At 53.0% G+C, this 57,671-nt stretch carries 40 protein-coding genes (2 of these 40 cut by a window edge); 22 read left to right on the forward strand and 18 right to left on the reverse strand.

All coding sequences use genetic code 11. From position 1 onward, the window contains the following. Positions 1-1,425, forward strand: partial view of an aconitate hydratase AcnA gene (gene acnA, locus BOC67_RS18685; RefSeq protein ID WP_291912336.1) — the 3' portion only. 1,302 nt of this gene lie to the left of the window's left edge; 1,425 of the gene's 2,727 nt are visible here — the last part of the coding sequence; its start codon lies off the left edge, out of view; it ends in the stop codon at positions 1,423-1,425. Positions 1,426-1,508: 83 nt separating this feature from the next. On the opposite strand, the gene BOC67_RS18690 is transcribed toward acnA, so the two are convergent. Beyond that, positions 1,509-3,746 (reverse strand): cation:proton antiporter, encoded by a 2,238-nt coding sequence (locus BOC67_RS18690; protein WP_291912337.1) that lies wholly within the window; start codon positions 3,744-3,746, stop codon positions 1,509-1,511. A gap of 285 nt (positions 3,747-4,031) precedes the next feature. Between BOC67_RS18690 and BOC67_RS18695 the strand changes: the two genes are divergently transcribed. Continuing rightward, entirely contained in the window at positions 4,032-4,928 is an 897-nt protein-coding gene (locus BOC67_RS18695; RefSeq protein WP_291912340.1) for a YihY/virulence factor BrkB family protein, read from the forward strand. 17 nt (positions 4,929-4,945) lie between these two features. On the opposite strand, the gene BOC67_RS18700 is transcribed toward BOC67_RS18695, so the two are convergent. From BOC67_RS18700 to BOC67_RS18710, 3 genes are all read right to left on the reverse strand, one after another. After that, complete coding sequence (locus BOC67_RS18700) at positions 4,946-7,051, reverse strand: type IA DNA topoisomerase (RefSeq protein ID WP_291912344.1); 2,106 nt, start codon at positions 7,049-7,051, stop codon at positions 4,946-4,948. A 39-nt stretch (positions 7,052-7,090) separates the two neighbouring features. Continuing rightward, complete coding sequence (locus BOC67_RS18705) at positions 7,091-8,464, reverse strand: polysaccharide lyase 6 family protein (RefSeq protein ID WP_291912346.1); 1,374 nt, start codon at positions 8,462-8,464, stop codon at positions 7,091-7,093. An 87-nt stretch (positions 8,465-8,551) separates the two neighbouring features. Further along, positions 8,552-8,962 carry a response regulator gene (locus BOC67_RS18710; protein ID WP_291912348.1) on the reverse strand — a complete coding sequence of 137 codons (411 nt, stop codon included), beginning with the start codon at positions 8,960-8,962 and terminating at the stop codon, positions 8,552-8,554. Positions 8,963-9,140: 178 nt separating this feature from the next. Between BOC67_RS18710 and BOC67_RS18715 the strand changes: the two genes are divergently transcribed. The 4 genes from BOC67_RS18715 to BOC67_RS18730 all read left to right on the forward strand — a co-directional run bounded on the left by BOC67_RS18715 (position 9,141) and on the right by BOC67_RS18730 (position 12,548). Then, positions 9,141-9,524 (forward strand): hypothetical protein, encoded by a 384-nt coding sequence (locus tag BOC67_RS18715; RefSeq protein ID WP_291912350.1) that lies wholly within the window; start codon positions 9,141-9,143, stop codon positions 9,522-9,524. Between the two features lie 156 nt (positions 9,525-9,680). Next, positions 9,681-10,490, forward strand: a complete 810-nt coding sequence (locus tag BOC67_RS18720) for an MbnP family protein (protein ID WP_291912353.1) — start codon at positions 9,681-9,683, stop codon at positions 10,488-10,490. 5 nt (positions 10,491-10,495) lie between these two features. Further along, complete coding sequence (locus BOC67_RS18725) at positions 10,496-11,623, forward strand: cytochrome c peroxidase (protein WP_291912355.1); 1,128 nt, start codon at positions 10,496-10,498, stop codon at positions 11,621-11,623. A 1-nt stretch (position 11,624) separates the two neighbouring features. Continuing rightward, positions 11,625-12,548 carry a transporter gene (locus tag BOC67_RS18730; protein ID WP_291912357.1) on the forward strand — a complete coding sequence of 308 codons (924 nt, stop codon included), beginning with the start codon at positions 11,625-11,627 and terminating at the stop codon, positions 12,546-12,548. A gap of 63 nt (positions 12,549-12,611) precedes the next feature. Here BOC67_RS18730 and BOC67_RS18735 read toward each other — a convergent pair whose 3' ends face one another. Genes BOC67_RS18735 through BOC67_RS18745 form a run of 3 tightly spaced genes read right to left on the reverse strand, consistent with a single transcriptional unit; the run spans position 12,612 to position 16,533 of the window. Continuing rightward, positions 12,612-14,276, reverse strand: a complete 1,665-nt coding sequence (locus tag BOC67_RS18735; RefSeq protein ID WP_291912359.1) for an FAD-dependent oxidoreductase — start codon at positions 14,274-14,276, stop codon at positions 12,612-12,614. Between the two features lie 21 nt (positions 14,277-14,297). Continuing rightward, complete coding sequence (locus BOC67_RS18740) at positions 14,298-15,698, reverse strand: ATP-binding protein (RefSeq protein ID WP_291912361.1); 1,401 nt, start codon at positions 15,696-15,698, stop codon at positions 14,298-14,300. A 10-nt stretch (positions 15,699-15,708) separates the two neighbouring features. Further along, positions 15,709-16,533 (reverse strand): universal stress protein, encoded by an 825-nt coding sequence (locus BOC67_RS18745; protein ID WP_291912363.1) that lies wholly within the window; start codon positions 16,531-16,533, stop codon positions 15,709-15,711. A 172-nt stretch (positions 16,534-16,705) separates the two neighbouring features. Here BOC67_RS18745 and BOC67_RS18750 point away from each other — a divergent pair, with 172 nt between their 5' ends. Beyond that, on the forward strand, positions 16,706-17,683 hold the full coding sequence (locus tag BOC67_RS18750; protein WP_291912365.1) for an NAD(P)H-quinone oxidoreductase: 978 nt from the start codon (positions 16,706-16,708) through the stop codon (positions 17,681-17,683). Between the two features lie 60 nt (positions 17,684-17,743). Here BOC67_RS18750 and BOC67_RS18755 read toward each other — a convergent pair whose 3' ends face one another. Further along, entirely contained in the window at positions 17,744-18,454 is a 711-nt protein-coding gene (locus tag BOC67_RS18755) for a Crp/Fnr family transcriptional regulator (protein ID WP_291912366.1), read from the reverse strand. A 76-nt stretch (positions 18,455-18,530) separates the two neighbouring features. On the opposite strand from BOC67_RS18755, the gene BOC67_RS18760 reads away from it, so the two are divergent. Together BOC67_RS18760 and BOC67_RS18765 are read left to right on the forward strand one after the other, a co-directional pair. Next, complete coding sequence (locus tag BOC67_RS18760) at positions 18,531-19,151, forward strand: class I SAM-dependent methyltransferase (protein ID WP_291912369.1); 621 nt, start codon at positions 18,531-18,533, stop codon at positions 19,149-19,151. A 23-nt stretch (positions 19,152-19,174) separates the two neighbouring features. Then, a complete protein-coding gene (locus tag BOC67_RS18765) occupies positions 19,175-19,423 on the forward strand; it encodes a hypothetical protein (protein ID WP_291912371.1) in 249 nt (82 codons plus the stop codon). A 137-nt stretch (positions 19,424-19,560) separates the two neighbouring features. On the opposite strand, the gene BOC67_RS18770 is transcribed toward BOC67_RS18765, so the two are convergent. Next, positions 19,561-20,346, reverse strand: coding sequence for an AraC family transcriptional regulator (locus tag BOC67_RS18770; protein ID WP_291912372.1), 786 nt, complete (start codon positions 20,344-20,346; stop codon positions 19,561-19,563). Positions 20,347-20,470: 124 nt separating this feature from the next. On the opposite strand from BOC67_RS18770, the gene BOC67_RS18775 reads away from it, so the two are divergent. The 8 genes from BOC67_RS18775 to BOC67_RS18810 all read left to right on the forward strand — a co-directional run bounded on the left by BOC67_RS18775 (position 20,471) and on the right by BOC67_RS18810 (position 31,406). Then, positions 20,471-21,802 carry a TolC family protein gene (locus BOC67_RS18775; RefSeq protein ID WP_291912373.1) on the forward strand — a complete coding sequence of 444 codons (1,332 nt, stop codon included), beginning with the start codon at positions 20,471-20,473 and terminating at the stop codon, positions 21,800-21,802. A gap of 6 nt (positions 21,803-21,808) precedes the next feature. Further along, the gene (locus BOC67_RS18780) at positions 21,809-22,873 is read left to right on the forward strand and encodes an HlyD family secretion protein (RefSeq protein ID WP_291912374.1); all 1,065 of its coding nucleotides are present in this window, start codon (positions 21,809-21,811) and stop codon (positions 22,871-22,873) included. Continuing rightward, complete coding sequence (locus BOC67_RS18785) at positions 22,866-24,461, forward strand: beta-carotene 15,15'-monooxygenase (protein WP_291912375.1); 1,596 nt, start codon at positions 22,866-22,868, stop codon at positions 24,459-24,461. Before BOC67_RS18780 ends, BOC67_RS18785 begins: the two co-directional genes overlap by 8 nt. 282 nt (positions 24,462-24,743) lie before the next feature. Next, positions 24,744-26,006 (forward strand): acetyl-CoA C-acetyltransferase, encoded by a 1,263-nt coding sequence (locus BOC67_RS18790; protein WP_291912376.1) that lies wholly within the window; start codon positions 24,744-24,746, stop codon positions 26,004-26,006. 64 nt (positions 26,007-26,070) lie between these two features. Next, positions 26,071-28,560 carry a glycosyl hydrolase family 28-related protein gene (locus tag BOC67_RS18795; protein ID WP_291912377.1) on the forward strand — a complete coding sequence of 830 codons (2,490 nt, stop codon included), beginning with the start codon at positions 26,071-26,073 and terminating at the stop codon, positions 28,558-28,560. Positions 28,561-28,623: 63 nt separating this feature from the next. Continuing rightward, positions 28,624-29,415 carry a HipA family kinase gene (locus BOC67_RS18800; RefSeq protein WP_291912379.1) on the forward strand — a complete coding sequence of 264 codons (792 nt, stop codon included), beginning with the start codon at positions 28,624-28,626 and terminating at the stop codon, positions 29,413-29,415. Continuing rightward, the gene (locus tag BOC67_RS18805) at positions 29,393-29,782 is read left to right on the forward strand and encodes a DUF3037 domain-containing protein (RefSeq protein WP_291912381.1); all 390 of its coding nucleotides are present in this window, start codon (positions 29,393-29,395) and stop codon (positions 29,780-29,782) included. Before BOC67_RS18800 ends, BOC67_RS18805 begins: the two co-directional genes overlap by 23 nt. Before the next feature lie 31 nt (positions 29,783-29,813). Next, the gene (locus BOC67_RS18810; RefSeq protein ID WP_291912383.1) at positions 29,814-31,406 is read left to right on the forward strand and encodes a beta-N-acetylhexosaminidase; all 1,593 of its coding nucleotides are present in this window, start codon (positions 29,814-29,816) and stop codon (positions 31,404-31,406) included. Between the two features lie 65 nt (positions 31,407-31,471). Here BOC67_RS18810 and BOC67_RS18815 read toward each other — a convergent pair whose 3' ends face one another. The 7 genes from BOC67_RS18815 to BOC67_RS18845 form a co-directional block, all read right to left on the reverse strand. Further along, positions 31,472-32,902, reverse strand: a complete 1,431-nt coding sequence (locus BOC67_RS18815) for an alpha-L-fucosidase (protein ID WP_291912385.1) — start codon at positions 32,900-32,902, stop codon at positions 31,472-31,474. A gap of 15 nt (positions 32,903-32,917) precedes the next feature. Continuing rightward, the gene (locus BOC67_RS18820; RefSeq protein WP_291912387.1) at positions 32,918-34,693 is read right to left on the reverse strand and encodes a RagB/SusD family nutrient uptake outer membrane protein; all 1,776 of its coding nucleotides are present in this window, start codon (positions 34,691-34,693) and stop codon (positions 32,918-32,920) included. 28 nt (positions 34,694-34,721) lie between these two features. After that, positions 34,722-37,838, reverse strand: a complete 3,117-nt coding sequence (locus tag BOC67_RS18825) for a TonB-dependent receptor (protein WP_291912389.1) — start codon at positions 37,836-37,838, stop codon at positions 34,722-34,724. Between the two features lie 18 nt (positions 37,839-37,856). Next, positions 37,857-39,491: a RagB/SusD family nutrient uptake outer membrane protein gene (locus BOC67_RS18830; protein WP_291912391.1), complete on the reverse strand. Its 1,635-nt coding sequence runs from the start codon at positions 39,489-39,491 to the stop codon at positions 37,857-37,859. Positions 39,492-39,509: 18 nt separating this feature from the next. Next, positions 39,510-42,320, reverse strand: a complete 2,811-nt coding sequence (locus tag BOC67_RS18835; protein ID WP_291912393.1) for a SusC/RagA family TonB-linked outer membrane protein — start codon at positions 42,318-42,320, stop codon at positions 39,510-39,512. Between the two features lie 30 nt (positions 42,321-42,350). After that, the gene (locus BOC67_RS18840) at positions 42,351-43,022 is read right to left on the reverse strand and encodes a CHRD domain-containing protein (RefSeq protein WP_291912396.1); all 672 of its coding nucleotides are present in this window, start codon (positions 43,020-43,022) and stop codon (positions 42,351-42,353) included. A 438-nt stretch (positions 43,023-43,460) separates the two neighbouring features. Next, positions 43,461-47,525 carry a hybrid sensor histidine kinase/response regulator transcription factor gene (locus BOC67_RS18845; RefSeq protein ID WP_291912398.1) on the reverse strand — a complete coding sequence of 1,355 codons (4,065 nt, stop codon included), beginning with the start codon at positions 47,523-47,525 and terminating at the stop codon, positions 43,461-43,463. Between the two features lie 341 nt (positions 47,526-47,866). On the opposite strand from BOC67_RS18845, the gene BOC67_RS18850 reads away from it, so the two are divergent. The 5 genes from BOC67_RS18850 (at position 47,867) to BOC67_RS18870 (ending at position 55,253) form a co-directional block, all read left to right on the forward strand. Then, positions 47,867-48,262, forward strand: coding sequence for a hypothetical protein (locus BOC67_RS18850; protein WP_291912400.1), 396 nt, complete (start codon positions 47,867-47,869; stop codon positions 48,260-48,262). Positions 48,263-48,327: 65 nt separating this feature from the next. Continuing rightward, positions 48,328-49,902 carry a tetratricopeptide repeat protein gene (locus BOC67_RS18855; RefSeq protein WP_291912401.1) on the forward strand — a complete coding sequence of 525 codons (1,575 nt, stop codon included), beginning with the start codon at positions 48,328-48,330 and terminating at the stop codon, positions 49,900-49,902. A gap of 235 nt (positions 49,903-50,137) precedes the next feature. Beyond that, positions 50,138-52,900, forward strand: coding sequence for a TonB-dependent receptor (locus BOC67_RS18860; protein ID WP_291912403.1), 2,763 nt, complete (start codon positions 50,138-50,140; stop codon positions 52,898-52,900). A 21-nt stretch (positions 52,901-52,921) separates the two neighbouring features. Further along, complete coding sequence (locus BOC67_RS18865) at positions 52,922-54,184, forward strand: right-handed parallel beta-helix repeat-containing protein (protein WP_291912405.1); 1,263 nt, start codon at positions 52,922-52,924, stop codon at positions 54,182-54,184. A gap of 25 nt (positions 54,185-54,209) precedes the next feature. Beyond that, complete coding sequence (locus BOC67_RS18870) at positions 54,210-55,253, forward strand: phytase (protein ID WP_291912407.1); 1,044 nt, start codon at positions 54,210-54,212, stop codon at positions 55,251-55,253. Between the two features lie 191 nt (positions 55,254-55,444). Here BOC67_RS18870 and BOC67_RS18875 read toward each other — a convergent pair whose 3' ends face one another. Both BOC67_RS18875 and BOC67_RS18880 read right to left on the reverse strand, forming a co-directional pair. Then, positions 55,445-56,131, reverse strand: a complete 687-nt coding sequence (locus BOC67_RS18875) for a hypothetical protein (RefSeq protein ID WP_291912409.1) — start codon at positions 56,129-56,131, stop codon at positions 55,445-55,447. A gap of 172 nt (positions 56,132-56,303) precedes the next feature. Continuing rightward, positions 56,304-57,671 carry the 3' portion of an arylsulfatase gene (locus BOC67_RS18880; protein ID WP_291912411.1) on the reverse strand. 264 nt of this gene lie beyond the right edge of the window, so the window shows 1,368 of its 1,632 coding nt (coding positions 265-1,632); its start codon lies beyond the right edge, outside the window; the stop codon is at positions 56,304-56,306.

A 57,671-nucleotide genomic window follows, 5' to 3' on the forward strand; every position in this document is an offset into this window, starting at 1 on the left:
GTACTGAGCGACGGCGCTGTGGTGATTGCCGCCATCACCAGCTGCACCAATACTTCCAATCCCAGCGTTATGATCGGCGCGGGGCTGGTGGCCGCCAAAGCGGTGGCCCGCGGCCTGGCCGTGAAGCCCTGGGTGAAAACCAGTCTGGCGCCGGGTTCCAGGGTAGTAACGGAGTACCTTAAACGCAGCGGCCTGCTGACGGACCTGGAAGCGCTACGCTTCCATATCGTAGGTTATGGCTGTACGTCCTGCATTGGGAACAGCGGCCCGTTACCGCCGCACATCGCCGAAGCGGTGGATAAGGGCAACCTCGTAGTGGCATCCGCGCTATCCGGCAACCGTAACTTTGAAGCGAGGGTACACCCGCAGGTGAAAATGAACTTCCTTGCCTCGCCGATGCTGGTGGTAGCTTACGCGCTGGCAGGGCGTATTGATACGGACCTGCTGACCGAGCCGCTCAGCTACGACCCCAACGGCGAGCCCGTGTACCTCCGCGATATATGGCCTACCCAGGAAGAGATCAATGAAGCTATTGAAAGGGCTGTGTTCCAGTCGGATTACGCGGAAACCTACCGCGTGATATTTGACGGGGATGATCAGTGGCAGGGACTTTTGGCCCCGATGGGGGATAACTACCACTGGAGCCGCAACAGCACCTACATCCGCGAAGCGCCCTTCTTCGAAAACTTGCCTGACGCGCCCACGCCGCCACGGAATATTGAAGGGGCGCGGGTGTTGCTAAAACTAGGCGATTCTGTGACGACGGATCATATCTCTCCCGCAGGGTCCTTTAAAGCAGATACCCCCGCCGGAAAGTACCTGATAGACCACGGGATTGACCCGCGTTTATTCAACTCCTATGGTTCCCGCCGCGGCAACCATGAAGTGATGATACGGGGCACCTTTGCGAATGTGCGTATTAAAAATGAGCTCTCGCCGAAGGAAGGCGGCTTTACGACGGTGATCCCCTCCGGCATGGTGATGTCCGTGTACGACGCGAGCGTGCAGTATGCGCAGCAGAAAGTACCGCTGATCATACTCGCCGGTAAGGAGTATGGCAGCGGCTCCTCGCGGGACTGGGCTGCCAAGGGTACCAACCTGTTGGGCGTAAAAGCCGTACTGGCAGAGAGCTTCGAGCGCATTCACCGCAGCAACCTGGTAGGCATGGGCGTGTTGCCGCTGGAATATATCAACGGCCAGACGGCAGCGCTGCTGGGGCTTACCGGCACGGAGCTGTACAATATTACCGGCATCGCGGAGGACCTGCAACCCGGCAAGCTCCTAACGGTAACGGCTATACCGGCGGAAGGGGAGAGTATTGTATTTAATGTAAAGTGCCGGTTGGATTCGGCGATTGAAATAGCTTATTATACCAATGGCGGCATCCTGCAATATGTGCTGCGGGATTTTCTGCAAAAAGCGTAGGCAGGCTGTAAATGAGCATGGGCGGGCCAACTGGCCCGCCCATGCTTGTATTCCCGGAAAGCAGGATGCGTTTTAAGGGGGTATCATCCCCGGAAGTCCTGTATCCGCTTGCGGTTACCCACGAGCCAGACAACATCTTCCCATTCAAACACGGTATCGGAAGATGGGTTTAACATCTTCTCGCCGCCTCTCGCGATACCTACCACCAGGGCTTGCGTCCGCTCGCGAATGCCGGAGTTACGGAGCGTTTTACCGGTGAGGCCATTGTTTTCATCCACCACAATACTAACCAGGCCAATATTTTCACTGCCGCCGTTTTCGTCCGCTTTCACGTGGCTGATACTGCTGCTGGCGATCTTGTTGAATTCTTCCAGCTGGCTGTCGTTCCCGATAACGGTGATCTTATCGTAAGGGAACAGCTTTTCGTAGCGGGAAGGCGTGTAGATAGTGACATCGCCGCGGCGGATAGCCCCGATGTTGATGCCGTATTTTTCCCGGAGTTGCAGTTGTTCCAACGGGATATCGATGAGGGTACTCCACGGATCGATGTCGATTTCACTCACCTGTGCATCCCAGGGGAGCGTTACCAATTGCTTGGCTTTTGCCTCTTCCGCCGCGGTTTCACGGGCGTTGAGGTTGGTGAGGAAACGTTTTTCGATACGGTTATAGAATTTCTGCAGCTGGCTTCTTACCAGGATCAGCACGACGAGCATACCGAGGATAGTGCCTATGAGGGCCGGCAGCAGGGAGAAGAACTGGTTGATGAAGAAACCGACGATGAGTACCGCTGCGATGCTGCGCATGAGCTCTGCTACTACGAGCGGGCCGCGGTTGTACTTGGAATCGAGCCAGAGCGCCTTGTAGGCATTGCTTTGGATCTTTTGCACGACCATCGCCCAGATGAACGGCGCCATGGCAATCATGCCGAGCAATACGGTGGCGATGCGGGCCCAGAACGGGTTGGTGAACTGTTTCATGAAGAACGGCCCGATGTAGTACTTGCACAGCAGCGTGATGGCCAGCATCAGGATACCGTTGAGCACTATCACGCGAACGTATGAACGCAGTACGCGCTTCCAGTCGCTTTCCCCTTGCAGAGTCTGGGAGCTGGCGGAGTACCGGTTGAGGGATTCCATCCATTTTGCCGGCAGTACTTTTTCCAGCCAGTTATAGAATGGCATGGCAAACTTGATCATGTACGGCGTGGTGAAAGTGGTGATGGCGGAGGTTCCCACGGCTACGGGGAAGAGGAAGTCGCTCGTAACGCCGAGGGTCATACCCAGCGTAGCAATAATAAACGCGAACTCGCCTACCTGCGCCATACTCATACCTACCTGCAGGGCCTGTTTGAGCGGCTGGCCGGAGAGGAGGGCGCCCAGGGTGGTGCTTACGCATTTACCCACGATGGTGAGCAGGGTAATCCAGAGTACGGGCCATCGGTATTCGATGATCATTTCCGGGTTGATGAGCATACCTACGGATACGAAGAAGATAGCGCCGAACAGGTCTTTAACGGGTTGTATCAGGTGTTCTACTTTTTCAGAAGAGGTGGTTTCCGCAATGATGGAGCCCATGATGAAGGCGCCGAGTTCAGCGGAGAAACCTACTTTGGTGGCGAGGATCACCATGCCGAAGCAGAGGGCTATACTAATTACCAACAGCGTTTCGCCGTTGATATATTTTTCCATTCTCTTTAAGAAAGTTGGCAGCAGGAAGATGCCGGCAATGAACCAAAGTGCGAGGAAGAACATCAGCTTGCCGATGGTAAGCATCATTTCAACGCCTTCAAACTGTTTGCTGACGGCCATTGTAGAGAGCAACACCATCATCAGGATCACTACTATATCTTCAATAACGAGTACGCCGAAAACTATTTTGGTAAAGGATTTCTTTTTGATACCCAGCTCCTCGAAGGCGCGTATGATAATGGTGGTGGAGGAGCTGGCGAGCAAGCCGCCGAGGAAAATACTATCCATGAAGGACCATCCCATCCATTGCCCTACAAAGTAACCGGCAACGGTGATGCAGGCAATTTCCGTGAAGGCCGTAATGGCGGCGGTGCCTCCTACCCGCATTAATTTTTTAAAGGAAAATTCAAGGCCCAGGGAAAACAGCAGGAATATCACCCCGATTTCAGACCAGGTTTTGATACCTGTGGTATCCCCGATGGAAGGGAATAAGCTGAAGTTAGGACTTACGATAAAACCTGCAATTATATAACCCAGCACCATGGGTTGCTTCAGCCGCCGGAACAGGAGGGTGATTATTCCAGCGGCGCCCAAAATCAAGGCCAGGTCAATAATTAGTTGTGGTACATGCATACAGAAAAGGTTGTTTAATTACGCGTGAATATTCTTTGTGCCAGCACGGGAAACGTGCTATTCTATTGATCAAAGCCCGGAATCGAGATTCTTTGTCTGCTCGCTAATATATTAATTTTTTTCGAGGAAACCGCGATCAGGTGCGGATTCCCTCATTGGTTGCGGTGCAAATGAAGATGCCGGTGGCGATTATTTTTATCGCTGTCCTTATTGTATTGCATTCCTGTGTTGGGTATTTTTTGGTATGGTATTTTTTACAACAGCCTGCGTGTCGTAATTTCGTGTATGCGTTGGAAGAGACTGTTCACAGCCTTTAAGGAAGCTTTTAAAAACCTTATGATCAATGATCCGCTGCGATTGGCGGGCGCGACTGCTTTTTTTGCCACGTTTGCGCTGCCGGCCATCCTCGTGATCCTGATACAGTTGCTGCGGCTGATCTTCCGGGTGCCCCGTTCAGGGAGGCGTTTATTTGAGCAGCTGGAAGGCATCATCGGCGTGGAAACTGCCCGGATGGTAGCGGAAACGTTGCAGGCTATACGGGGCATTGCGCAAAATCAGCTGATCACCATCCTGGGATTTGTATTCCTGCTTTTTGTTGCCACTACGTTATTCAAGGTGATCAGTAGCAGCCTCAATCAATTGTGGAGCGTGCGGGTGGTAGATAAGGAGAACTTCTGGGATATACTGCTGGCGCGGCTCAAAGGCTTGCTTGTCATCTGTTTCATCGGCGTGATTTTTTTGGTGGACCTTGTGGCCAGTGCAGCGCAACAACTGATCGGCCGCTTCATTGATTATTATGTACCTGCCTTTGCGGGTTACTTCAACAGTACTTTAAATTATGCCATCTCGGTGGTTACCGTTACCATCTGGTTTGCGCTGGTATTTTATTTTCTCCCCGCCGGCCGCCCCCAGCGGAAGGTATTGTTTACCGGCGCGTTTGTGACCAGTATCCTGTTTAACATCGGGAAGCTGATCCTGCGTGTGGCGTTAAACTACAGCAGTATCAATAACATTTACGGCGCATCTGCCAGCACGGTGTTGCTGCTGCTTTTTGTATTTTATACGGCGATGATATTTTATTTTGGCGCTGCTTTTACCCGTGCATGGGCGGAGGTGAACGGGCAAACCATCATTCCACGCCGGCATGCGGCCAGTTATAAACTGACCGTGGTGCAGGATTAAAATGCGGCGGCAGGATGTTATTCCACTTCCACCGCAAATGCTTTCGTGAGTACCAGCTTGCCTTCTTTCTCGCTGCCGTCCGGCATTTTAAGACCTTTTATCTTTCCTGTTTTGGATTTGGTGATCAGATCGCCCAGCTGTTTGTCGGATAATTTTTTTCCGAACACTTCAAACGGCACCTTGAATCCGCATACCTGGAAGTTGCTGCAGCCATAGGCGGTATTGCCTTTTTTCAGCGGATGGGATTTGCATTTAGGGCATTGCAGCTCCTGTATTTCGGGAGCAGGCTTCCTGGGCGCCCTTGGTTTCTTCGGCTTCTCTTCCGCGGCAGGCGGGGCTTCCGGCGCAATGGTGATTACTTTGTAGCTGCCGGTTTTCACTTCTTTGGTCAGGTCGATGACCATCTGGATCAGTTCCTGTTTGAAGGTTTCCATGGCGTATTCGCCTTTTTCGATCTGCCGCAGCTTCAGCTCCCACTGGCCGGTGAGTTCCGGGCTCTTGAGGATTTCGGTTTGTATGGTATCGATGAGGTCTATGCCGGTTTGCGTGGCGTAGATGTTCTTTTTCTTTTTGTCGATATACTTGCGTTTGAACAGGGTTTCGATGATGTTCGCCCGGGTGGAGGGGCGGCCGATCCCGTTGTCCTTCAGCATTTCGCGCATTTCCTCGTTTTCCACTTGTTTGCCGGCCGTTTCCATGGCGCGCAGCAGCGTCGCCTCCGTGTAGGGCTTGGGCGGCGTGGTTTTGCCTTTGTGGATGCGGGGTTTATGCGGTCCGGATTCGCCCACGGTAAACTCCGGGATAATTTTTTCGCCTTCTTCTTCCTCGTCCTTTTGGTCGTTGGCGTACACTTCCTTCCAGCCGGGTTCGAGGATCTGTTTACCCGTGGCCTTGAATTCTACCTGCCCTACTTTTCCCAGCACCGTGGTGTTGGAGATTTTACACTCGGGGTAAAAGGCGGCGATGAAGCGCCTGGCCACGAGGTCGTATATACGTTTTTCTTCAAGCGGCAACCCTTGCGGATATACGCCGGTAGGGATGATAGCATGGTGGTCCGTCACCTTCTTATCGTCGAAGACGGTTTTGAGCTTGGGGATAGGCTTGGCCAGCAGCGGCGCGGTGAGCGCGGCGTAAGGCGTCATATCCTGTAAGATGCCGGGGATTTTTGGATGCAGGTCTTCGGAGAGGTAGGTGGTATCTACGCGGGGGTAGGTCACCAGCTTTTTCTCGTAGAGGTTCTGGATATATTTCAGCGTATCGTCCGCAGAGAAGGCGAATTTTTTATTGGCGTCCACCTGCAGGGCTGTGAGGTCGTACAAGCGGGGATTGCCTTCCTTGCCTTCCTTCTTTTCGAAGCTCGTAACTTCAAACGGGTGTTCCTTGAGGTAGGCGAGGCCTTTGTTGGCCTTCTCGATGTTTTTGAGTCGCTCTATGGTAGCGGTAAATTCCGTTTCGCGGTAGATGGTTTTCAGTTCCCAATATTCCTCTGAAACGAAGGCGTTGATTTCCTTCTGCCTTGCCACGATCATGGCGAGGGTAGGCGTTTGCACGCGGCCTATGGAGAGGACTACTTTTCCTACGGCGAATTTTTTCGTGAAGAGGCGGGTGGCGTTCATACCGAGGAGCCAGTCGCCAATGGCGCGGGCGCTGCCCGCTGCGTACAGGTTGTTGTATTGTTCGCTGTCTTTCAGCTGCTGAAAGCCGTTACGTATAGCCTCCTCGGTTAGTGAAGATATCCACAACCTCTTGACGGGGGCGGTACATTTGGCTTTCAGCAGTACCCAGCGTTGGATCAGTTCCCCTTCCTGGCCGGCATCCCCGCAGTTGATGACCTCTTCGCATTGTTGCACCAGCTGTTCAATTACCTTGAACTGTTTTTCCACCCCGCTGTTTTCTATCAGCTTAATGCCGAAGCTGGGCGGGATCATGGGGAGGTCTTCCAGCCGCCAGTATTTCCACTGTTCAAAATAATCATGTGGTTCCTTCAGGGTACAGAAATGCCCGAATGTCCAGGTGACCTGGTACCCGTTTCCTTCGTAATATCCATCCTTTCGTTGAGTGGCCCCTATTACGGTAGCGATGTCGCGCGCTACGCTGGGCTTTTCAGCAATACAAACCTTCATACCTGCATTAAAGGTCCGAAGATAAGAAATGCTGCTAAATTACTTAGCCAGGCAACCTGTTTCCGCGGCGGTGAGGGCGTGCGCAGCGATGCGTGCAGGGGAGAGCTGATCGGCGCCGGCATCCAGCGGGGCTGTGCGCGGCTGGCCATCCATATCCCACACGATACCGGGTACGGGCGCTTTGCTGGCAGCGGCGGCAGGACTTCCATTGGCGAGCCGCCAGATGCCCTGTTTATCCTGTTGCAACCGGGGGTTGACTTCCCGGAAGGCGCCTGCGGGCATATCGCCGGGGCCTGCCGTTTGATAGAGGTAGTTGCCGGTCCATACCGCGCCGGGGTAGGGGCCTTTGATTTGCGCGGCTGCATGGCCGCCTTGTATGATGTTATAGGCTACGGTAACGAAGGTGGCGCCGAGGCCGTTTTTCCGATCCGGGAGTTCGATATTGCCTTTGTTGTTCACGAGGGTGTTGAAGCCGATGTACACGGAGTCTGGCCGGTCGTGGCAGGTGAGCAGGCTTCCCGTGGCTACTTCCCCGTCCCCGTTGCCGATGGTGATGGCCACCTGGCAGTTTTCAAAATAGTTGCTGAAGATGAGGTGATGGTCCCCGAAGATGCGCAGGCCCGGCGTGTTGAAAAAGTAGTTGCCATACACCTGGCAGTAGTTGCCGTGGCGGAGGGTGAACTGTGCTTTGGAATCGCGTACGGTGTTGTAGCGCAGTATCACCCCGGAGGATTTAACGGAGATCAGTTCGTTTTCGCCGGCGCAGTTTTCAAACAGGTTATGTTCCACGATGCTGTTGCTGGCAGACATGCTGAAGCCGCTGAGGCCGAACTGCAGCGCTTCCGCGCCGTTGCCGGTTTGCGGTTTGAAGTCGTTGAAGTAGTTATGGTGAATCCAGAGGCGTTCGGCAATCTGGCTGCCCTGGCCGCGTACGGCGATGAAGCGGCCCATGCTGTTCTTATGCTGAAAGGTATTGTAATCCACCTGGTGATCGCTGCCGGCGAGCAGCAGGTATTCCCCATCGCCGGCGGTTTCAAACAGGTTGCGGGTAAACCTGCAGAAACGGGTGCCGGGGGCGGTTTTGGTATGGTTGGAGCGGTGGGTGAATTTGAAGCCGGAGATATCCACGTAGGCGGCAGGGCTCACCAGCATGAAGCCGCCGTTGCCGCCGATGGTCGCGCCCAGCGGCGATGCTGCGCGGATGGCGATATGTTTGTCGGCTGTGCCGGCGCAGGCGATGGTAATATCACCTTCGGTGGTATAAGTACCGTTGGCAAGGATGATTTCATCGCCGGGCGCAGCTTTTTGGATGGCCTGTTGCAGGGCGTCGATGGTGTTGACGGTAATTTTTGCTGCCATGGCAGGGATGGAGAGCATCATCGCGGAGATGACGCATAAAGCCTGTATTTTCATTTCGCGGATCTAAGTTATTCCGCTAAAGTAAGCTTTATTGCAAACGATTGCAAAGTGGATGGCAGAAAAATGATATGCGGTAATAGCTTAATTTCTCAACATGTGTTTGAATTTGTTTTCCAGCACATTGCGGATGCTTTCGCACAAATCAGTGAAGGAACTGGGTTTAGTCATAAAGAACTGTGCGCCGAGTTCCATGGATTCATTGAAATCTTCCCGCATGGCGGAGGTGGACAGCATGATGATTTGAGTGAGTTTGAGGTGCGCGATTTTTTTGAGGGCACTGAGGCATTCCTTACCATTCATCAGCGGCATGTTAATATCCAGGAAGATGAAGTCGGGGATAGAGACGCTTTTATCCTGTAATTTGGAGATGGCTTCTACGCCACTCTCAAACACAAGCGCGTCGGTGCCGGGAGCGACCTCCTGTAATGCGTCGCAAAACAGTTGCCTGTCGTCCGCATCATCATCTATCATCATAATAGTACGCTTATGCATGGTTTATGTTTTGTTTTAGCGCCGGGTTTTCCAGGTACCAGGTTATTTTAGGATTAGAGATTCTCTGCTTTAGATATGGTGGCTTAATAAAGATAGTAAATTGATATGGAAATAACTATTTTAATTCAACTTATTGTTATATGCCCTACCTTTGCGCGCAACTCACTGTAGCTCCATCATGCATAAGAGAATCATAGCGCTGATTTTGCTGCTGGCCTGGTTTGGCCAGCTGTCCGGCCGTTATATCATGCTGCTGGAGTTCTATATCACGCAGGATTATATTGCAGCCAACCTGTGTGAGAATCGCGACAAACCAGCACTGCATTGTAACGGTAAATGTCATCTGCGCAAGCAGTTGAATGCAGAGGAAAAACGTAACCAGGATAACCCTGAACGTCGCGCGGAGCAGAAGGCCGAAGTGCTGTATGCGCCTGCTGTTGCAGTGATGTTGCCCCGCCCTGTGTCTGCCGATCTGACACAAACTTTCAACATCATTGCTACCATCGGTTATCCTGTTGATCAACCGGATACCATCTTCCACCCGCCGGCATTTGCCGCATAATCTCCGCTTATTTTTTCGTTGAATTTTTATTACAACTATTGTTGTGACATCATTTGTATGTCCATACAATAGCTTGTTGTACCATTTATTTTCCTTTGGCTGCCGGGCCTGTTCCGGCGGCAGGACTTCTATTGCTTATACTCAAAAAATGATTGTATGAATCGTATATATATCGTATTGCTGACCGTAGTGTTTATATTCTCCGCCTGCTCCAGGAAAGAGACGGTTGAGCCGGCCGGCAACGGGCAGCTGGCCACGCTTTCCGTACAGTTTGACAACATCGTTGGCGCTAAGAATTTGCAGTTGAATACCGGCGTGTATGTGAATGCAACCGGTGAAACGTTCCGCATTTCCCTGTTACAATATTATATCAGTAACATCAGCGTGCAGGATGCTAACGGTAAAGCCTATACGGTGCCGCAGGACAGCAGTTATTTCCTCGTCAGCGAAGAAAATGCGGCTTCGCAGTTTGTGAAAGTCCGCGTACCGGAAGGGGATTACCAGCGGCTGACGTTTACGCTCGGCGTAGACAGTCTGCGTAATACCATGGATATCAGTAAGCGCACCGGCGTGCTCGATCCTTCCACGGGCATGGACAACGGGATGTACTGGAGCTGGAACAGCGGGTATATTTTCTTTAAGATGGAAGGTGCTTCGGATGCTGCGCCTGCGGACCCTTCCGGCCAGCATAAATTCCGGTATCATATCGGTGGTTTCGGCGGTTACAGCGCCCCAACTATCAATAATATTAAAACCATCACTATCGATCTGCGCCCTGCAGGCGTGGCTAAGGTGCGCAGCGGCCGGGAAGCCAATGTACACCTGTTGGTGGATGTTATGCAGGTTTTTAACGGGCGTACGAAGGTGAGCATCGCGCAAAATCCTACGGTGATGTTCAGCAATTTCAGCACCGGGATTGCGGATAATTATGCGGAGATGTTTACGCATGATCATACTGAAAATTGATGGGTATGGAACGTAGATTATTTAGCACCGAGGGGCGGTTCGTAATGCAAGATAGGTTATGGATGAAGATGCGTGGGATGCTGTTACGCTCCTACGGCAAGCTAACCGCTATGCACCACAGGTTATGGATTACCCTCCTCGCCACATCACTGATCAGCTTCTCCTGCTCCCGCACAGAAAAAGATGCGCCCTTCCAGGGCTTCACCACCCCGGCCAACTTTCCCGCGCCGGTGTACGACCTCGCCCGCAACCCTGTTACCAGTGCGGGCTTTGAACTGGGGCGCCAACTTTTCTACGAGCCGCGGTTGTCCAGGAACAATACCATCTCCTGCGGGGATTGCCACCTGCAAACCTCCGCGTTTACCCATCATGGCCATGACGTCAGCCATGGTATTGACGACCGCCTGGGGAGCCGCAATGCGCCTCCCATCATGAACCTGGCCTGGCACCCTTCGTATATGCTGGACGGTGGTATTTTCGACCTGGACCTCCAGCCCATCGCGCCCATCACCAACCCCGTAGAAATGGATGAAACCATGGAAAACGTGCTGCAAAAACTACGGGGCATGCCCGCCTATACGCGGCTGTTTGAAAAAGCATTCGGCACGCCGGAAATCACCACTGCCCGCTTTAACAAAGCCATGGCGCAATTCATGGTGATGGTAGTCAGCAACCATTCTAAGTACGACGAGGTAATGCGGCATAACGGCGCGGGCTTTTCCCCTGAGGAGGCGGCCGGCTATGAAGTGTTTAAGCAGCAGTGCAACAGCTGCCACCGGGAGCCGCTCTTCTCTGACTTCTCCTTCCGCAACAACGGCATCGGGGCCGGGCCCAATGATGACAAGGGGAGATATGAGATTACGCTCAACCCAGCCGACGCATACAAGTTCAAGGTTCCCTCATTAAGAAACCTTGGCTTTACCGCGCCTTACATGCATGATGGCAGGTTCCGGACCCTCGAAGGGGTGCTCGGGCATTATGAAAAGGAGATCCAGCCCATGGCTACGCTGGATCCTTTGCTGAAGGAGGGTGTACATCTCTCCCCAACCGACAAAAAAAACCTGCTGGCATTCCTGCAAACGCTGAATGATACCAGCTTTATTACTGACCGGCGCTTTGCCGAACAACCTTGATATGATGAAAAGAATTCTCCTGATACTTACCTGCCTGCTAACAGTGACGACTATACGTGCATGCGACATCTGCGGCTGCGGCGTAGGCAGCTACTACCTCGGCATCCTGCCGGATTTCAGCAAACGCTTTGCAGGCCTGCGTTACCAGCATAAAACCATGCAGTCGCACCTTGGCGCCGGCGGCGCTACCTCCTACCTCACCACTGCGGAAACCTACCAGACAGCAGAACTCTGGGGCGGCTGGAACATCGGCCAACGCTTCCGCGTGCTGGCTTTTGTACCGTTCAATTTCAACGGCAAAACCAACGAGGGCGTTACCACGCATCAATCCGGGCTGGGGGATATCGCAGCCATAGGCTTTTACAATGTATTCAGCAACCGGCAGACGGTGCTGAACAGCAAGCTGCTGGTACAGTCCCTTTGGGTGGGCGCCGGCGTCAAAGCGCCTACCGGCAGGTATTACCAGGCGGCGAAGATAGCCGGTGGCGAGTCGCCTAACAATTTTCAGTTAGGCACCGGCAGTACCGATTTTACGCTCAACGCGATGTATGATATCCGGCTGATGGACGCGGGCATCAACGCCAACCTGAGTTACAAGATTAATACCGCCAACCGTTACGATTACCGCTATGGGAATAAGTACACCGCCAACCTGCTGGCGTACTACAAATTTCGTATAGCCCCGCAGGTGACTGTTTCGCCGGATGCGGGCGTGCTGTATGAAACTGCCGGAAAGGATATGGATGCAGGCCTGCAGGTGGATGTGTCCGGCGGTTATGCGTTGATGGGAACAGTAGGCGCAGAGGTCATGCTGGGCAGGGTGAACATCGGCGGGAACTTTCAGCCGGTGATTAAACAGCAGCTGGCGGATATGCATGTGAAAGCGGGCAGCCGGATGATGGTGCATGCCACGGTGTTGTTCTAGGAAATAAAACAGCCGGCATATTATTGCCGGCTGTTTTTATCTTGTAGATGGATATTAAATCCCTTACTTCACCTCTGCCAGGTACTTATGCACAAAGCTGATCGCCATCGACCCCTCTCCAACGGCAGCGGCTACACGATTCATCGCCTTCGCCCGCACATCCCCTGCTGCAAAAATCCCCGGGCAGCTGGTTTCCAGCAAATAGGGATCCCGGTCTTTCTTCCAGATGCTCCTGAAATCGTTGTAGTTCTTTAATTCATTGCCGGTTTCGATAAACCCTTTTTCATCCCGGATGATATTCAGGGAAATCCAGTCGGTGATGGGTTTTGCGCCAATGAAGATAAACAGCGCTACCGCGTCCGCGGTAATGGTTTCGCCGCTGTCAATGTTATTGATCACAATGCGTTCCAGCCTGTCGCCGCCCATGGCTTCGATCACTTCTGATTTACCCCGTACTTCAATGTTAGGCGTGTCGTTAATCTGGTCGATCAGGTAGGCGGACATAGTGCTGCTCAAATCCGGTTTCCGTATCAGGATAATCACCTTTCTCGCAAACTTGGACAGGTACATGGCTGCCTGCCCCGCGGAGTTGCCGCCGCCTACGATGTACACATCACCGCCCATGCAGGCCGTAGCCTCCGTCATAGCGGCGCCGTAATATACGCCGGCCCCTGTGAAGTCGGATAGCCCTTTGGTATCCAGCGTGCGGTAATCCACGCCCGTGGTGATGATGATACTGCGGGTATTTACAGAGCTGCCATCCTCCAGGTTGATCTTATTGTAGCCATCAATCTGTTCGATGCTGGACACCGCCTGCGGGGTGATAAACTCCGTTCCCAGGCGGGTTGCCTGCGTGATGGCCCTGCGCGTGAGTTCCGCACCGCTGAGGCCTGTGGGGAAGCCCAGGTAGTTTTCGATCCGGCTGCTGGTGCCGGCCTGGCCTCCAGGGGCGCGCCTTTCGATCAGCAACGTTTTCAATCCTTCGGATGCGCCGTACACGCCGGCAGCCAGGCCTGCGGGCCCTGCGCCGATGATCACCACATCGTACACGTCGTGTTTTACCTGCGGATTAAGCCCTACTTTCTTTGCCAGCTCCTGGATACCAGGGTTGGAGAGCCATTGGCCATCTTCAAAAAATACCAGCGGCAAATCCTTTGTGGTCAGCTGGTTCAGTTGCAGCAGCTGTTGCGCTTCCTCGGAAATTTGTATGTCCAGCCATTGATAAGGAATGAGGTTGCCCGCCAGGAAGTCCTTGATGGTATGGGATTTTTGCGAATACTGGTAACCCGCCACCTTAATGCCTTTGAAGCTGGGGCGATAGCTGTGTTGCCAGTCGTCCAGCATTTCGTCCAGCACGGGATAGAGTTTTTCTTCCGGTGGGTCCCAGGGTTTTACGAGGTAATAATCCAGTTGGGCTTTGTTGATCGCGCGGATGGCGGCATCCGTATCGGAATAGGCGGTGAGCAGTACCCGTTTTGCATCCGGGTAAAATTTACGGGCGTATTCGAGGTAGCTCACGCCGTCCATTTCGGGCATGCGCTGATCGGAAATAAACATGGCGATGGTTTCGCCTTTGTTTTTCAGTTCAGTCAAACTTTCCCTGGCTTCCTTTACGGAAGCAGTGCTGATAATACGGTATTGTTCGCGATACTTACTTTTCAGGTCGCGCACGATGGCCCGCAGCACCTGCGGATCGTCGTCAATACAAAGAATAATCGGGAGGCTCATGTCAGGTCTTGGAATAATTTATTAGTCGTGCAACGGCAGCAGTACCGTAAAGGTTGTGTTGCCGGGCTCGCTCGTTACTTTATAATGGCCACGGTGGTGGCGGATAATTTGTGCTACAATATCAAGTCCCATTCCGGTTCCTTTTCCAATATCCTTGGTGGTAAAGAAAGGGTCAAAAATTTTGTCTTTTATTTCCGGGGAGATGCCAGGGCCATCGTCGGTAATTTTCACGGCCAGGCATTTCCCGTCCATGGCGGTAGCCACGGTGAGATGCCCTTTCCCGTTTGGCTCCATGGCATCAATCGCATTGTCAATGATATTGGTCCAAACCTGGTTCAGTTCACCTGCAAACGCATTGACCTGCGGCAGCGTGGTATCAAAGTTACGGCTAACTTCGATATTGGACTTGCGCAGTTTATAGTCCAGCATGTTGAGGGTGCTTTGCAGGCCGGTATGTACGTCTACCGGGGATTTATCCTGCCCCTGGTCCATATGGGTGAACGACTTCACGGAGTCCACCAGCTTGCTGATGCGCGCCGCCGCTTCTTCAATATCTGTTACCATTTTTTCCGTCACGAGGTTGGTATTGATCCAGTTCAATACCGGTGAAACGGCGTTGTCCGCAATATGTTTCCGGAATTGTTCGATATGTACCTCAGAAAACCCGAAATCTACCATGTTTTCGGCGATGTCCATGGCGTTATCCACTTTGTATTTATCCAGCACGTCCAGGAGTTCATCCGTTTTATCGCCCCGTTCGAGCATGCCCATGGGCGGCGGCGGGCCTTGTTGCAGTACGGCGAACATGATGTTGTTGATGGCGTCCACCTGGGTTTCGGAGAGCTGCAGGTTCATCAGGGCTTTGAATACATCCGGTACCAGTTGCAGGTGTTGTTTGAGGCTCCTGGCGCCCCGCAGGATGGCGGATGCCGGGTTGTTCAGTTCATGCGTAAGGCCGGCGGAGAGTTTGCCCAGGGCCATCATTTTTTCGCTTTGCTGTTGCAGGCCGGTGAATTCGCGCACGCGGCTCGTCATTACATGCACCAGCGCCTGGGTGAGTTCAAAATGATGGTGGATGAGGTCATCGATTTTTGCTTTTGGAAACGTGAGTACCTGTATAGGTTCCACTACGTCGCAGGTAGCGGCTACTTTCGTCATGCGGGAAAAGGGAAGGTAGCCCGTGATGGATTTAGGTTCCAGCGTCATCAGTTCTACCATATCGTTGTATTGCTGCAGGTAGAGTTTTGCCCGGCCTGCAATCACGATGTGGGTGCCCGGCACGGCATCGCCGGCTTTGAACCAGGTATTGCCAACGGGGTAGAGGTGATGTTCGCTGTTATCAATGAACCATTGGAGCTGACCGGCCGGTACGTCTTTCAGGGCATCTATGGTTTGGAGCCAGTCGGCGGTTACTTGTATCATTTGCAATAGTTTACTTAGGCAGCACCATTAAAGGGATCCTGCTGTTCCAGGCCAATCGTTGCGTTATACTTTTCTGGAAGAAGGATAATATGCTGTTATTTTTACGGTGAATGGTAATGATCATATCAGCTTCGTTGGACTGGGCATATTCGCTGATGCTTTTTGCCACATCCCGGTTGGAGCTGTAGGTATATGTCACGTTGTAGTTATCCAGCAATTCATGCATCTGTTTTATTTCATCCCGCAGTTCCGTCTGGTATCTTTCATTTTTTGCGATGTTGATGACCAGTAGCTGGGCCTGGAAGAGGTCCAGCACGCGGGTGAGCTGTGATTTTTCTGCATGTGCAAAAATTTCCAGGTCTAATGCGAGCACTATTTTTTTAGGTATGGTAATAGGCGCATCCGCCGGGATGAGCAGCAACGGGAGGTTGATGCTGTTCATGGTGCGGATGGCGGTGCTGCCCACCAGCACTTTTTCCAGGTTGGATTTACCTTTCATGCCCATCACCACGCAGCGGATATCTTCCTCAGTGGAAAGTTGTTCCAGCACTTCGTTAACAGGGAGGTTGGACGTGATGCCCCGTACGGTGGTGGCTTCGCCGGTGATAACCGTCATATCCGTCTGCCACTGCGCAATGAGCTTTTCACTTTCTTCCCTGATATCCGGTACGCTAAACGCCACAGCGGGTTGGTTGGCCAGTGCGGTAGGGTTGAGGAAGTAACTGTTTAACAAGATGAGTTGCCGGGTTTTATAGTATTTTGCCAGGAAGCTGGCATATTCTGCCGCATGGAACGCTGCATCTGAAAAGTCGGTTAATGCCAGAATAGTTTGCATAAGATCAAGTTATTTTACTTTAATGAAAGAACAATCAAATAGCGTTATGGTTGTTAAGATATAACGGGTGTGATAGCTTGATCAAAAGAAATACCACAATTTTTGTGGTTATTTATGTTGAGAGCAGTTTGTCTGGGATGCTGAATTACATTCAACTTACAAAAAATATGTTATGCAGGCAATTATTATTGTACAGCCAGGAGCGCCTTCGGTGATGCATTTGATGGAAAGGGATACGCCCGCTCCGGGTCCGGGAGAGGTACTGATCAAAGTGCATGCGGCGGGCGTGAACCGGCCGGATGTGGCGCAGCGTAAGGGTAATTATGCGGCGCCTCCGGGCGCTCCGATCGATATTCCGGGACTGGAAGTGGCCGGTGAAATTGCCGCGGTGGGCGCCGGTGTACACCACTGGAAAACAGGCGATAAGGTATGCGCGCTGCTGGCTGGCGGCGGGTATGCGGAATATGCCGTGGCGCCGGCAGGGCAGTGCCTGCCAGTACCAGAAGGCTGGGATTTCATACAGGCGTGTACGTTACCGGAAACGGTGTTTACCGTATGGCACAATGTATTTCAACGGGGGCGTTTGCAACCGGGCGAGCATTTCCTCGTCCATGGCGGCAGCAGCGGCATCGGCATCACTGCCATACAGCTGGCCCGGGCGTTTGGCGCCAGGGTATTTGCTACCGCCGGTACGGACGCCAAATGCGCGGCGTGTATGCAGCTCGGGGCGCATATCTGCGTCAACTACCGGACGGAAGATTTTGAAGCCCGCCTGAAGCCGGAAGGCGTGGATGTGATATTGGATATGATCGGAGGGGATTATATCCACAAGAATGTGCATTTACTCAACACAGAGGGGCGGCTGGTGTTCATCAACGTAATGCGGGGCGCCAGGGATACGCTGGACGCGCTGGCCGTCATGCAAAAGCGGCTGACCATCACGGGCAGCACCCTGCGCAACCGCGACCTGGCCTTTAAAGCCGCGCTGGCAAAGGAAATCCGGGAAAAGGTATGGCCGCTGATAGCAGAAGGGAAGTTTAAACCGGTGGTGAGTAAGGTGTTTCCGCTGGCGGATGCTCCTGCTGCGCATACTTTGATGGAGAGCAGCGAGCATATCGGGAAAATTGTACTACAGGTGGTGAAAGATTGATATGTGTTCCCTGTTCATTCTCAGGAAACATAAAGTGCTGCCGGGATCGTATATTCATTCTCAGGAAACATAATTCGACACCTCGACTAACTTTTTAATATCCAGTACCTGGATCTTCCTGCCGGCGCTATGTATCAGCTGCTGTTCCTTAAATTCCCTGAGAAAGCGCACCACATTCTCCTTGGCGGTGCCTACAATATTGGCCAGGTCCGTCCGGGAAATGTTGATGGTAACCGGCTCCCCGGGCGCAGTATCGTCTTTATATTTTTCCCGTAATACGATCAGCGCTATGGCGAGCCGTTCCTTTACGGAGCGCTGGGCAAATACAGAGATGGTATTGCTAAGCACGGCAAACTCGTGGCTGAGGGCCTTTAACAGCCGCTGGGTCAGGATGGGGGATTGCTGCAAGGCCGCCAGGAAATCGGCCTTGGGTACAAACTTCAGCACGCAGTCCTCCAGCGCGGCGGCGGAATCCGGGTAACGGTCATCTCCCAAAATGGCATGATATCCGATAATTTCCCCCGTATTGGCCACATAAATAATTTGTTCCTTGCCGTCCTTATCCGCCTTATATTTCTTTATTTTCCCATGTTTAATAAAGTATATACCGGAAGGTACTCCGCCTTCGCGGAATATGATTTCACCCTGCTCAAACACTTGCTCCTGCTGGTTTGCACAGAGGAGTTCATACTCTTCTTCGGGTAAGTTCAGGAAGATGGACTGGGACCTGAAATTCCATTTGTCTATTGGGAAAATGCCAGTTAAGCTCATACGCACGATTATACCAAAACCTGAAAAATTGATTTTTATCAACGCAACAGGTTGAATGCAAAGTTAACTTTGCAGGATGGAATTATCAACAGGCTTTGGCTTGAGCGAGCGATTGGTGAAGCCTAACTGTTTTTTAAATGACGGTGCATTTGACTGGCTGTATCCTGAGCGTATTCAACGATTATCAAGGCGGCACTGGACGCCGGTAGGGGTAGCGAAGGCCTCGGCGCGCTTCCTCGCAAACGAGCCAGGAAAGCGGATTTTAGATATCGGTAGCGGCATAGGAAAATTCTGCCTGGTAGGCGGCCACTATAACCCGGACGCATTGTTTTTTGGCGTGGAACAGCGGGAAGAATTGTATAACCTGGCCATCGACGCCCGTAATATGACCGGAAAATTTAATGTAGATTTTATACACGGAAACTTTACGCATCTGGACATGGATGATTATGATAATTTCTACTTTTACAACGCTTTTTTCGAAAATCTCGATCACCAGGACAGAATAGATCATAAAATAGAATATTCACAGAGCTTATACGTCTACTATTGTAAGTATCTGTTTAAAGTGCTGGACGCCAAACCTTCGGGTACGCGACTGGTCACTTTCCACAGCATGGGGGATGAAGTGCCGCCTGCCTATCACCTGGTGGACTGCTCCATCGATACCCTGCTGAAGATGTACATTAAAAAATAATTTGATAAGCGATAAACAAAAGCATGATGAAAGCAGAAGGAAATATCCCGATGATAATGAGTCAACTTAAGAAAGGTGAAAGCTACGCCGAAGTAGAACAAATCATTCAGAATGCTGTCAGTGATCTGTCTGAATCAAACAAAGCTGCATCATTGGAGCAACTGCAAGCCGCACTGGACGAGGTTTCTCCACTGGACTGCACCACCGCTGAATGGAACGCCTGCCGCTATGCGCGCATGTACCTCAGCTCCCAGATGGCCGAAGCTGTCTGAATTTAATCGGATTATTTTTATTGAAAACTATGTGGAGAGGGCTTGTGGGCCCTCTCTTTGTTTTATATCGCAGATCAGCAAAGCTATGCAACCCGCCGCCCCCGCGCCATCCTGGCTACCCCAACATTCACCAGCGCCTAACTTTTCCTGAAATCCGTCGGCCTCGAATGCGTGAACTCCTGGAAAGCATCCGAAAAACTACTCACCGAAGTGTACCCCACCTCATACGCAATCTCGCTAACCGGCTTCGCCGTTTTAAGAATCATCTCAATCGCCTTCACCATACGCAGCGTTTTCAAATACTGCAAAAAAGAAATCTGCAGGGAGCTTTGAAACAAACGCGACATCGACCTTTCACTGATATTAAACCGCTTGCTCACCCCCGCCAGGGTAAGCCGCTCCCCGATATTTTTTTCCATGTAACGGATAATCCCCAGCATCTGGTCATCGTTCGTCGTAGGAAGGATAATAGGCAAGGCCTTGTTGTTCAGCTCCGGTAACAACTTCTTCATCGCTACCAGGAACTCAAAATTATCGTCATGACTCGTCACATGCCGCCCATCCCAGCGCTCTGAATAATTGATCATCTGTATCAGCAGCTCGCTGGCCGGGTATATGCCCAGCTGACTGTAAAAAGGATTGCTGTCGTCATCATGGGAATAAAAATACAGCGACCGTAACACCGTGGCCGAATGCCCGATGCGCAGGATATGCGGCATCCCCTGCGGCACCCAGAAGTAATGCCGCGCCGGCACCACGTACGTGCGGTTGCCTATCGTTATATAGGCAATGCCCCCTTCCACGTAACTCAGCTGCCCCTTATTATGCGTATGCAGCGGTATCAGCTTTTCAGACTTCTCATGCATGACAAACACGGCATTGCGCTGCTTGTTGATTTCCGGTAATGATGCAATTAATCCCATAACCCTGCAAAGGTAAAATTTTAATTTGGCCGGAATGATGAAAAGATTGACGTTTTATCTGAAACGGCATATCGTAACGCGTGATAATTTTGCACCCGGATATTGATCACAGGTATCTATTATTATGAATCACAGACAAGGAATTATTGCCACAGGACTATTACTGGCAATTCATTCATCACACATTTACGCGCAGGCAACCACCGTAAATGATACCCTGAAAATTACGCTGCCACAAGCCTGGCAGAAAGCCGAAGCCTACAGCAGGGCCATTGCCATCCGGAAAAAAAGTACGGCCATTTCAGCCACTGAAATCGAGGATCTGAAAAGAGAACGTCTGCCCGAACTGGAAGTGATGGGCAGCGCAGAAAAGGCCACCAACATCCCCATCTACGGCGATGGCGTTTTCACGAAACCTACCAGCCAGCACGAAGTAATCCACACTTTATATAAGGTAGGCGCGGATATGTACTTCAACATCTACAACGGTAACAAGCTAAATCTGAAAATTCAGGCGGAAAAAGTCCTGCACCAGATGGCCGCCATCCGCGAGGAAGAAACCATTTCCGCCATCCGCTACGAAACCGCTGCGCACTATCTGGAACTGCAGCAGGCGCTGGTCTTCCGGGACCTGATCCAGCGTGATATTGCCGACCAGCAAAAGCAGCTGCAGGAAATCAAAACGTTCTATAAAAACGGCACCGTACTTAAAAGCGACGTGCTCCGCGTGGAACTGGACCTCTCCAAACGCCAGCTCACCCTCGTGAAAATCGAGAACGATATACAGGTGGCTACCCAAAAGCTGAACATCATCTTAGGAGAAGCAGATGAACGGCCCGTCCTGCCGGCGGCACTGGCAATGCCGGAAGCCGGCGTCGACTATACCCAATGCCTGCACGAAGCATTGGCTCATTCGTACCAATACCATCTCTCCGAAAACCAAACCCAACTCAGTAAACTCAACTTAAGGCAGGTGAAAGCCAACGTGCGGCCAAAGGCCGGCCTCTACGGGGATTTCTACTACGCCAATCCGCAGATATTTTTATACCCTTACAATCCAAGCTGGTACTCGCTCGGCATTGCAGGCGTAAAAGTATCTTTCCCCATTTCATCGTTATACCACAACACTAATAAAGTAAGCGCTGCGAAAATCGAGCTGGATAAGGAAGAAGAAGCGCATAAAGATACGGAAGATAAAGTGCGGCAACAGGTGAAGGAAGCCTTCCTTCGCTATAAGGAGTCGCTGGTACAGATCGACGTGGCACAAACCAATGTGGCACGCGCACAGGAAAACGCCCGCATTATCAAAAGCGCTTACTTTCACCAGGCCTCCCTCGTCACCGACTTGCTGGATGCGGACGTGCAGCTGTTGCAAACCCGCTTTGAACTGGCCGCCGCAAAAATTCTTGCCCAAAATAAATACTACTTACTCCGCCACATTACTGGCACGCTATAATTCAGAATGAAAAAGAAATACATTGTATCCGACAGGCTGATCACCAGGATCACAGGCTGGATGGCTGGGATCATCGTACTCGCTATGGCCGTTTGGGGCTTTCAGTCGCTCCGCTCTTACTACCTCTACGAACAAACGAACGACGCGCAGGTGCAGGAATACGTCAACCCCGTCATCTCCCGCGCCGGCGGCTTCATCGTAGCGGTGAAGTTCGAAGAAAACCAGCTCGTGAAAAAAGGAGATACCCTGCTCGTAATCGATAACCAGGAATACACCCTGGAAGTGGATCAAACGGAAGCGGCTATACGAAAAGCCGAAGCGCAGCTCCGGGTGCTGGACGCCAACATCGTTACCCTGCAAAAAACCGCCAGCGCCGCAGAAGCCCGCATCAGCGGCGCCAAAGCCAAAGTATGGAAGCAGGAGCTGGAATACAAACGCTACAAGGAAATGTACGACGATGAAGCAGCCACCCAACAGCAGCTGGAAGACGTGCAGGCAACCCTCGATATCAATAAAAGCGACTATAAAACGGCAGAAGAAAATTACGGCGCCGCCACCGCGCACATCCGGGATGTGTACGCGGAAAAAGCCGTGGTGCAGGCGGAAATAGCGCGACTGAAAGCCCTGCGCGACCGCCACAATCTCGACGTAGGCTATACCGTTATCCGCGCCGCCTACGACGGCCGCATGGGCCGCCGTACCGTAGAAGTAGGCCAGATGATCGACGCCGGCGAAACGCTGGCCTACATCGTCAACAACGAAACGGATAAATGGGTGGTGGCCAACTATAAGGAAACGCAGGTGGAAAAAATGCGTATAGGCGACACCGTGGACATCATCGCGGACGCCTTCCCTGACCAGCGTTTCAAAGGCACTATCATCTCCCTGTCGCCCGCCACAGGTTCCAGCTTTTCCCTGCTGCCGCCGGACAACAGTACCGGCAACTACGTGAAGATTGTGCAGCGCGTACCCGTGCGCATCCGCGTGGATGGCAAGCGGGCGGACGTCGACCGGCTCAAGGTAGGCATGAACGTAAACGTGTACCTGCCTAAAAAACAACACCATGGATAAGGGCATGCCTATTCCCATATTCAAATCCTGGACGCCGGAATGGCTGATCAAAGTCATCCTCTTCCTCCTGATATTACCAGGCATCGTCATCTTCTTTTTGCCGATGGCCAATATCAACGCGGCGGCAGGCTACTACGGCAGCGAGCCGGCGGATATTCAATTTGCCGTAGCGTTGTTCTACGCCGGCTACGTGGGCTTTTACAGCCTGGAACGCCGCTTTTTCGCCTACCTGGCCGCAAAGGAATATTACGTCGTGTTCACCTTTTTACAGGTGGCTACCTGCATCTGCTGCTATCTCACAAACGAACTCTATATCTTTTTCCCGCTGCGGTTTTTACAGGGCATGCTGTTTGCCTGCACGGTCAACCTCTCGCTGTCCCTCATGTTTACCAGGCTGGTCAGCGAAAGAGCGCGGGAAGTAAGCTTTTCCGTATTCTTCGGATTCCTGCTCTGCGCCATGCCTTTCAACAACTTCGTCACGGCGGATATGATCGATGCTTTCAACTTCAACATCGTGTATAAAGCCACTGCCTTTGCATACATGCCGGGGCTGCTGCTGGTGCTGCTCACGATGAACAGCGTGCGGCTGAACGTGAAGTTCCCCCTCTATAACCTGGACTGGCAAAGCTTTGCGCTGTATGGCGCCGCCCTCTGCCTCTTCGCTTATATCATGATCTACGGGCAGGAATATTACTGGCTGGAAGATGCGCGCATCCGCAACAGCGCCATCGCCATCGTCCTCCTGCTCCTCATCTATATCGTACGGCAATACAGGATGCGCCGCCCTTACCTGCACCTGGGCGTGTTTAAGTTCCGCAATTTCAAAGTCGGGCTGCTCGTGCTGTTCATCATGTACATCTGCCGCTTCGCTTCCGGCATCACCAATACCTTTTATACCACGGTGCTGAAGTTCGATCCCATACACCTCTCTTACATCAACCTGCTGAATATGGCCGGGCTAATCACCGGCGTCATCATCGCCTGCTGGCTGATCTTAAAAAAGCGGCACATCCGCACGCTGTGGATGCCGGGCTTTGCGTTGCTATTAGTATTCCACATCTGGATGTTCTTCCTCTTCGATATTCAGGCGGACGAGTTTAATTATTTTCTGCCCCTGTTCATACAAGGCGCCGGCGTGGGTTTCATCATGGTGCCCACCATCGTGTACACTATTTCCGCGGTTCCGGTAGCCTGGGGCGCCAGCGCTTCGGCGGTATGCCTGGCCATCCGTTTTCTCGGGTTCTGCGTCAGCATTGCGCTCATCAATTATTTCGAACTATTTGGTAAAAGCCGCCACTATAACGCCTTCCAGGACCATCTGACGAAGGTGGACCCGGTGGTGAGGCAAACGCTGCGCATGCAGGCCCATCACCTGGAAGCCAGGGGAATGGCCGCGGGCAAGGCCATGCGGGCCTCCGGCAAGCTGTTGGTCAACAGCGTCCATACGCAGGGGCATTTGCGTTTTGCGATGGATTACTATGAACTCATGTCGTGTTTAATTATCGTCACGCTGTTGCTCATTATGCTGTTCCCGTACCTAAACCGTACGGCGGTGTACCTGAGGTCCCGCAGGCTGTCGCCCGCCTGATAAACCGGTTAATCATACATGTGTTAATAATCGTCCTACGCGCACCGGCCGTTCCGTTCCCGGAATGGCCGCTTTTTTTATACCCGTTTTTTTGAAGGCGCATATAAATTTTTTTTAGGGGGAGAAATCAGCGCTGCCCCGAAGCCCGTTCCGTTTACACGCACCTTACCGCTGTTCCGCCTGCCAACGCAGTATGTATATCCTGTGCAATCACATGTCTATATAAACGCAGGGCTTTCCTGTCCTGCCAATTAATCTTAACTTTAGTAAAACCCTGCAATCATGGAAAAAGTAGCCATCGTTGGGTCCCAGCGCGTCCCGTTCGTTAAATCCTTTACGCATTACCTCCGCACTTCCAACCAGGATATGCTCACCGCCTGCCTGCAGCAGCTGGTGGCCAGGTATAAACTCAGCGGGGAGCGCCTGGGCGATGTGGCGCTCGGCGCTATCATGAACCGCAGTACCGACTGGAACTTTGCGCGGGAATGCGTGCTGGGCAGCGGGCTGGACCCGCATACCCCCGGTTATAACGTGGTACGGGCATGCAGCAGCAGCCTGGATGCCGCTGTGCAAATAGGCCTGCGCATCAAAGCCGGGCAGATATCCTCGGGCATTGCCGGCGGCTCGGATACCAACAGCGACCTCCCCATACTCTTCAGCAAGCAATTCAGCTGGAAGATGATCGCCTTGCGCCAGGCAAAAACTTTCGGGGAGAGGCTGAAAGTGCTGGCATCCTTCCGGATCAAAGATTTATCCCCCGTGTATCCCGGCATCGTAGAACCGCGTACCGGCCTTTCCATGGGCCAGCATACGGAGCTGATGGTGAAGGAGTGGGGCATCTCCCGCGAGGCCCAGGACGAACTGGCCTACCATAGCCATATGAATGCCGAAAAGGCTTACCAGGCAGGCTTTTTCAACGATCTCGTTTTCCCGTATAAAGGCGTAACCAAGGATACCATCATCCGGCCGGACACCTCGCTGGAAAAGCTGGCCAAACTACGGCCTGCCTTTGATACCAGCGGCAAGGGCACTTTAACGGCGGGCAACAGTACCCTGTATTCGGACGGCGCGGCCGCGGTGCTGCTGGCATCGGAATCGTATGCGCGGGAGCGTAACCTGCCGGTGCTGGCCTACCTGGAGGACGCGGAGTCCGCCGCGGTGGACTATGTACATGGCGAAGGCCTGCTCATGGCGCCTACCTACGCCGTAGCGCGGCTCCTCCGCCGCAATAACCTCACCCTGCAGGACTTTGACCTCTACGAAATCCACGAAGCATTTTGCGGGCAGGTGTTGTGTACCCTCAAAGCCTGGGAGGACCCCGCCTATTGCCAAAAGCTGGGCTACGACCAGCCCCTGGGCAGCATCGACCGCAGGAAGCTCAATACCACCGGCGGCAGCGTAGCCATCGGCCATCCCTTTGGCGCTACCGGCGCCAGGATACTGGGGCAAACCGCCAAGATGCTCCACGAACGCGGGGGCGGCCGGGCGCTGATCTCCATCTGCACGGCGGGAGGCATGGGCCTGGTGGCAATAGTACAGCGATAGGGTAAGATTGTATCAGCAGAACTTCCACGGCTAAACTATCTTGGGTAGATAGCATAATACCGTTATGAAAAACACATGGCTGATCAGCGGCACGCTCTGCATGGCCCTCTTCTCTACCCGCCTGCATGCGCAGGAGTTTACCAATATTCCTAACCTCTTTTCGGCAGGTAAGGATACCCTGTATGTGCCCACCGGCAGCACGTACGCCTATACGGTGGATACGCCGCCCGGCGAAGGACTCGTCAGCACGTTTAAAGATGCGTTAGGTTTACTGCCCCAGCTTAAAGCAGCCTATCCGTCGTATTCCTTTGACGCGATCGCTGCTGATAAAGTAGCGGTAACATCTCCCGGAAAAAAAACAAAAAAGTATATACTAAAGGCCGTACCGGCCGCCCTTACCGGGCAACTCACCGCAACCTGTGACGGCCGGCAGCTGCTGCTGTATTTCAAAGCCGGGCAGCGCAGCCCGGATGCAACGGTGGAAATCACCCTGCCGGCAGCCCTGCGCATCACGCAGCCTGATTCCCTGGCGGTAAACGTGATCGGCAGAGGCATGACGCCGCTGCAACGGTTATCCCAAACCAGCTCCGGCCGGTTTGGCGCAGGCTATCGCTTCCCCGTGATTGGGGAAGGCGCTGTCAGCACCGCAAAGGACGGGAGCGCGGTGATTACCCTTTCCCACCTGGACCTGCGGCCCGATAACGGCACGGATGTGATACTACGTGTACCCGTCAACGTTACAGACCACCCGGAAAAGTATATCATCAGGGCCAGGTACCGCACTACAGAACCGGAGCAGCTTTGGAGCGGGTTTTCAGCAGCGCCTCTAACGCGCACGCCTATAGGAAATCGCCCCGGACCGGAACCTTATATTTTCAGCGTTACCGATACAACGGATAACACCGCTGCCATCAACGCCGCGATTGATAGCTTGCACCGTGCCGGCGGCGGCACGCTGTATTTTTCCGCCGGCGTCTACCGGGTACGTACCGTACACCTGAAAAGCAATGTGTATTTGTATATCAGCAAAGGCGCTACCATCAAGGCGCTCAAAGGAGGGGACGCGCCTGAAACCACCTGGTTTTCCGACAAGGCGTACCGCTCCGGCCTGTCCCCAACGGATCACGGCCCCTACGACGATCCGGAAAACTACCTCACCAAGCAGGACGTAGGCCATCACTATTTCCGCAACGCCATGTTTACCGGCGAGCGCCTGGATAATATTAAAATCACCGGCAACGGGCGCATCACGGGTAATGGCAACCTCGTAACGGGGGATAAGGTGATGAACAATGCGCCGGATAACCGCTGCGATAAAATGTTCTCCCTGAAGCTCTGCACCAACGTGGAAATCGGCGGACTGCCACGCAGGGAAGACCTCTGGTACGACGAGCAAAAAGATGAGCCCTACTACATCAGCGGCAACCCGGATACGGATAATATGCTGCATATAGACCAGGCTGGCCATTTTGTACTGCTGGCCACCGGTACGGACAACGTGTATGTACACGATACGTACTTCGGCCGGCACAGCGCCAAAAATGCGCGGGATATTTATGACTTCATGGCCTGTAATAATGTGACGGTGACAAATATCTATTCCAAAGTAAGTTCCGATGATATCGTGAAGCCGGGCAGCGATTGCTCCCTGGGCTTTACCCGGCCGGCGCGGCATTACAGGGTGCGCAATATCATCGGCGATACCAACTGCAACCTCTTCCAGATAGGTTCCGAAACAGCGGACGATATACAGGATATTTGTGTGGATAACATTTATGTGCTCGGGGCCAACAAGGCGGGCTTCAGTATTTCCACCAACGACGGCGCGCATATCAGGGACGTTCATCTGAACTGCGGGCATACAGGCTCGCTGCATCACCGCTCCAAAATGCTGCGTGCGGCCGCACCCTTCTTTATCTCCATTTCCAACCGCGCCCGCATCATCGGCGCCCGGGCGGAAACCTTCAGCTTCCGCGAACATGGCCGGGATCATAAGGAATTGCTGATCACCAATGTGAACATCGGGAAGGTGGAAAACATTCTGCTGAACGGCATCGATATCTCGGAAGTTTACGGCGGCAGTTCGTTTAGCGGTCAGCGTTGGAAGCCCTATGACGGCAGCCAGCGCCGCTTTGCCGCTATAGTAGCGGGCTACGCCCTGCCGGAAAATATCGGTTTCACCCTGCCGGATGGCCGCGCTACGGGCTATATCTCCAACATCGCTTTCACCGATATCCGCCTCACCGCCAAAGGAGGCAACCCTATCAGCGATACGGCGCAAACCCCACAGGAGCTGGGCGTAGGGCAGTACAACGCGGCGGACCTCAAGGTGCAGCCTTCCTATGGCCTCTGGGCCAGGCATGTGCAGCAGCTGTCGATTAAAAACGCTTCGTTTGATGCAGAGCAGGCGGACCACCGCTATGGCGTATATATGGAAGATGTGATAGGCGCTACGCTGGATGGCCTGCGTATCCGCAAAACTGCCGAACAGCGGGAAGCCGTGAAGATCGTGGACAGCCGCGATGCCCGCCTGTCAAATATTACTACTTTCTAAAAAAAATGAGCTAATTTTCGGGCTGTCTTTGTTGGGCATGAAAATACGGTAAGTATGAATGAAATGGAACCAAAGCTTAGGACAGTCCATGTAACCCGCTACATCACTCCACTGCGGGAAGGCGGCTCCATGCCGGGCCTTGCGGAAGCTGACGACGGCTTTATGTATGTGCTGAAATTCCGGGGCGCAGGCCAGGGCGTAAAAGCGTTGATAGCGGAATTGATTGGCGGGGAAATAGCCCGGGCGCTGAAACTGCGTGTACCCGAGCTGGTGTTTGCCACGCTGGACGAAGCCTTTGGCAGAACCGAAGCGGACGAAGAAATACAGGACCTGCTGCGTTCCAGCGAAGGCCTCAACCTCGCCCTGCACTTCCTCTCCGCCGCAGCTACCTACGACCCGGCAGTAACCATCATCGAACCGGAGCTGGCCTCGCAGATCGTTTGGCTGGATGCCCTGCTGACCAATGTGGACCGCACTTCGCGTAATACCAACATGCTCTGGTGGAAAAATGAACTCTGGCTCATCGACCACGGCGCCTCCCTCTATTTCCATCATACCTGGCAGAACTGGAAGGACCAGGCCGTACGCCCGTTTGCGCAGATAGCCAACCACGTGCTGCTGCCCCAGGCAACGGAGCTGGAAACGGTGGATAAACAATTCCGCGCCATACTGACGCCGGAAGTGATCCGCGGCATTGTGGACCTGATCCCGGACGTATGGATTACCAGCAGCGGCGACTGGGAAGAAACCCCGGACGAAGTACGCAACGTATATTTTGAATTCCTGACTACCAGGATCGCCTCATCAGAAATTTTTGTAAAAGCAGCCCAAGATGCAAGAGAAACGCTTGTTTGAATATGAATATGCGGTCATCCGCATTGTGCCCAGGGTAGAGCGGGAAGAGTTCCTCAACGTGGGAGTAGTGCTGTATTGCCGGCAGCAGAAATTTTTGCAGTCGCTCGTAGCGCTGGATGAAGAAAGGTTGCGCTGCTTTTCCCCACTCACGGATCTGACGCTGATTAAATCCTACTTGTCAGCATTTACCAATATCTGCGCTGCCGCCTCGGCGGACAGTCCTATCGCCAAACTGGACCCGGCCGGCCGTTTCCGCTGGCTCACCGCCACGCGTTCTACGATGCTGCAAACCTCCAGGGTACACCCGGGGCTTACGGCAGATCCCGCAGCGACCTTACAGCGGTTACTGGAAACGCTGGTACTGTGAACTTAAACATCAACCTAAAATCATAAGAACAGTGAAACTAAAAAAAACATTCCTGTTGGCAGCCATTCTTTGGGGGTATCACGCCTACGCACAAACGAAGTGCCCGGTGATACCCATGCCAGCCAGCGCCACGACGGTGGATGACGCCACCGTGGCCATCGACAAAAAACTGCAAACCCGCCTGGGCGCTAAAGCCGGTACTAACGCTGCCGGCTATCTGAAAACGGAAGTCGCTAAAATTACCACGCTGCCCGATGCTGGCAAAAAAGCGCCGGCCGTTATACTGTCCATCGCAAAACTGGAAAATACCAACCCGGAATATTACGAACTGCAGGTTACCGATAAAGCCATCAACATCACAGCCAATACGGATAAAGGGCTGTTCAACGGCGTGGTTACGCTGCTGCAGCTGATCCGTAATGAAGCAGGCCAGCTCCATCACTGGACCATCAAAGACGCGCCGCAGTACGGCTGGCGCGGGTTCATGCTGGATGAATCCCGCCACTTCTTCGGCAAACAAAAAGTGAAATCCCTGCTGGACTGGATGGCTTACTACAAGCTTAACAAATTTCACTGGCACCTGACGGACGAGCCGGGATGGCGCATCGAAATCAAACAATACCCGAAACTCACCAGCATAGGCGGCATCGGCAATTACACCGATCCCAAAGCGCCGGCTACCTTCTATACCCAGGCGGACGTTAAAGAGATTGTCCGCTACGCGGCGGAAAGGAATATCGACGTGATTCCTGAAATCGATATGCCCGGCCACGCCACAGCAGCCAACAACGCTTACCCGGAATACAGCGGCGGCGGTTCCAAAGGCCATCCTGAATTTACGTTCAACCCCGGCAAGGAAGCTACCTATAGCTACCTGACCAATATCCTCCGGGAAGTCAACCAGCTGTTTCCTGCCCATATGATCCACCTCGGTGGGGATGAAGTGAGCTACGGCAACGAAAAGTGGAGCAGTAACAAGGATATCCAGGCGCTCATGCAGCGGGAACACCTGGCCAACCTGAAGGAAGTAGAATTGTATTTCATGCAGCGCATGTCCGACTCGCTCTACAAACTCAACAGCAAAATGCTGGCCTGGGACGAGATGGCGGAAGTATCCCTGCCGAAAGATAAAACCATTATTTACTGGTGGCGCCACGATAAGCCCAATACGCTGAAGATGGCGCTGGAAAAGGGTTATACGACCGTAATTTGTCCGCGGCTGCCGCTGTATTTCGACTTCGTGCAGGACAGTGCCCATAAGCACGGCCGTAAATGGAGCAAGCTGTATAACCCGGTAGAAAGCGTGTACAGGTTTTCCCCGCTGACGCTGCTGCCCGCGGATGTAAGCCCTTCCCTGGTGGCCGGCATGCAGGCCAACCTCTGGACGGAAACGGTGTCCGATACGAAGCGGCTGGATTACCTGCTGTTCCCACGGATCTGCGCACTGGCGGAAATCTGCTGGACGGCTCCTGAAAAGAAAAACGAGGCGGACTTCATGCAGCGCCTGCAACCGCAGCTGAAATTATTTGAAGCGGCGGGCCTTTATTACTACGACCCATTCCAGCCAAACCTGCACCCGGAACCCGTCCCGAAGAAGAAGACCATCAGCGACTATAAAGACTAAAAAAAGTAAGGCATCGGCGAAAGCCGATGCCGTTTTTCATTTGGGGCTAACCGATCATGCATATCTTAGGTCTTCGCTTTCTGGTATCTTCCATTGGCAGCGCCCTGATGGTAGTCCACCCGGATCACCTGCGGCGAAGTGTATAATTTTATGGGTACGTGAATGAGATACTGGTTTTCCGCGATCTCCTCCACTTTCAGCGCATTGCCATTGCTGTCCGCAAAGGCGGCTTTATCCAGCACCATGCCTCTGGGCGTGCGCACCTTCAGCAGCCCGCTGGAAGGCCAGTTGAATACGATCATGTTCAGCTGGTTGCGGCCTTGTTGTTTCGTATAGTAACCCCAGTCTTCCTTTTTCATGCCGGCGTAATCGCAGTTCCAGATGGCGTTGCCATACCTGCCCATCCAGTTGCCGATGTAATTGGCAATGTCCTGCTCTTCCTTGCGGAAATCCCCGTTGCCGGTAGGGCCGAAGTTCAGCAGGAAGTTGCCGCCCATGGAAGTGGTATGCACCAGCATTTCCAGCAGCTCCAATGGCGACTTCACATGGCTCACGCTCCAATCCTTGTGGTAGCCCCACTGGTTTTCAGGAATGGTCATGCAGGCTTCCCAATCCCAACGGGTAACGGCCGTGTCTATAACGGGGTCGGGTAAACGGCGTTCGTAACCGGACTCGTAATCGCCCATCAGCTGCCCGTTGGAATCCTTGTGGCGTTTGCCGTAGTCATCTGCGCGGAGGCGGCTGTTTACAATTGTTCCTGGGTTTACCTCCTTCAGCATTTTTTCCACTTCATAGGTCCATTTGCCGTTCTTTTTTACGGAGTTATCCCAGGTGCCGTCAAACCAGAAAGCCTTTACGGTAGGGTAGTTGGTGGCCAGCTCTTTCAGCTGGTTGTACGCAAAGTCCAGGTAGCGTTTGAAAGCAATGCTGTCTTCAGCGGACCTGATATCATACCGCCAGTCCGGATGATGCCAGTCCAGCACGGAGTAGTAGAAGTTCACGTCAATGCCTTCCGCATTGTACGCTTCCACCAGTTGCCGGAGGATGTCCTTTTTATACGGGCTGTTAGCCACGGAGAAGTCCGTGTACTTACTGGGCCAGAGGCAAAAGCCTTCGTGGTGCTTGGTGGTAATGGTCATGTATTTCACGCCCATTTTTTTTGCCATCTTCGCCCATTGCTTCGCGTCAAACTTCACGGGGTTGAACTGGTACATGAGGGAGTCCCAGGTGGCCGTTGGAATACGGGCGCTGGATTTCAGGAACTCCGCTGCATAGTTATAAGTCTTGCCGTTCCATACACCGCCGGGTATGGCATACAGCCCCCAGTGGATGAATTGCCCGAAGCGGTTGCTGCGCCATTTGTTCATGGCGTCGTCCGTGCGTTTGCCGCTGTATTGAGCGCCATACTGTAAGGGTATGGCGCTTTGTGGTTTTTCCTGCGCGCTTGCCTGTAAAATGCTGCCCAGCAGCGCGGCAGAGAGGATCAGTTTCTTCATGTCTTATATAGAATATTACCAGCCTGGATTTTGTAATAATGCCGAGCTTTTGTTTACTTCATCAAATGGTAAAGGACAGAAATACATTTTCGGATACAGGAACACGGCGTTCAGCGCGGTGATAGCCTGGTAGGTAAAAGTGTTGTCCTGTTGTTTGGTGACCATCATCCCCTGGATAGGTACGTTTTCCGTTACTTCCGCCGTTTTCCATCTCCTGGTATCATAGTACCAGTGGCCTTCGTAGTTGAACTCCACTTCATACTCGTTGCGGATGATACTCCGCATGGATTCCTTGCTCATACCGGGTTCCAGGCCGTACATGCCATCGCTGCCGGGGATGATGCCCGCGCGGCGGCGGATGGCTTTAATGATGTCATATACTTCCGCGGTAGGGCCATTCAGCTCATTCATCGCTTCTGCGTAGCCCATGAGGATTTCCGCATAGCGGATCACGGGCAGCACACGGTTTTGGTTAGTGTACCTGCCGGTGCTGTCGTTACTCATTTTACGGCTGTAGTAGCCGGTTTTGGTGGAATAGGCCTGCAAGCCATCGCCGGTGAGCGTGCCCTGCCAGGTTTTATAGATATCCACCGGGTCCATCTTTTTGGTACTGTTATTAAATACCGTAGCCTGGTTATAGATGATGGAGCAGTAGAAACGAGGGTCCCTGTTGTTGTAAGGGAATTTGGGATCATAGCCGGAGCCCGGGCTGCTGGTGGCTTTACCGTTGGCCATACCGAAGGCGTCTACAAGGTTCTGGCTGGGCGTGCTCCATCCGGAACCGCCCCTGGACAGCGGGAAGCGCGCGCCTTCATACTTGGTGTTGGGAGCGAGCATATGCGGCATGATATACTCTGAGTTCTTGCGGATGAGGAACATTTTCCAGTAGCTGTAACCGGGCCTTGCGCTCGGCGTAGTTTCCGTTTCGAACAGGGAGTAGATGCCGGAGTTCATCACCGCTTTACAGGCGTCGGCAGCTTTTTGCCAGAGGGAGGCGTCATAGCCGGCGCTGTAGCAGATCAGCGGCTGCAGCTGCGGGTCCGTCGTTATTGGATTGCCGTTGTACAGCGGGCTGGCGGCTGTTACGAGCATGCGGGCCTTCAGCGCCTGGCACATGCCTTTGGTGATATGCCCGTACTCCGCCGCCGGCTGTTCCGCAGCCGTAGGCAGGTCCTGTGCGGCTTTGTCGCATTCCGCGGCAATGTAATCAATACATTCTTTATAACTGTTACGCTTATACGTCATTGGCGTGGAGATGTCGTACGCCGTATCGGAAACGATCATAACGCCGCCGTATAAACGAACCAGCTGGGAGTAGAAGAACGCGCGGAGGAAGCGGGCTTCCGCCGCGGTGCGTACCTGGGCGGCCAGCGAGAGGGGCGAGTTCTTCACTTTCAGCATGTACTGGTTGGCTGCGCGGATTTTGGCGTAGAACACCTTGTAGTAGTTATTGGAAAAATAATCCTTTGCGGTATTGGCGCCGGTAATGAAGCTGGCCTGCGGATCGCTGTAGTAGGATACCGAATGGGAGGTCATATCCTCAAAGCAGGCGTAATCATTTCCCTTGGGCGTGGTTACGTAGTTGTAACGGTCATGCACCAGGTCAGTAGCCGTGTAATAATACATATCCACGAGGAAAGACAGTGTTTTCGCGGAATCGGAGAACACCATCTGTTCTGTCAGCGATTCGGTCTGCCTTTTATCAAGGAAGCTGTCAGACTTTTTGCAGGCGGCAAACATAGCCATGGCAAGGCATCCTGCGGCGGTATATTTTAAAAGTTGTTTGATCATGCGCTAAGATTTTTTAGTACAAGTTATTTTACAATCCTACCTGGACGCCTACGTTATAAATGCGCTGCTGCGGATATTCGCCAATAGAGGAGGACATGGCCGACTCAGGGTCGATCGCCACCGGCAGACCGGTGTACACCAGCGCCATATTGTATCCGTTGGCATAAATGCGGATGCTCTTCAGCAGCTTGCGTTTCAGCAGGGAGGCAGGCACGCTGTAGCCCAGCTCCACGTTTTTCCACCTTACGTAGTCGCCTTTGCGGTACCAGAAAGTAGATGGTTGGGAGCTGGCGTTCTTATCGTTCAGTGCAGGGTACACGGCATCCGTAGCCCATGGCGTCCAGCGGCCGAGGTTGAACGGTACGGACTGGCGTTCAGGACGGCTGTAGGCCAGGCTTCCCCTCGAGATGTTGATCATATAATCAAACGCTCCCTGGAAGAGGGTACTGAAGTCGAATCCCTTGTAGGAGAATCCAAAGCTGAAGCCGGCGGTATAGCGGGGCAGGTTAACGCCCATCGCCTGTTTATCGTTATCGTCGATAATACCGTCTCCATTCAGGTCGGCGAATTTCAACGCGCCAGGGAAGAGGTTTTGCATAGGCACGCTGGTCACCAGTTTAGGGCTCTTGTACAGGTCCTCGATATCTTCGAACATGCCGATGTACTGATAACCGAAAGCCTGCCCGATGGACTTACCGGTTTGCGCCATCCATGGATAACGTGCATTGGCTTCATCCATATAGAGGATCTTGTTTTTCGCGAAGCTCACCTGGCCTTTTACAAAGTATTGCAGTTTGTGGGAGCGGTTGTTGTATTCCACTTCCACTTCATAACCTTTGTTGCTTACCCGGCCGATGTTCATCGGAGGCAGGCCCACGCCTATTGCTAAAGGAACGGTGCCGCGGGTGGAGAGGATGTCATAACGGTAGTTATCAAAGTAATCCGCTACGATGCCGATCTTCCCGTTGAACATTTTGATGTCCACACCGATGTCCGTCTTGCGCTCTTTTTCCCAGGTTACCTGGTTGTTGCCCAGGTCCCCTTCTACGATACCGCCAATGTTGGTGGAGTTTTCCCCGAAGTTGTAACCTTTCCCGGTGTTGTAAATCTGCTCGTAGAGGTATTTGTAGGCGCCGATCTTATCGCTGCCCACGAGGCCGTAGGAACCGCGGATCTTGAAGGCGTCAATGAAAGTGATGTTCTCTTTAAAGAATTTTTCTTCGCTGATGTTCCAGCCCAGGCCGATGGCCGGGAACAGGCCGTATTTCTTGCCGCTGGCAAACCGGTCGGACCCGTTGTAGCCGGCGTTGAAATCCACCAGGTATTTGGTATTGTAGTTATAGCTGATACGGCCGGTGAAACCGCGGAAGTTATTAGGGATACCAGCCACTACATCCGGACTGGAGAAGGTGTTGCTGGTGTTGGTAATCTGGTTGAATAACACGAGCCCGCTCACGTTATGCTTGTTAAATGAACGCGCATAGTTCAGCGTAGCCTGCAGGTTGAGTTTGCGCGCGCTGCCGCGGTAGCCGCCGCCTGCGCTGAGGCGTCCCATCCGGTACAGGTTATTCACCACTGGTTTGTAGGACTGGTCTACCTGGTCGTAATAATAAGTAAGGATTTCATTGTTGGCGCGTGTCAGGCTCCTCTCGAAAGAGTAATCACTCGCGAGGGATACCAGCAAATTAGCGCTCAAACCTTTGGTGATGAAATCCAGTTTCTGGTTGGCGGAGGTAACCACGTTGAAGTTGTTTTCGAAGCTGCGTTTGTAGCCGGAGTATTGCAGTACCGCTACAGGATTGAGCTTGGTGCCGCCGGAATTCAGGACCCCGCCGAAGCTGCCATCCTGGTTATATACCGGGTAGCCGAAGGAGGATAGTTCCCCGTTCCAGAGGTATTGGAAGGTGGTACCGCCGCCGGTGAAAGCTTTATCATTCGGCTCGTTGATGGTACCGAACCTGCCGGAGAGGTCTACACGAATATGCAGGTCCTTGGTAGGATCGATGTCGATATTGGAGCGGAAGTTATAGCGGTTATAAAAGTGATTGCCGTTGTAACCTTCGTTCTTGCTGAAGTTCTGGAAGATGCCTCCCTGTGTGAGGTATCCCAGGGAGATAAAGTATTTGATCTGGTTGGAACCGCCGCTGATATCGAAGTTGGTGCGGTTTTGCATGCTGTAATCTTTCATGAGCACATCCCACCAGTCCACATACGGATGCATGTAAGGATCGCTGTTGTCTTTATAATAATCCAGGTTGTTGTTGGCAAAAAACTGCGGGTAGTTCACTGCGGGGTCGCGGAGGGAGGTTGTTTCCGATTCGCGCAGCAGGCGCAGCGTGGTGTACCCGTCGTTCATTCTCGGCGGGCGTGTAGGCGTGAGCGCGCCGGTTTCGTTGCGTACGGTGAGCATAGGCCGGCCGCTTTTTCCGCGGCGGGTGGTGATCACCATTACGCCGTTGGCGCCCCTGATACCGTAAACTGCCGTGGTGGAAGCGTCTTTCAGGATGGAGATGCTTTCGATCTCGTTCGGGTCGAGCTGGCTCACCTGTTCGTAGGAGAACTCGATATCATCCACGATGATCAGCGGGTTGTTGGCGGAGTTGTTATCCGTGGTGTTATAGGAGCTGTTACCGCGGATGGAGAACACGGCGCCATCTTTACCGGGTTGTCCGCCGCGCTGCTGGGTAAATAGGCCCGGAAGCCGGCCGGCCAGCGCGTTCTGTAAGCTCGCGGAAGGGCTCTGGCGGATCTGCGCGCCGGAGATGGAACTTACTGCGCCGGTAACGGTGGGCTTTTTAGGCGTGGCGTAACCGATTACCACCACATCTTCCATACCCTTCACGTCAGGGCTGAGTACCACGGTGCCGGATGCCTGTGCTGCCGGTATTTCCCGCTTCAGATAACCTACGTAGGAGAACACGAGGATGCGCATTTTCCCTTTCAGGGTGAGGGAATACCTTCCCTTTTCGTCGGTAGCCACTCCATTGGAAGGATTATCCTTTTCAAAAACTGATACGCCGATCAGGGGCTGGGCGCCTTCTGTTACCGTACCGCTGATGACAGGGCCGGCAGGCTGCTGTGCCAGCGCCGGCAACGCCAGCAGCAGGATACAGATGGATAATACAGGATATATGAATTTTTTCATTGTTAGCCTTTTTTAAGATTACCAGTTAGGATTTTGGCGCATGTTGGCGTTGGATATCATTTCCTGATAAGGGATAGGATAGAGGTACATGCGGTCCGCCAGGAATTTGGTGGCTGTTACCTCTACCTTTTTGTAGGTCAGCGTGCCGTCCGTCGCCTTCGTGATCTGTATGCCGTGGAGCGGTTGGTTCAGCACTTTGTCGGCAATTTTCCAGCGGCGGATATCCCAGAAGCGCTGTTCTTCGAAAGCCATTTCCACGCGGCGCTCGTGGCGGATGCGGTCCCGCATCTGCTCTTTGGTAAGGCCGGTCGGCAGCGTGTATGGATTGAGTTTAGCGCGTTTGCGGATTTGTTCTACGGCATCGTACACTTCTTTCACCGGTCCGTTCGCCTCGTTGAGCGCTTCCGCGTAGTTAAGCAGGATCTCGCCGTAGCGGATGATCGGGAAGCAGTGGTCGGAGCTGGTGTAGCTGCTGGTAGTGCCGGCAGTGGTGAGGAACTTGCGCATATAATAACCGGTGCGTGTTTCGCCGCTCACGGTGTTGCCAAAGCCCAGCACCCGGTCAATACCGCCATCGAAGGTTTCCACGCTGCGGCCCAGCCAGGACATACCGTTGTGGAAAACAGTATAGTAAAAGCGCGGGTCGCGGCCATTGTAAGGCTTGCTGGCATCATAACCGCTGCCGCTTTCCGTGATCATTTTACCGTTGGCCATTTCAAATTCATCCACCAGTTCCTGCGTGGGGTTGGTGTTGCCGGCATCGCCACGTTTGGAACCTACGGGGCCGTTGAGCATTTCTACGGTGTAACCCTGGCCGGTCATGTAGGCCACGATGATCTCGGAATTTTTACGTTTGAGGTACACCTCGTCAAAGGCTGCCGGCAGGGAATAGGTTTTGCTGTCTATTACATCTTTGGCTGCCTGTGCGGCTGCCAGCCATTTCTCCGTATTATGGTCCGGGTTATTCAGCTCGCTGGCGGCATATAACAGTACCCTGGATTTGAGCGCCATGGCTGCGCCGCGGGTGAGGCGGCCGTAGTAGGCCGTGGCGTAGGATACCGGCAGGTAATTGCGGGCGCTGTCCGCTTCCTTCACGATATATTTTACGCACTCTTCATAACTGTTACGGGAGTACGATAAATCGCTGTTGATGTCAAACACCTTATCTCCAATGATCGGTACGCCGCCCCATCTTTTGGTCAGCTCAAAATAAGCCCAGGCGCGGAGCAGGCGTGCCTCGCCTTTCCACTGGTCCTTCAGGCCGGCGGTTTTCAAAGGCACCTGGTCAATTTTGGAGAGGAAGAGGTTCGCCTTCTGTATCAGGTTATAGTTCTGCGTCCAGCGGTTATCCGGGAGGTTATACGGCGTCCACTGCCCGGTGGAAAAATATTGCACGGTAGCTGTTGCGTTGTTGGGAATGGCATCGTCCGTACCGGCGTCCAGGATGTTGTTGGAGATGCGGTTGAAGCCATTGGGCAGGTCCGCATACATGTTGTACAGGTACCGCTCCGCATATACGCCGAGCGAATCCAGCTTGTCGAACACCAGGTCGTCGTTCACGAATTCCAGCGGTTCTTTTTCTATCACATTCTTCTGGCAGGCGGCAATGCCGATGCAGGCCAGCACGGGGAGCAATAGTGTATATCTTTTCATGATGGTAGTCGTTTAGAATTACAGGCCCAGGGTGATACCTCCGTTAATAATGCGCTGGTTGCCCATTGGCGCCATTAAAGATTCAGGATCGAAGCCATTCAGGTTATCTTTCGTGAGCAGGTTGTAGCCGTTCACGAAAATGCGCAGCTGCGAAATTTTGGAATGCGGCAGGAAGGCATTTTTGAAATCATAGCCCAGTTCCACATTTTTCAGGCGCAGGTAGTTGCCGTTTTTCAGCCAGAAGCTGGAACCCTGTGTATTGTTCACATTGCTGCCGAGGGTCAGCCGCGGAAACTCCGCGTTTACGCTGTTGGCCGGCGTCCAGCGGTTGAAGTGCATGGCCTGCGCGTTGGCGTAATCGGTCGTGTAGAACGGCATCACGGAGGCGGGGTCATAATACACGTTCCTGTTGGCCACGCCCTGGATCAGGAATTTAAAATCGAAGCCCTTGTAGGTAAACCCGGCAGTGAGGCCGTAGAATACGAGAGGCTTTTTATTGCCGATGGCGGTTTTATCCAGCTCGTTGATCACGCCGTCGTTATTCAGGTCCTTATAGCGGATATCCCCGGGCGCCGGCGTATAGCCCTGGTAGTTAGCCGTTTTAGTTACATCGGTATTGGTTTGATAGAAGCCGTCTGCCACGAGGCCGAACAGCTGGCCTACCGGCTGGCCGGTGCGGTACATCCATGGATAAGGATACAGCTGCTCGCCGGTGCTGAGCACTTTGCTGGCGGCTACTGAAACGTTGCCTTCTACGAAATATTTAAACCCATGGCGCGCCACCGGGCTGTAGTTCACCACCGCTTCCACACCGCTGTAACGGTTGCTGCCAATATTTTCCTGCGGGTACGGCTGGCCGAAGATGCCGGTGTTCCTTCCCCTGGTTTGCAGCAGGTCATAGAATTTGTTGCGGTAGTAATCCACTGCTATGGAGAGCTGGTCGTGCAGCAGGGCCGCTTCCAATCCTACATCCAGCTTCCAGGCTTTTTCCCAGGTATAGTTCGGGTTGGCCACCTGGGATTTGGCGGCGCCGGAAACGCCGGAGGCGGACTCGCCCACGTTGTAGCCGGTAGTATCAATTTTGTAATTCACCAGGTAAGGATAGTAATTGTCCGGATCGCCGAAGGCCGTTTGGCCGTAGGAAGCGCGTATTTTCAGGCGGTTGATCAGGTTGCTGCTGAAGAAGCGCTCGTTGCTGATCACCCATCCCAGTGCCAGGGAAGGCAGGAAGGCGCCTCGTTTGCCGGGGCGGTAGCGGTTCAGGGAGCTTTGTACCAACGCCAGTTCGGCGAGGTAAGTTTTTTTATAGTCGTAGTTGGCGTTTAATGCATAGTTGGTGTAAACGGCATTCAGCTGGTAAAAGCTTTTGATATTGTTGTCCTGGTTGAAGGTAGCGAGCAGGTTCAGGGACTGGTCCTGCCACTCATGCCCGTAGCCCACCATTACATTGTAATAGTTCTGCCGGGTTTGCATGGAAACGTCCGCTGTACCCTGTTTCACGATACCGTCGCTGTTATACTGGATGTAAGCGCCGGGGTTCAGGCTGTCCGCTTCGTAGGTGGCAAAGGATTTAGAGCGGTCTATCCATTCGCTGTAGTAGTTGTTCATGGAGAGCTGCCCTTTCACCCAAAGTCCTTTCACGAAATCGTCCAGTTTATATTCCAGCGCCATATCCGCGCTGATGCGGCGCTGCGTATTCAGCTGATAGCCTGAGTTGATGGCCATGGCCAGCGGATTGGAGCGATACAGGTTGGTGCCCGCAAAAGAGCCGTTTTTGTTATACACCGGGTAAGCGATCGGCGAGGTGTTGGCAACGCTTTTCATCGTTTCGCCCACACCGGAGCCAGGCTCGTAGTTGGTGGCCAGGGAGCCGAATACATTCAGCGTAAGGGTAATGTCCTTGTTGAATGCTACCGCCGCGTTGGTGCGGATATTATACCGTTTATAATCGTTGTTGGTATTATAGCTGTTCAACGGGGAGGTGGTGAAATTGCCCGTTTGCCCGAAGTGTTCCAGGGAAGCATAATAGTGATAGGCTTTTGCCCGGCCGCCCATGGTCACGTTGTAGCGCTGCTGGGAGGTGCCGCGTTTGGTCACCAGGTCCAGCCAGTCTACATCCGGCTGCGTGTAAGGATCGTTGGCGCCGTTTTTCCAGGCGTCCAGCATGCTTTGCGTAAAACGGGGCGTGCTGCCCGGGTTGGTGTTGAGCTGCGCTTCGTTGTACAGGGTAGCGTAGTCGTAAGCCCGCAGGTAGGAGGGGCGGTACAGTTGTTCCAGTACGCCGTACTGTGCGGAGGCGCCTACCTCAAAATCCTTGCGGCCACGATCCCGCGTGGTTACCATCAGCACCCCGTTGCTGGCGCGCTGGCCATACATGGCAGTGGCCACGGCATCTTTGAGGAGGGTGATGCTCTCAATATCGTTCGGGTTGAAAGCGGTGAAGTCGCGCACCACGCCATCGATCACGATGAGCGGGGCCTCCCCGCGGAACTGTAGCCTGGCGGCGTCCTTACCGGGAGCGCCGCTGCTTTGTACGGTATATAAACCGGGCATGCGGCCGCTGAGCACATTGGTGATATCCGCTACGGGCGTACTTTGTACATCCGCCGTATAGAGCGTACTAACGGCGCTGGCCATATTGGCCCTGTTGGAAACTTTATTCCAGAGGTACACAGGCCGGGCAAACCAGGAGCTGTCTGCTGCAGGCACGACCTTCACGCCGCGGGCGGAATCCTGTGCTACAACAGGCGCTGCAAAGCCCGTGCTGGTGATAACGGCCAGGCATAAACGGGTGAGCGCCCGCTGCCTGTTTTTATAAAGAGGCTTCATGATAATAGATTTTAGGAATAGAAAAGCTGTTTATCGAAGAGTACCGCGTATCAGTCCATTGGGAAAAAGGGTGGAATGTACGTCTACGTACAGCGGGTCCGACTTCAGGGCGCGGAGCGGCTCCCCGGTGATGGACATGTTTAGCTGCTTGCCGTAGTCCGCCGCAGTGCCGGCCAGTTTCAGCACGGTGGCGCCGGCAGGCGTGTGTACATGCGTTTCTTTCAGCACATCGCCGGCAGGTTGATTTTTTACATCGATTGCATACCAGGCCATATTATCTTCCGTCATCCGCAATGACAAACGGCCGGAGGCATTGTTGGCAGCAACGGCTGTCAGGTCCACATCCACGGCATATACGATTTTCTTGTCCAGCTGCCCGCGTACGAGGCCGGTCGGGGCCGACTTGGAAGTGATCACCATATAGCCCGGCGTTTTAATCAGGCTGTCCGCCGCCGCAGGCGATACCGCCATGTTGCCTTTTAATTTCTTACCCGTAAAGGCGCCGGTAATGGTAATGAGGGAAGAGGAAGCGTTTTCCACCGGGCCGCCTATACGCAGTTCCACGCCTTCAGGCGTAATCCCGGCAGGGAGGGAGTCAAAATAAATATCATAATAAAGCTGGTAATCGTCCCGGAGGTAGAGCAGCGCGCTGGCACTGGCTCCATTGCCGGGCGTGGCAGGTACAACATTGATACCTTTCATTTGAACACTCCATAGTTTTTTGACAAATTGATCCGACTCAGGATCCTTTTTACAGCCCACCAAAGAGCATGCGGCAAGCAATAGCATGCAAAAATGGAATAAGGGAATCAGGCGCATTGTTAATTGATTTAAAAAAGTAATGCAATAGCAGGGGCTACAACTGTCCTCTGACAGCCGCCTGCAGTTTTTCATTATTCACTTGGAAATAGCGTTGGTGATTTTTTACATCATGATCGATTCAGGTTCTTGGTCAGTCCACTGACTATACTGTTAGTTTGCGATTGTGATTCTGGTTCATTTTCCTGCTCGTAAAAATAGCGTCTTCCCAGAATCAGATACCGGTCATATGCTTCTAAACTACCGGTATTTTGTTTCAAAAAGAACGGGTCACCTGTTGCAACCGCAGGTGCCCCGTGTATTTAACTTATTGATTGTCTTTTAATTACGGCCGTATTCGGAAGGCAGCTGGTTAAATTCTTTCTTAAACCACTTGCGGAAGTAGTCCACATCCGAGAAGCCCACCATGTAAGCCACTTCGTTTACATTATACTGCCCGGTAGCCAGTAGCCGGGCCGCATGCCGGAGCCGGATGCTGCGGATAAACTCTATCGTCGTCTGGTTGGTGAGCGCTTTCAGTTTACGGTACAGGGTTATGCGGCTCATACTGACCGCCGCCGCCAGGTCCTCTACGTTGAGGGTAGGTTCGGCAATATTGTCTTCTATGTAGGTGATCACTGTTTTCAGGAAGATGTCGTCCGGCCCGGTGACAGGGATTTCCTCCGGCGGCAGCGCGGCCACCTGGCTGTACTTCTCCCGCAGCCGCCTGCGCGAGTCCAGCAGGTTTTGCACCCGCGTGGTCAGCAGGGTCACGCTAAACGGCTTGGTCACATAATCGTCCGCCCCGGTTTCATAGCCTTCCTGTATATGCGCTACCGTACTCCGGGCGGACAGCATGATGATAGGGATATGACTGGTGCGGTTATCGTTTTTCAGGGTATGGCAAAGCTCCACCCCGTTCATGCCCGGCATCATCACGTCGCTGATGATAATATCCGGCAGGTGCGTGGTGGCCAGTTCCAGCCCTGCCAGCCCATCGGCCGCCAGGTGCAGGGTATAGTGCGGGCGGAACATATCCGCCAGGTATTTCAGCACGTCCTTGTTATCTTCCACGAGTAGCATCACCGGCTTGTCCCCTTCCGCGGCCTGCTGCTCCGGCAGCTGCATGGCTTCCACGGCCTCCGGCCGCAGCATGCTTACCTGCCCGCTGCTGTCCATTTCCTCCGGGCTCAAATGTTCGCACCCAACGGGAATGCGTACACTGAAACAGGTGTACCCCCGCGTGGCGGCGGTGGAGGTCCGGCTGTCCAGCGTAATGGAGCCATAATGCCGCGCTACCAGCCCCTTTACAAATGCGAGCCCGATACCCGTGCCGCCCGTTTGCAGGTTCTTGAAATCATAATGATTGAACTGCCCGAAGACTTTATCGAAATGCGTTTCCGGGATACCGATGCCGTTGTCCGTCACCTGCAACAGCAACTGATCGCCTTCGAATTGGAGCGAAACTTCGACTTTTCCGCCTGTTTCCGTGAATTTTAAGGCGTTGGATAATAGGTTGAAAAGGATTTTTTCCAGCTTGTCCTGGTCAAACCAAACGATCATTTCCGGGGACTCCGCCCGGAAGCCGAGGCTGATTTGCCGCACCGTGGCCAGGCTTTCAAAGGCCGCCACGATCTCTTTACAGAACACCACGATGTTGGAAGGAGAAGCTTTGAGAGGCATACCGCCTTCTTCCAGCCGGCGGAAGTCCAGCAGCTGGTCCATCAGGCGCATCAGCCTTTCCCCGTTCTGCTGGATGAGCAGTAGCTGCTGCCGCTCCGCGTTGTTCGTCCCGGTTTGCTGCAAGAGCGTTTCCACCGGCGCCATGATCAGCGTCAGCGGCGTTTTGATATCATGGGAGATGTTCGTGAAAAAGTCCATTTTATTTTGGGCCAGCTCCCGCTCTTTCTCCCGGAAGGCTTGCTGCTTCAGGATTTCATGCTTCAGCGCCGTAGTGCGGGCGGTATAGTAATAATACCACAGCAGGAGGCCGGCCAGCACCAGGAGGTAGAAGAGGTAGGCATACCAGGTTCTCCACAGCGGGGGCAATACTTTGATATGCAGGGCAGTGGGCGTTTTACTCCATAACCCGTCGTTATTGGCCGCTTTTACTTTAAACACATAGTTGCCCGGGTCCAGGTTGGTGAATGTGGCGGAGGTTTGATGCCCCACGTAATGCCATTTGTTATCCGAATGCAGGCCTTCCATTTTGTAGGCAAACTGGTTGGAGGCAGGGTTGATATAGTTCAGCGCCGCGAAGTGCAGGGTGAAATAAGCCTGGTCGTGCGTCAGGGTGATATGATCCGTATAGGTCACGGATTGTTTCAGCGGGGAATTTTTATCCGAGACATTCACCGGGATGTTTTTGATCAGCATCCCCGTCAGTATCACCTGCGGGCGGGCCGTGTTGTTAAACATCGTGGCGGGGTTGAACCGCACGATGCCATTGATGCCGCCAAAGAGGATATCCCCGTTGCGGGTTTTGACGGCGGCGTTCAGGTATTCCGTAGTGCCGGCCCAGCTGGCGGCGCCGTAGTTGGTGACTGCCAGGCGGCTGGTATCCGTCCCCGGGTTTTCCTGCAATACCTTCATGATGTTATCCTGCCCGGAGAGCCACAGGTTGCCGGCATCGTCTTCCACGATGCCGCGGATAATGATGTCGGACAGCCCGGTTTCCACCGGCAGCGGTTTCAGCATGTTGGAAACGGTATCCACGTACATGAGCCCATAGTCGTGCGTGCCGGCCCACAGATGCCCGTGACTGTCTTTCCGGATGCAATGTATATTATTCGGGTTTTCAGTCGTACTGACCCATTTATTGCTCACCCGGTTGAACACGGCACTACCATAACGGAGGTAGCACAGCCCTTCCGTTGTACCTACCCAAAGGGTGCCGTAGACATCTTCATACAAACAATTAATTTCCCCCTTTGTCAAACTGTTGGGGTCTTTAGGATTATAGTGATAACTGTAGGAGTTCAGCTGTTTATCCAGGAAGTACAGGCCGTTTTCCGTACCAATCCACCAGCCGTTTTGCCCTTTTTCCAGGGCGTAACAGGCATGGCTGCGCAGGCCTTCCCGGTCCCGGACGGACTTCAGGGGCAACCGCTTAAATGTCCGCGAAGGAATATGGAAGAGGTACAACCCCTCCAGGCTGCCTACCAGCAAATGATCGTCATCCTTAATGAGCAGGGATTTGATGATATCCGTGTTGGCATTTTCCGTAGGAGAGGGGATATGAAAATATTGAAACGAATTTTCCTTAGGGTTGTAGTAATTGAGGCCGGCCGTGGTGGCAATCCAGAGGTTGCCCTGCTTGTCTTCCGCCACTGCCATGGCAATGCGGCTGTTCATCCCCACGCCGTCTTTCATCAGCCAGGAGATGTAATGCATATCGCTGCCGGGATGTACCTGGCTGACGCCGCCCCAGTACGTCCCGATCCAGATGGTGCCGGCCTTGTCCTGGATAATGGAGCAAACAGAGTTGTAGCTGAGAGAGCCCGGATCGTACTTGTCATTGGTGTAATGCGCCACCACCTTGCGGTTGCGCAGTACGTAAATGCCTTTGCGGGTACCTACCCAGCAGTCCTCCCCGATGAACTTCACGGCCTTCACCATCTCGTTCGTGATGTTGTAATTATTATCACCGGCCTGGTAATTAATATAAGTGGAGGTAGCGGTGTCAAACAGGTGAAGTCCGTGCCCTTGCGTGCCTACCCAGATTTCGCTGTTGTGCAAAGTAATACAGTGGATGGTAGATTTTATCTGTAACTGCGCGGGGCCTGGTTGAGGTATCCCGGTCTCCGGGTTATATTTTAGGAGAGATATACCGTATCCGATCCACAGGTTCCCGTCCTTGTCTTCAGCTAGCGCGCGGACCACGCCATTGCTACGGTCCTGTGCAAGGGGGATCCGCTCCAGATGTTCCGACGCGGCGTTGTAGCTGAAAAACCGGCTGGCCGCTCCTACCCAAATCCTGTTCTTCGAATCCCGGTAGATGGCGGAAACATCCTGTACGCCCGGCTCTCCGGATGCGAGCCGGAAAACTTCCCTGCGGGTATCGTAAATATTGAGGCCGTTGGACGTACCCACGAGGATGTTACCCCGGTCGTCTTCCGCGAGGGAATACACGAAGTTGCTGCTGATAGCGGATTTATTGGTCTTGCTGTAACGGAAGATCTTTATCTCATCGTCGCTGTAGCGGCATAACCCGTTTTCCGTGCCTATCCAGATAAATCCCTTGCTGTCCTGCAGGATGCAGTGGACGGTGCTTTGCGGCAGGCCCTGCGCAATGCCCAGGCGGGTGAAATGCACGCTGTTGTCCTGCGCGGATACCGGCAGGAAAAAAAGTAAAAGGACAATCAGTACTAAATATTTCAGCAGTGGGGATTTCCCTACATACATCATAACAGGACGAACAATTTGGTTGATCTACAGGTTGATATTGAAGGTAAGCCGGCCTGATCAAAATCAAATCTGCATGATAAGATTTTATCAATAATGGCTAAAATACAGGATGAGTTCCACATTGTGGAGCAAAAAGAAACAAAGCGTAGATAATACACTTGTGCGGCAGCGTGCTGAAAAAGAAAATCTGCTGTATGGGCGCAGCTTTTCACGGATGAGTAAAAAATCGGAATCCAATTTGATAATTATTTAACCGTTGATGCCCGAGATGCGAAAGTGATTAACTGTAACTTTACGAACCCTGGGAACCATACCATACGTCATCTAAACTATTCTAAAAAATGGAAATTACCTGCTTACTGATTGATGCGGATCAGGATCGCCGCATTCAATATTATTATGCATTGGACCTGTTGGGTAACTGCAAAGCCTGCATATGTTTTCCAGACATGCACCAGGGGCTGGAATACCTGCAACAGCACCCGGAGTTCCGTCCCGACTATGTATTTGTTAATGTAAACGATACCTTTCATGCGCGGCAATCCTTTCATGCAGCGGTGCAGGTATTGCCCGGTATGACGGAGGCAAACATCGTGTTTAGCCAGTACGATGAAATTTATTTTACTTACGACGAGTATAAAGTACTGAACCTCATCTCCCGGTTAAAGGTGCGCCTGCAACAGGTGATGGCGCCACGGAGGAAACCATTGGCCCATGCCGGTTACCCGCGTTTATAATTTGATAACATACAGGTAACACTAAAAATATTTCTTTGTGCATTGATTTCTTTATTTCAGTGCGCATGTACCGGTATTGTCAGCTTATAACGATCTTTTTATTTTCCTTCATCACAGTTGTTAACGCCCAAATCAGGCAGGACCCTGCCATCACCCGCGCTATTGCGCTGGGCCGGCAGTATCCCGATTCCGCCTTCCAGCTGCTGCGCCACCTGCAGGATGCCGCGGCCAGCCAACAGGACCACCTTACTTCCGCCGTTTGCTTACAGCAGATGGGGAAGCTCTGTATGGACCAGGGCTATTATTCCAAAGCCCTCGAATACTACCAGCAGGCGGAAACCCTGCTGGCCGCCTCCAACAACTACCGCCTGCAGGCTGCCAACCTGAATGATATGGGGCAGCTCTACTTTCACAATATCAATAAGACGGCCGCCAAACAGCTGCACCTGCGCGCCCTGGCGCTTTACCGCAAAGCCGCCGATACCGCCGGCGTAGCGGCTACCTATGGCTACATCGGCCACCTCTTTGAAAAAAACCAGCAGCACGACAGCGCCTATGCGTACCAGCAACTGGCGCTCAAAGCCTATGAAAGCATTCATGATAATTACGGTATCGCAGGGATATACGAAAACCTCGGCAGCATCTGCGAGGACCAGGAAGAATACGATTCCGCCCTCGTCCTCTTCCAAAAGGCGCTGGCCATTTACGAAGCCAACCACGATAAGACCGGCAGTATAGAAGTGGTGAACAACATCGGGGACGTGTACCGGAAAACCAACCGGTTTCGCCAGGGGATGGTCTATTCCTTCCAGGCGCTGGACCTCGCAAAGGCTACGAATAATAATTACCAGGTGGCCGCCGCCTGCAAGGATATTGCCCAAACGTACCACCTCCTCCGCCAGCACGACAGCGCTTACCTTTTCATGGAGCAGAGCCGCAAATCACTCCTTAATATATACTCCGACCAGAACAACCGGCAGATGAACTTCCTGCGCATCATGTACGATGTGAATAAAAAAAATGATGAGATACTCCGCCTGGAAGCCAGTCACCGTATGAATGTGATCATCTACTGCGCCCTGGGGGCGGTAGTGCTGCTGCTGGGCGTGGTGGGCCTCCTGATCATATCCCGCCAGAAGCTACGCATCAGCGAGCAAAAAGCGATATCGGAGAAAAACGAGCAATTGCATCTCGCCCAAAAAGAGCAGCTGGAACTTAATAGTAAAAAGCTGGCCAACCATACCCTGCAACTGATCCAGCGCACCCAGTTTATGGACGAGCTGAAGGAAAGCATTGCCGGCATCGTCAAAGACGATAAGCGGGATAATAAAAAACAACTGCAGCAGCTGCTCCTCAAAATCGAACAACACCAGCACCACGATCACCAGTGGGAGGAGTTTAACAGCATCTTCGGGCAGGTGCACCAGTCGTTTTTCGATAAGCTCAATGCCATGAATGCTGACCTCACGCCCAACGATATCAAACTCGTGGCCCTCCATAAAATGAATATCAATTCAAAAGATATGGCCACCATTTTAGGCATCTCGCAGGATAGTTTACGCGTGGCAAGGTACCGCGTGAGGAAAAAATTAAACCTCCCGGAAGGGGATTCCTTAAACACTTTCGCGCAGCATATCTAGGGCTTAACATTCGCTTCATATTGGCTTAACGTAATGGTAATGGTGGATGGCGTAACGGTTAATGAATTGAAAATTAAATAGTTATGTGGTCGTTGTTTACGCCGTTAACGCTTTGTTTACGCCCCTGTTAACGCTGCTAACAATTTGCTTACGCCGGTTTCTTGCCATTTTTCAGCCGCCTCGGCACATTTGCACCGGGTTCGGAAAAACCACCGTCCTGCAAAAAAAATTACCAATGAAATCATTGCTACAAATTTTTCTCTTTGTTTTACTCGGTATGGCAAACGCCATGGCCGGAGGAATTAAAGGGCATGTGTACGACCAGAAAACCGGCGAGCCACTGCCCGGCGTGACCATATTACTGCAACCTGCCAAACAGGTAGCGGTTACCGGGTTAGACGGCGCCTATGTATTTAAAGAAGTGCCGGCAGGCGATTACACGCTGGTAGTATCCCACCTGTCCTACCGCCCGCTCAGCAAAGCGATTAACATCGTAAAGGAAGATAACCCCCGTTTTGATATTTACCTCAGCGAAAAAGACAGCAAGGACCTCACGGAAGTGGTAGTGGTGGCCGCTGGGAAAGCCGCTGCTGAAAATACGGCCCGCAAGCTGGAACAGAAAGCGCCTTTTGTAATGAACGCCGTTTCCGGCGCGGCCATCGAAGTATCGCCTGACCTCACCGTGGCCAACGTCATGCAACGCGTGTCCGGCGTATCGATCGAGCGCAGCAGCAACGGGGAAGGGCAGTACGCCATCCTCCGCGGTATGGATAAACGTTATAACTATACGCTGATCAACGGCGTGAAAATCCCGAGCCCGGATAATAAATACCGCTATGTGCCGCTGGACCTCTTCCCGGCGGACCTCCTGGAAAGGCTGGAAGTGTACAAGTCCCTCACCCCTAACATGGAAGGCGATGCCATCGGCGGCGTGGTGAACATGGTTATGAAAGATGCCAGCCCCGGCCTGCAGCTGAATGCCAACATCGCCGCCGGCTATTCCCAGATGACGCACGATAAAGGCTATACGGCGTTTACGGCGGATAAGATGAATACTAAATCCCCCTATGAGCTGCATGGTAAAAGCTATACGGCCACCCCGGCGGATTTTAACAGCGGCGTGTTCGACTACCGGCGCCGGACCTTCACGCCCAATACCGTAGCGGGCTTCAGCATCGGCAACCGTTTCCTCGACAATAAGCTCGGCGTAGTGCTGGCCGCCAGCTACCAGAATAATTTCCGCACCACCACCTCCAGCTTCTACGACCATAGCGTAAACGATGTGCAGCAATATGCCGTGATCAACAGTATGAATAACCGCACGTACTATGAGCAGCAGCGCCGTAGCGGCTTCCATGGAAAAGTGGATTACGTGTTCAACGATCATCACCGCATCTCTTTCTACAATGCTTTCCTGATGCTGACCAACCTGCAAACCCGCGATGGTATCATCACGCAGTTTGGCATCGGGGGCTATGAGCCGGAAAAAGGCAATGCGCAGCTGAAATATGAAACCCGCACCCGCCGCATCGATCAGCAGATATACAACGGTACCCTCCACGGGGATCATGATCTCGTGCCGGGAAAACTGAAACTGGGCTGGTCCGCCGTCGTGTCCTCCGCGAGGAACGATGTGCCGGATAATACCACCATCAGCGTCAACGGCCGCCAAACCAACTTCGTGGCTACCCGTACCAATGTGGACAGGGCCTCCCGCCGCTGGGAAAGGAATACGGACAACGACCTGGCCGGCTACCTGGACCTGACTTATTCCACCAGGATTGCGGATGCAAAAGTGGACTTCAGCGCAGGCGGATTGTACCGCGATAAACAACGCAGCAACTTTTTCAACAACTATACCTTCCTGCCGGCAGTAGCTGCCGCCGCGTATGGGGTGGACTTTACCAAATACACGGATATTAAATGGGATATCCAGAACCCCGGCGGCGCCGTGGCCAACGCGCTCACCTACGACGCTTCTGAAAAAACCGCTGCCGGATATGGTATGTTTAAACTGAAAGCCCATAACTGGGATGTGACCGGCGGCGTGCGCATCGAAAATACGGACCAGGGCTACCACATGTTCTTCCCGCAGGGCGAAAAAAGGCCGGTGAACAACCAGGTGTACACGGACGTATTGCCGAGCCTGAACGTGAAGTACTCCCTGAGCAAGCACCAGCAGCTCCGCGCCAGTTACTTCCGTTCCGTGAACCGCCCGGGCTTCTTTGAAATAGTGCCCGCTAAAATTGTACTGGAAGATTATATGGAACGCGGTAATGCGGACCTGCAACGCGCCATCGCCGATAACTTCGACCTCCGCTATGAGCTGTTCCCCAAAGCGGGCGACCAGCTGCTGGTAGGCGCTTTCTATAAAATCATCAATAACCCGATCGAATATACGTTGCAGCCGGATGCTTCCCGCCCGCAGGATATTTATTATACGCCGGGCAACTTTGGCGTGGCGCGCAACTATGGCTTTGAGGCGGATTACATCCACTTTTTCAGCAAGCTGGGCGTGAAGGCAAACTATACGTACACTCACTCTGCTATCACCACTAATAAGACAAAGCGTATCCGCGACGAAAAGGGCGACCTGCAGCCGATCCAGGTGAATCAGACGCGGCCAATGTATGGCCAGTCCGCCCACATCGCCAACCTCTCCCTGCTCTTCAAGGATACCCGCAGCGGCTGGGATGCCCAGCTGGCAGGCGCTTACACGGGCCCGCGCATCAACACCGTCAGCCAGTTTCTGGATAATGACCTCTGGCAGAAAGGATTCATCCAGATGGACCTTTCCGTGGAGAAGCATTTCAAAAACCGCTTCACCGTGTACGCCAAGCTCGGCAACCTGCTGAATACACCGGCAACCATTTTCATCAAAGGCTATAACAAGGAAAACGACGATGTGCCGGGCCAGCCGCTCAACGGCAAGGAAACGCTCATCCGTAAAGAAACCTACGGGCAAACTTACCTGCTCGGCGTTCGCTATAAACTTTAATCATCACTAAAAATCAGTAGCATGACTTTCAACAAATATTGCTGTTTCCTCGTATTGGCAGTACTGATTGCCGCAGGATGCAGGAAGGCAAATATCGACGTGGATACCACGCAAACGGAAACCGGTACGGATGGGATTAAGGGAGAAGTATATGGCATCTGGACGAAAGGCAGCGTAAAGCGCGTAGTAGGCGATATCATTGTGCCGGCGGGTAAATCCCTCACCATCGAAGAAGGAGTAACCGTTATCATGGATACGCTGGCCAAGCCGGAGTTCATTGTAAAAGGGAATCTCTACGCCATAGGTACGCCGGAGTTCCCCGTGAAGATCACCATCGAAGAAGGCTACAGAACGGCGGCAAAGAAATTCGGTAAGCAATGGGGCGGCATCCTCGCTGCGCCAACCTGTGAGGAGCTGCTGCTGGATAATGCCATCATCGAATACGGCGGCGCTACCACCACGGAGGCTTCCGCATCCGTAAAAGAAGGCCTGTACAAAGCGGTAGCCGGCGAAAACCTGCCCGCCCTCTGGTTTATCAATGGTAAAGGCAAGCTGGTGGTAACCAATTGCATCTTCCGTAATTTCCAGGAAGATTGTACCTATATCGAAGGCGGTTCCATCATCTTCTCCAACAATAAATTTTATACCACCGGCTTAACCGGCGGGGAAGGCATCAACATCAAATCCGGCTGCGTGGCGGATGTAGCGTTCAACCTCTTTTATTCCACCAACACCAACGCGCTGAAACTCTCCAACTCCGGCGACCGTACGCCGCAGGCGCACGTAGTGGCCTATAACAACACTATCCTCACCACCGGCTGGAGAAGGCCTACCGTGAAAGGCGGCAGCGTATGGCTGGAAGCCTCTGTATATGCAGAGATTTACAACAACCTGTTTGCCAACGCGCGTTTCGGTATTAAACACGATACAAAGAAGCTGGAAGATAGTCGCTCCGCGATCAGCAATAACCTCTACTACGGTTATGATCAGGCTACGGTAGACCAGTTCCAGCCTAAGAATGACGTGATTGGCGGCAAGGACGAAATCCGCGGTACCAAAGCCGGCGAAAATGATCCTAAATTTGTAAACTACCCGTTATCGACCAACATGAGCAGCCCGGATTTTGATCAAAGCTGGGACTTCCGCCTGCTGGCAGGTTCCCCGGCCATCGGGAAAGGTATCAACACCTTCACCCGCAACTGGTCCGCCGGGATACAGATCAACGGTACCGTTTACAGTTCACCTGCGCCTTCTGCCAATATTGGGGCATTTGGCGTTAAATAAGCACATCACGTTTTAAGTTAACAGCATGAATAAACGCAATTTGATCCTGCTTGCAGGCACGGCGCTGGTACTGGGCGCCGGCTGCAAGCCCGGGAACAGTAATACAGCTGACATTATCCAACCAGTTATCATCACAGAACCAGTTAAATATGATTCCGATGATCCCGCCATCTGGATCAACAAGGCCGACCCCTCCAAAAGCCTGGTGATCGGCACTGATAAAGCGGAAGACGGCGCGTTGTATGTATTTGACCTGAAAGGGAAAATCATTCCCGGGTTGGTGGTGCGCAACATCAAACGCCCCAACAATGTGGACGTAGCCTATGGCCTGATGCTGAACGGCCAGCCGGTGGACTTTGCCGTAGCCAGCGAACGCATGACGGGCAAGCTGCGCTTCTTTTCCCTGCCGGACATGAAGCCGATCGACGATGGCGGCGTGCCGGTGTTTGAAGGCGAAACCGGGGAGCAGTTCCGCGACCTGATGGGCATTGCCGTATATACCTCGCCGGAAGGGAAGCATTATGCCATCGCCGGCCGTAAAAACGGCCCTACGGATGGCGGCTACCTCTGGCAGTACGAACTCTCCGATAACGGCCAGGGTAAAGTAAAAGCAACGCTGGTGCGCAAGTTCGGCAAGTACAGCGGGAAGAAGGAAATTGAAGCGATTGCCGTGGATAACGAGCTGGGATATATTTACTATTCCGACGAGCAGTTTGGCGTACGTAAGTATTACGCGGACCCCGCCAAAGGCGACAGCGAGCTGGCCGTATTTGCGAAAACCGGCTTCACGGAAGACCACGAAGGCATCAGCATCTATAAAACCGCGCCGGGTAAAGGTTACCTGCTGGTATCCGATCAGGGCGCGAATAAATTCCAGGTGTTTAAGCGGGAAGGAAACAACGATTTTGTAAAAGCAGTAACAGTTGCCGCCAGCCACAGCGATGGTTCGGATATGGTGAGTGCGCCGCTGGACAGCACTTTCAAACATGGATTATTTGTGGTGATGAGCGATGATAAGACGTTTCATTATTACAGGTGGGAGGATGTGGAGAAGGCGCTGCAGCAGTAGCGGATGATGTAGTAAAAGAGGGCCGGTGTGTGCAGCAGCGGCCCTCTTTTACATTACTTGGTTAGGAAAAACGGGGTAAGCTCGGAGAAATCTTGTTTAAGAAAAACGGGGAAATCCTCTTTTAAGAAAAACAGGGTAAGCCCGAAGAAATCTTGTTTTAAGAACCACAGGGCAGGCCCTGATCCTTCTCTTTATACATCCATCATTACCTGTTTAAGAAACATAGGATATGACAATGAGTTGGTTGCCGGCAAATTGCAATCCTTCACGATCCCCGATACATACTCCGCATAATACCCCGGATCCGCCTCCCCGAACCATTCTATCCCGAATGTAAAATAGTTTTTATCCTGTATCTCTACTGCCGTATATTCCAGCTGGCAGCCGTTATCCAGCTTTTGGGAGATGTCGTGCAGTTCATAGCCCGTAGCGCCGTTACGGATCACTTTCACGCCTACACGCTTCTTGTGTACCCGCACCCGTAAGTAGCTGTTGTTGGTATTTACGTCGTCCAGCACGCGGTTGGGAATCTCCTTGCCGGCGAGCTTTTCCCATCCTTCCAGCAGCCCCTGTACGGTAGGCGAGAGGCTGACCATCGCCGCCGGCGTAACGCGCCTTTTCAGCTCCATATTCCCTTCCCGCAGTTTAATGCTGCGATGGTCCATAGAGGGCAGGTAGAAGTAAATATCGGTACGCGGCACTGCGTCGCTCAGCATTTTCCCCTGCTGCGCAAACCACTGGTTGATGCCCGGTACATCCTTGGTGAAAAACCAGCGAAGCTCCTGGCTGCGGTAAATGGAGGGCGGTTGGAATAAACGGCGGATGCGGAGCTGGCTCTTCCGCCACCAGGGTATTCGATATGTGTCTAAGGTCTGCATCAGTTATAAGTTACTGAAAATTTTGCAGCCGGCAAAACAGGGGAGGGGGTAGAAAGGCTAAGAGGCGCTGTGGTAGCGCCTCTTAGGTTCATTGTTTGCTGTTTTCGTATAGTTGAGACTGATATAGCGTTTCCTTTTGTATGCATGGCCTTCGCCACCGGGTGCGCATTGTTTACCGGGAGCCCCTTTTGTTAAACGACGCTTCAATCGGGTTCGCCCCTTTAATATCATCATAATTCACCACCCCCGTCTTCTTTGCCCATGCAAAGTAAGCGGCGGACAGCTCATTGACCACCTGCGTATTTTTCGCCGCCACGTCATTGGTCTCTCCCCGGTCATTATCCAGGTCATACAACTCCCAGCGGTAGGATGGATAGGTGGATACCAGCTTCCATTTACCCTTGCGAACGGCCCGGTTACCGGCTCTTTCCCAGAAGATAGGCTCTTCCCGGTTGATCGGTTTGTTGTTGAAAAACAGGCCCGTCAGGCTCTTGCCCGGCAAAGGATGAGGCGTTACGCCATTGTATTGCTGCGGGTATTTCACGCCGGCCACTTCGTAAAAAGTAGGCGCCAGGTCAATCAGGTGGGCCGTACCCTGGGAAATAGTGTTAGCCGGAATTCTACCGGGAAACCATGCGATCAGCGGGGAGCTGATACCGCCTTCATACATAAAGTTTTTAAATGCCCGGAATGGCGTGTTGGATACAAACGACCAGTTCTTTCCCTGGGATTCAAAGGAGCCGGAAGTGCCCACCGGCCCGAGGTTGCGGGCTGCCTTAGCGCCGCCATGCGCCACATCTTCCGCCGGCGCGCCGTTATCGGATATAAATACGATGAGGGTATTGTTATCCTGCTTTAGCTCCTTCAGTTTGGCCAGTACCTGTCCTACGCTTTTATCCATATGGTCTACCATGGCGGCATATACTTCCATCTTGGCTTTCCAGAGCTGTTGCTCGTCGTAGGTCAGGCTGTTCCATTCCGGCACATCCGCGTCCCGCGGGGCTACCGTTTGCCCGGGGGCAAGTAATCCCAGGCGGCGTTGTTTGGCCAGGCGCTCCTCCCGGAGGGAATCCCAGCCGATGTCGTACCGGCCTTTGTATTTGGCGATATCTTCCGGCAACGCCTGCAGCGGCCAGTGCGGCGCGTTGAAAGCGAGGTAAAGGAAAAACGGTTTATTGCTGTTGCGTTGCGCTTCCAGGTATTTGATGGCGTGGCCGGCAATTTCATCCGTGAAGTAATAACTGTCGTCCGCAGGGTGCAGGCGCTGGTTGTTTTCCTCAATGATCACCGGGTACTGGCGGCCAAACAGCGGCATAGGGTTGGCGTTGAAGTAGTTGGCCCCGCCGCCGATGACCCCGTAGAACTGGTTAAAGCCGCGCTGGTTGGGCCACGACAAGCTATCGTTACCCACATGCCATTTGCCGGACATCAGGGTGTTGTAACCGCCGTTGCGCAGCACTTCCGCCAGCGTGAGGGATTCTTTATTCAGATACCCCTGGTAGGCCGGCAGCCCCAGGTTCACGTCAAAATAACCCACGCC

Origin of the sequence: Chitinophaga sp. CB10, from assembly GCA_001870995.2 — a bacterium.
GTDB lineage: Bacteria > Bacteroidota > Bacteroidia > Chitinophagales > Chitinophagaceae > Chitinophaga.

Bases quoted from the DNA above. Each gene is read 5' to 3' on its own strand.
- BOC67_RS18850 (WP_291912400.1), top strand. From the start codon at position 47,867: ATGGAAATTACCTGCTTACTGATTGATGCGGATCAGGATCGCCGCATT.
- BOC67_RS18775 (WP_291912373.1), top strand. From the start codon at position 20,471: ATGAATCACAGACAAGGAATTATTGCCACAGGACTATTACTGGCAATT.
- BOC67_RS18770 (WP_291912372.1), bottom strand. From the start codon at position 20,346: ATGGGATTAATTGCATCATTACCGGAAATCAACAAGCAGCGCAATGCC.
- BOC67_RS18710 (WP_291912348.1), bottom strand. From the start codon at position 8,962: ATGCATAAGCGTACTATTATGATGATAGATGATGATGCGGACGACAGG.
- BOC67_RS18830 (WP_291912391.1), bottom strand. From the start codon at position 39,491: ATGAAAAGATATACACTATTGCTCCCCGTGCTGGCCTGCATCGGCATT.
- BOC67_RS18815 (WP_291912385.1), bottom strand. From the start codon at position 32,902: ATGAAGAAACTGATCCTCTCTGCCGCGCTGCTGGGCAGCATTTTACAG.
- BOC67_RS18740 (WP_291912361.1), bottom strand. From the start codon at position 15,698: ATGATACAAGTAACCGCCGACTGGCTCCAAACCATAGATGCCCTGAAA.
- BOC67_RS18835 (WP_291912393.1), bottom strand. From the start codon at position 42,320: ATGAAGCCTCTTTATAAAAACAGGCAGCGGGCGCTCACCCGTTTATGC.
- BOC67_RS18780 (WP_291912374.1), top strand. From the start codon at position 21,809: ATGAAAAAGAAATACATTGTATCCGACAGGCTGATCACCAGGATCACA.
- BOC67_RS18805 (WP_291912381.1), top strand. From the start codon at position 29,393: ATGCAAGAGAAACGCTTGTTTGAATATGAATATGCGGTCATCCGCATT.
- BOC67_RS18720 (WP_291912353.1), top strand. From the start codon at position 9,681: ATGAATCGTATATATATCGTATTGCTGACCGTAGTGTTTATATTCTCC.
- BOC67_RS18785 (WP_291912375.1), top strand. From the start codon at position 22,866: ATGGATAAGGGCATGCCTATTCCCATATTCAAATCCTGGACGCCGGAA.
- BOC67_RS18840 (WP_291912396.1), bottom strand. From the start codon at position 43,022: ATGAAAGGTATCAATGTTGTACCTGCCACGCCCGGCAATGGAGCCAGT.
- BOC67_RS18760 (WP_291912369.1), top strand. From the start codon at position 18,531: ATGGAATTATCAACAGGCTTTGGCTTGAGCGAGCGATTGGTGAAGCCT.
- BOC67_RS18870 (WP_291912407.1), top strand. From the start codon at position 54,210: ATGAATAAACGCAATTTGATCCTGCTTGCAGGCACGGCGCTGGTACTG.
- BOC67_RS18765 (WP_291912371.1), top strand. From the start codon at position 19,175: ATGATGAAAGCAGAAGGAAATATCCCGATGATAATGAGTCAACTTAAG.
- BOC67_RS18725 (WP_291912355.1), top strand. From the start codon at position 10,496: ATGGAACGTAGATTATTTAGCACCGAGGGGCGGTTCGTAATGCAAGAT.
- BOC67_RS18845 (WP_291912398.1), bottom strand. From the start codon at position 47,525: ATGATGTATGTAGGGAAATCCCCACTGCTGAAATATTTAGTACTGATT.
- BOC67_RS18875 (WP_291912409.1), bottom strand. From the start codon at position 56,131: ATGCAGACCTTAGACACATATCGAATACCCTGGTGGCGGAAGAGCCAG.
- BOC67_RS18700 (WP_291912344.1), bottom strand. From the start codon at position 7,051: ATGAAGGTTTGTATTGCTGAAAAGCCCAGCGTAGCGCGCGACATCGCT.
- BOC67_RS18800 (WP_291912379.1), top strand. From the start codon at position 28,624: ATGGAACCAAAGCTTAGGACAGTCCATGTAACCCGCTACATCACTCCA.
- BOC67_RS18695 (WP_291912340.1), top strand. From the start codon at position 4,032: ATGCGTTGGAAGAGACTGTTCACAGCCTTTAAGGAAGCTTTTAAAAAC.
- BOC67_RS18730 (WP_291912357.1), top strand. From the start codon at position 11,625: ATGATGAAAAGAATTCTCCTGATACTTACCTGCCTGCTAACAGTGACG.
- BOC67_RS18865 (WP_291912405.1), top strand. From the start codon at position 52,922: ATGACTTTCAACAAATATTGCTGTTTCCTCGTATTGGCAGTACTGATT.
- BOC67_RS18820 (WP_291912387.1), bottom strand. From the start codon at position 34,693: ATGATCAAACAACTTTTAAAATATACCGCCGCAGGATGCCTTGCCATG.
- BOC67_RS18735 (WP_291912359.1), bottom strand. From the start codon at position 14,276: ATGAGCCTCCCGATTATTCTTTGTATTGACGACGATCCGCAGGTGCTG.
- BOC67_RS18795 (WP_291912377.1), top strand. From the start codon at position 26,071: ATGAAAAACACATGGCTGATCAGCGGCACGCTCTGCATGGCCCTCTTC.
- BOC67_RS18715 (WP_291912350.1), top strand. From the start codon at position 9,141: ATGCATAAGAGAATCATAGCGCTGATTTTGCTGCTGGCCTGGTTTGGC.
- BOC67_RS18750 (WP_291912365.1), top strand. From the start codon at position 16,706: ATGCAGGCAATTATTATTGTACAGCCAGGAGCGCCTTCGGTGATGCAT.
- BOC67_RS18825 (WP_291912389.1), bottom strand. From the start codon at position 37,838: ATGAAAAAATTCATATATCCTGTATTATCCATCTGTATCCTGCTGCTG.
- BOC67_RS18855 (WP_291912401.1), top strand. From the start codon at position 48,328: ATGTACCGGTATTGTCAGCTTATAACGATCTTTTTATTTTCCTTCATC.
- BOC67_RS18745 (WP_291912363.1), bottom strand. From the start codon at position 16,533: ATGCAAACTATTCTGGCATTAACCGACTTTTCAGATGCAGCGTTCCAT.
- BOC67_RS18860 (WP_291912403.1), top strand. From the start codon at position 50,138: ATGAAATCATTGCTACAAATTTTTCTCTTTGTTTTACTCGGTATGGCA.
- BOC67_RS18705 (WP_291912346.1), bottom strand. From the start codon at position 8,464: ATGAAAATACAGGCTTTATGCGTCATCTCCGCGATGATGCTCTCCATC.
- BOC67_RS18690 (WP_291912337.1), bottom strand. From the start codon at position 3,746: ATGCATGTACCACAACTAATTATTGACCTGGCCTTGATTTTGGGCGCC.
- BOC67_RS18755 (WP_291912366.1), bottom strand. From the start codon at position 18,454: ATGAGCTTAACTGGCATTTTCCCAATAGACAAATGGAATTTCAGGTCC.
- BOC67_RS18790 (WP_291912376.1), top strand. From the start codon at position 24,744: ATGGAAAAAGTAGCCATCGTTGGGTCCCAGCGCGTCCCGTTCGTTAAA.